The following is a 55,367-nucleotide window of genomic DNA, read 5'->3' as shown; positions in this document are numbered from 1 at the left end:
CTACAAGGGCGACCTGACCAACAAGGAGCTCGCTCGCGAGCAGGCCAACCAGAAGCCGGCGCGCGAGCGCGGCGACCGCCGTGGCCCCCGTGGCGACCGCGGCGACCGCGGTGACCGCGGTGAGCGCCGCAACGAGGCCCCCGTGGCAGAAGGAGCGTCGGCGTAATGCTCATCCCCCGCAAGGTCAAGTACCGCAAGCAGCACCACCCCGGCCGCTCGGGCCAGGCCACCGGCGGCACGAAGGTCTCCTTCGGCGAGTTCGGCATCCAGGCCCTCACGCCCGCGTACGTGACGAACCGTCAGATCGAGTCCGCTCGTATCGCGATGACCCGTCACATCAAGCGCGGCGGCAAGGTGTGGATCAACATCTACCCCGACCGTCCGCTCACCAAGAAGCCGGCCGAGACCCGCATGGGTTCCGGTAAGGGCTCGCCGGAGTGGTGGGTCGCGAACGTCAAGCCGGGTCGCGTCCTCTTCGAGGTCGCCGGCGTCAACGAGGAACTCGCTCGTGAGGCGCTGACCCGTGCCATCCACAAGCTGCCGCTCAAGGCACGCATCATCAAGCGCGAGGAGGGCGACGCGTAATGGCGATCGGCACCAAGACGCTCGCTCCGAGCGAGCTCGACACGTTCGAAGACCAGCGCCTCGTCGAGGAGCTGCGCAAGGCCAAGGAAGAGCTGTTCAACCTGCGCTTCCAGTCGGCCACCGGCCAGCTCGAGAGCCACGGCCGCATCCGTGCGGTCAAGCGCGACATCGCGCGGCTCTACACCGTGATCCGTGAGCGCGAGCTCGGCATCCGTGCCACGCCCGCTCCGCTGGAGACGGCGACGAAGGCGAAGAAGACGAAGGCCAAGAAGGCGGATGCCGCCGACTCGGCCGCGAAGGAAGAGGCCGAGTGATGGCTGAGAAGAAGCAGGCCGAGGTCGCCGCCAAGGGCCACGAGTCGGCCGAGCACGACGTGCGCGACGCGGACGCCCGTGGCTACCGCAAGGCCCGCCGCGGCTACGTCGTCAGCGACAAGATGGACAAGACCATCGTCGTCGAGGTCGAGGACCGCGTGAAGCACCCGCTGTACGGCAAGGTCATCCGCCGCACCTCCAAGGTGAAGGCGCACGACGAGGGCAACACGGCCGGCATCGGCGACCTCGTCCTCATCAACGAGACCCGCCCGCTGAGCGCGACCAAGCGCTGGCGTCTGGTCGAGATCCTGGAGAAGGCCAAGTGATTCAGAACGAGTCCCGCCTCAAGGTCGCCGACAACACGGGTGCCAAGGAGCTGCTCACCATCCGCGTCCTCGGTGGCTCGAACCGCCGCTACGCGGGCGTGGGTGACATCATCGTGGCCACCGTCAAGGACGCGATCCCGGGCGGCAACGTCAAGAAGGGCGACGTGGTCAAGGCCGTCGTCGTCCGCACCGTCAAGCAGACCCGTCGTCCCGACGGCTCGTACATCAAGTTCGACGAGAACGCCGCCGTCATCCTGAAGAACGACGGGGAGCCCCGCGGCACCCGCATCTTCGGACCGGTCGGCCGTGAGCTTCGCGACAAGAAGTTCATGAAGATCGTCTCGCTCGCACCGGAGGTGATCTGACCCCATGGCCAAGATCAAGAAGGGCGACCTGGTTCAGGTCATCTCGGGCGCCAAGCCCGAGCGCGGCGGCGACCGCGGCAAGCAGGGCAAGGTCCTCGAGGTCCTTGCCGAGCAGAACCGCGTGATCGTCGAGGGCGTGAACTACGTCACCAAGCACAACCGCGTCGGCCAGTCGCAGCGCGGCACCAAGACGGGCGGCATCGAGACGATGGAAGCCCCGATCCACATCTCCAACGTCCAGCTCGTGGACCCCTCGACCAAGAAGCCGACCCGTGTCGGCCACCGCGTCGAGGAGCAGACGAAGGACGGCGTGAAGCGCAACGTCCGCGTGCGCTACGCGAAGAAGTCAGGCAAGGACCTCTGAACATGAGCACCACTGCCGTGGAGGCTGGCAAGATCCAGCCCCGCCTGAAGCAGAAGTACAACACCGAGATCAAGAAGGCCCTGCAGGACGAGTTCGGCTATGCCAACGTCATGCAGACGCCCGGCCTGGTCAAGGTCGTCGTGAACACCGGTGTCGGCGAGGCAGCTCGCGACAGCAAGGTGATCGATGGCGCGGTCGACGACCTCACCAAGATCACCGGCCAGAAGCCGGTCGTGACCAAGGCCCGCAAGTCCATCGCGCAGTTCAAGCTGCGCGAGGGCCAGGCCATCGGCGCGCACGTCACCCTCCGCGGTGACCGCGCGTGGGAGTTCATCGACCGTCTGGTCAACCTGGCGCTGCCCCGCATCCGCGACTTCCGCGGCCTGTCGGGCGCCCAGTTCGACGGCAACGGCAACTACACCTTCGGTCTCCAGGAGCAGTCCGTGTTCCACGAGATCAACCAGGACAAGATCGACCGCGTCCGCGGCTTCGACATCACCATCGTGACGTCGGCGAAGACGGACGACGAGGGCCGCGCGCTCCTGCGCCACCTCGGCTTCCCGTTCAAGTCGGACGACGCCCAGGCGTGATCCCCTGACGGATGCCGCGACCGGCGCGAAGGCGGCGGTCGCGGCATCCGATCCCATAACTGAACACCGTCATCATGGAAGGTCGTCTGTCGTGTAACGGCAGCCGAAACCTCGTGAACAAAGGAATCAATTCATGACAATGACAGACCCGGTCGCAGACATGCTGACCCGTCTGCGCAACGCGAACTCGGCGCACCACGACTCCGTGTCGCTGCCGAGCTCCAAGCTCAAGACCCACATCGCCGAGATCCTCAAGCAGGAGGGCTACATCTCGTCGTGGGAGGTCAGCGACGCACGCGTCGGCCAGACCCTCACGCTGACGCTCAAGTACGGCCCGAACCGCGAGCGGTCGATCGCCGGCATCAAGCGCGTCTCCAAGCCCGGTCTGCGCGTCTACGCGAAGTCGACCGAGATCCCCCGCGTGCTCGGCGGGCTCGGCGTGGCCATCCTGTCCACCTCCTCTGGCCTCCTCACGGACCGCCAGGCCGAGCAGAAGGGCGTGGGTGGGGAAGTCCTCGCCTACGTGTGGTGATCTGACATGTCGCGTATCGGTCGTCTTCCGATCGACATCCCCGCCGGTGTGACCGTCTCGGTCGAGGGTCAGGATGTCGCCGTCAAGGGCCCCAAGGGCGAGCTGTCGCTCACCGTGGCCCGTCCCATCGAGGTCAAGGTCGAAGAGGGCCAGGTCGTCGTGACCCGCCCCGACGACGAGCGCTCGTCGCGCTCGCTGCACGGCCTGACCCGCACGCTCATCAACAACAACATCATCGGTGTCACCCAGGGCTACTCCAAGGGCCTCGAGGTGGTCGGCACGGGTTACCGCGTCGCGCAGAAGGGCACGTCGGTCGAGTTCGCTCTCGGCTTCTCGCACCCGGTGCTCGTCGAGGCGCCCGCCGGCATCACGCTGACGGTCGAGGGCAACAACAAGCTCACCGTCTCGGGCATCGACAAGCAGGCTGTCGGCGAGACCGCGGCCAACATCCGCAAGATCCGCAAGCCCGAGCCGTACAAGGGCAAGGGTGTGCGCTACGCCGGCGAGGTCGTCCGGCGCAAGGCCGGAAAGGCTGGTAAGTAACCATGGCTGTGAAGTCGAAGTCCGACGCGCGCGCGCGTCGTCACGCCCGCCTTCGCAAGAAGGTCGTCGGCACCCCCGAGCGTCCGCGCCTGGTCGTCACGCGCTCGGCGCGCCACGTCTTCGTGCAGATCGTCGACGACAGCAAGGGCCACACGCTGGCCTCGGCCTCGACCCTCGAGACCGACCTGCGCGTGTCCGACGCTGACAAGACCGCCAAGGCCCGCAAGGTCGGCGAGCTCCTCGCCGAGCGCGCGAAGGCCGCCGGCGTCTCGGACGTCGTGTTCGACCGTGGCGGCAACCGCTACGCCGGCCGTGTCGCGGCGATCGCCGACGGCGCCCGCGAGGGAGGTCTGAACCTGTGAGTGACAACAAGGAGAACATCGTGACCGACCAGGCTGCAGCCGAGGCTCAGGCCCCGGCCGCCGAGGCGCCCGCCGAGCGCGAGCGCGAGCCGCGCCGCGGTGGTCGCGAGCGCAACCCCAACCGCGACCGCGGTGGCCGCGACCGCAACGAGAGCCAGTTCCTCGAGCGCGTCGTCACCATCAACCGCGTGTCGAAGGTCGTCAAGGGTGGACGTCGCTTCAGCTTCACCGCGCTCGTCGTCGTCGGCGACGGCAACGGTGTGGTCGGCGTCGGCTACGGCAAGGCCCGTGAGGTGCCGCTGGCGATCTCGAAGGGCGTCGAGGAGGCCAAGCGCAACTTCTTCCGCGTGCCCCGCGTCGGCTCGACCATCCCGCACCCGGTGCAGGGTGAGGCCGCTGCCGGTGTGGTGCTGCTGCGCCCGGCCGCTGCCGGTACCGGTGTCATCGCCGGTGGCCCGGTGCGTGCCGTGCTCGAGTGCGCCGGCATCCACGACGTGCTGTCGAAGTCGCTCGGCTCGTCGAACACGATCAACATCGTCCACGCGACGGTGGAGGCCCTGAAGCAGCTCGAGGAGCCCCGTGCGGTCGCCGCACGCCGTGGCCTCGACTTCGACCAGGTCGCCCCCGCCCGTCTCGTCCGTGCCGAGGCTGAGGCCGCGGCCGCTGCGAAGGCAGGTGTCTGATGGCTGCGCGTCTGAAGGTCACGCAGGTCAAGTCCAAGGTGAGCGAGAAGCAGAACCAGCGCGACACGCTGCGTTCGCTCGGTCTGAAGCGGATCGGCGACTCGGTCGTCCGTCCCGACGACGCGCAGACGCGCGGCTACGTCCGGACCGTCGCCCACCTCGTCAAGGTTGAGGAGATCGACTGATGGCTGAGAAGGCCGAGAAGAACGAAGCCGTCGAGGCTGAGAAGAAGGCCCCGAAGAAGGCTGCCGCCTCCAAGGCCGCCTCCTCCAAGGCCGCCGACAAGGCCCCCGCCGCCGCCAAGGCCGACAAGGCTGAGAAGGCTGCGCCGGCCAAGAAGGCGCCGGCCAAGAAGGCTGCTGCCAAGAAGGACGTCCCGGCTGCGCGCCCGGGCGTGCTGAAGGTGCACCACCTGCGTCCGGTCCCCGGCTCGAACACCCCCAAGACCCGCGTGGGTCGCGGTGAGGGCTCGAAGGGCAAGACGGCCGGCCGCGGTACCAAGGGCACCAAGGCCCGCTACCAGGTCAAGGTCGGCTTCGAGGGCGGGCAGATGCCGCTGCACATGCGCACCCCGAAGCTCCGCGGCTTCAAGAACCCGTTCCGCGTCGAGTACCAGGTCGTGAACCTGGACAAGCTCGCGGAGCTGTACCCGGCCGGTGGCGACGTCACCGTGGGCGACCTCGTCGCCAAGGGTGCGGTGCGCAAGAACGAGAAGGTCAAGGTGCTCGGCACCGGCGACATCTCGGTGAAGCTCAACGTGGCGGTCGACAAGGTCTCGGGCTCTGCCGAGCAGAAGATCGTCGCCGCGGGCGGCACCGTCAAGTAATACGCGCGCAGTGGGGGTCGGAGCTTGCTCCGGCCCCCACTGGGTTACCCTGGACGTCGGCACGTCTGCGTGCCGATGCCCCCCACTGGAGGAATCCTCTTGCTCAGCGCCATCGCGCGGATCTTCCGCACTCCTGACCTTCGGCGGAAGATCGCATTCACCCTGGCGATCATCGCCCTGTACCGCTTCGGTGCCCACGTGCCCGCGCCGTTCGTCGACTTCCCGAACGTGCAGTCGTGTCTCCGGCAGTCCGCCGGCACCGAGGGTCTGCTGTCGCTGGTCAACCTCTTCTCGGGTGGCGCTCTGCTGCAGCTGTCGATCTTCGCGCTGGGTGTCATGCCGTACATCACCGCGACGATCATCGTGCAGCTGCTGCGCGTGGTCATCCCGCACTTCGAGACCCTCTACAAGGAGGGCCAGGCGGGCCAGGCCAAGCTCACGCAGTACACGCGGTACCTGACGATCGCGCTGGCGCTCCTCCAGTCCACCACCCTGGTCACCGTCGCCCGCAGCGGTCAGCTGTTCGGCGTCACCGGCGTGCCGGAGTGCGAGAACCTCCTCACCGAGGAGGCGTGGTGGGCGCAGCTCCTCATGATCATCACGATGACGGCCGGCACCGGCCTCATCATGTGGTTCGCCGAGCTGGTGACCGAGCGCGGCATCGGCAACGGCATGTCGCTGCTCATCTTCACCTCCATCGCCGCGGCCTTCCCCGCCTCGATGTGGGCGATCTGGCAGTCGCGCGGCTTCGAGGTCTTCCTCCTCGTGCTGGCCGTCGGCATCGTGGTCGTCGCGCTCGTCGTCTTCGTCGAGCAGTCGCAGCGCCGCATCCCCGTCCAGTACGCCAAGCGCATGGTCGGGCGCCGCACCTACGGCGGCACCAACACGTACATCCCGATCAAGGTGAACATGGCCGGCGTCGTGCCCGTCATCTTCGCCTCGTCGCTGCTGTACATCCCCGCACTCATCGCGCAGTTCAACCAGCCGCAGCCGGGCGAGGAGGTGCCGGGCTGGGTGCAGTGGATCCAGGCGTACCTCGTCACCGGCGACAACGCGCTGTACATGCTGCTGTACTTCCTGCTCATCGTCGGCTTCACGTACTTCTACGTCGCGATCACCTTCAACCCCGTCGAGGTCGCCGACAACATGAAGAAGTACGGCGGGTTCATCCCCGGCATCCGCGCCGGCCGCCCGACCGCCGAGTACCTCGACTACGTCCTCACGCGCATCACGCTCCCGGGCTCCATCTACCTGGGTCTGATCGCGCTCCTCCCGCTCGTCGCCCTCGCCACGGTCGGCGCCAACCAGAACTTCCCGTTCGGCGGAGCCTCGATCCTCATCATCGTCGGCGTCGGACTCGAGACGGTGAAGCAGATCGACGCGCAGCTTCAGCAGCGCCACTACGAAGGGCTCCTCCGATGACCCGACTTCTGATCGTCGGCCCGCAGGGTTCAGGCAAGGGCACGCAGGGCGTGCGCATCGCCGAGGCGTTCGGCATCCCCGCCATCTCGACCGGCGATGTGTTCCGCGCGGCGGTCGCAGAGGGCTCCGAGCTCGGCCTGCAGGTCAAGGCCATCATCGAGGCGGGCGACCTGGTCTCCGACGAGCTGACGAGCGCGGTCGTGCGCGACCGCCTCGCGCAGACCGACGCGGCGGAGGGCTTCCTGCTGGACGGCTATCCCCGCAACATGGCCCAGGTCATGCACCTCGACGAGTTCCTCGAGGGGCGCGACGAGTCCCTCGACGCGGTGATCGAGCTGGCCGTGCCGCGCGACGAGAGCATCGCCCGCATCGCCGGGCGCGCCGCCGAGCAGGGCCGCAGCGACGACACCGAAGAGGTCATCGCCAACCGTCTGGCGATCTACGAGCGCGAGACGGCGCCGATCCTCGAGGTGTACCGCACGCGCGGCATCGTCGACGACATCGACGGCGTGGGCTCGCTCGACGAGATCACCGACCGCATCATCGCCGCGCTCGAGGCGCGCGGCCTGGTGCGCGTCCCGGTCTCCTGAACGTGTCGCTGCGCCGCTCCATCTACAAGTCCCCCGCCCAGCTGCGGGCGATGGTGGAACCCGGTCTCATCACCGCCGCCGCCCTCGACGCGGTCCGCGGCCTGATCGCGCCCGGCGTCACCACCGCGGAACTGGATGCCGCGGCATCCGAGGTCATCACCGGCCGTGGGGCGAAGTCGAACTTCCAGATGGTCCGCGGGTACCGCCACACCATCTGCGCGTCGGTCAACGAGCAGGTCGTGCACGGCATCCCGGGCGACCGCGTGCTGGCGCCCGGTGACATCCTGTCGATCGACGCCGGAGCCGAGTACAAGGGGTGGAACGGGGACTCCGCGTTCACCGCGGTGCTGCCCGACGAGACGCGCCCCGCGGTCGTCGCGGAGCGGCAGCGCCTGTCGGACGTGACCGAGGGGTCGCTGTGGGCCGGCATCGCGTCGCTCGCGACCGCCCGCCACCTCGGCGAGGTGGGCGCCGCCATCCAGGAGTACATCGAGGCGAACTCCCCGGAGTCCGGCGCCTACGGCATCCTGCGCGAGTACGTCGGGCACGGCATCGGCCGCAAGATGCACGAGTCGCCCTCGGTGTTCAACTACCGCGTCGCCGATCCGGGGCCCGAGGTGCGACCCGGCCTCGTCCTCGCGATCGAGCCGATGGTCGTCATCGGCGACCAGGCCACCTTCATCGAAGACGACGGGTGGACCGTGTCGACGCTCGACGGCACCGCCGGCTCCCACTGGGAGCACAGCGTGGCCGTGCACGAAGACGGAATCTGGGTGCTGACCGCACCCGACGGCGGAGCCGCGGGCTTGGCGCCCTTCGGCATCACGCCGCGTCAGATCGCCTAGGGAGGCTCTCGAAATGGCACAGGCCGGCGCACGCAAGGTCAACTGGTTCGCGATCTGGGTGACCATCGCCGTGGTGGTGGCGCTCGTGCTCGTCGCGGTGCTCGTGGTGACGCTCAACAACCAGGCCGCGCCCAAGCCGCTGCCCACCGAGGTCAACCCTCCGTCGGCGTCGAACATCGACACCGAGACCGGTGCGATCCTCGTCGGCGAGGGCGAGGACCGCCTCGACACCTACGTCGACTTCATGTGCCCGGTGTGCAACCAGTTCGAGCAGGTGTACGGCGCCGAGATCGAAGGCCTGGTCGACGACGGCAGCATCACGCTCGGCATCCACCCCATCTCGATCCTCGACCGGCTGTCGAACGGCACGCAGTTCTCGACCCGCTCGGCCAACGCCGCGTACTGTGTGGCCGAGGCCGACCCGGACGCCTCGCTGCCCTTCCTGCAGGCGATGTTCGAGAACCAGCCCGCCGAGAACACCGACGGCCTGACGAACAACGAGATCCTCGAGATCGCGTCGGGCGTGGGTGTCACCGGGATCGACTCGTGCGTGAACGACGGCAGCTACGCCGGCTTCGTCACGGCGATGACGGAGCAGACGCCGGTGCAGCCCGGACAGTCCGGCATCGCCACGCCGACCGTCGCCGTGAACGGCGAGGTCATCTCCAACTCCGACCTGCCCCCCGCGGGCGCGCTCGCGACCCTCTTCGAGTGACCGGATGCCGCGCCCCGCGGCATCCGCCCCTCCTCCCACGCGCGTCGGCGCACGCGGGCGTTCGCCGCACGCGGGCGCCCGGCGTGGGCGGCCGGCCGGCGTGGGCGGGCGCCCGGCGTGGGCGGGCGCCCGGCGTGGGCGGGCGCCCGGCGGGGGCGGCATCCGTTCCCCAACATTCAGGGTAAACACCGCGTGCGCGACGAGACACCGTGCGGCACCGTGGTGTGCCGTCGCGTTTGCGGTGTATCGCCCGCTCGAGGGGCCGTGACGGACCGGCGGGCGACGGCTCAACGGGCGACGGGTCAGCGGCGGGGTGGGCCAGCGGGCGACGGGTCAGCGGGCGACGGGTCAGCGGCGCGGTGGATCAGCGGCGCGCTGCGGGCGTGCCGGCCGCGGGTGCGCTGGGGACAACGGGCGTGCGGGGAACGGCGGGCGTGCGCGGGAGAGAGCGCGGGTTGGCCCGCATGGTCGCGAGCAGCCGGCTCCGCGGTGCGGCGACCCGCGGCACGCCGAGCCGTTCCAGCTCGCCGATCACCGGCGCGACGGCCATGCACGCAGCCCAGTCCCACCGACCGAACTCCCGGCAGTGCCGTCGCAGCCGGTCCTCGCGCCGCTTCTCGGCGAGGACGCCCTCGAGGGTCTCCTCGGCGGTCGCTCGGACGTACTTGCCGTAGCCGTCGGATTCCGCGACGGCCTTCGCGCTCTCCCACCAGAAGTCGGTCCGGTCGGTGATGCCGTCGGTGACGAACACGCGCTGGAGGTCTGGCGGCTCGAAACCCGACCAGACGATCACCGCGCGGCTGACGCTCTCACCCGGCGACTCAGCACGCGCATCGACCATGGGCAGCAGAAGGTTGCGCAGCGCGCGCCCGCGCGTGTTCGGAAGCGCCGCGGCGGCCGCCTCGAGGTCGGCGAGGGCGAGCATCCCTCCCTGCACCCGCGACACCGCCGCATCTCCGACGGCAAGTCCGAACGGTGGCGGCAGCACGCGCATCAGATCCGCCGTCGTGGTGGCGGGCGTCGTCATCGTGTGGGCGCCGAGCGTCACCGTCTCGGGGACGGCGACGCAGCTGTGCACGAAGACGTCGCCGAAGCGTCGCGACCTGGTCCGGGCCAGCGCGTACACGTGGATCAGCGCAGGCTCGCCGAAGACGGGTAGCCCGAGCATCGCGGCGGCGGACTCGTATGCGAAGACCGCGTCGGAATTCACCAGCGCGTACGCGTGCACGCGCGCGAGATACCGCTCCCAGGGGCGCAGCGCGTCCCATGCCGGTCGGGCGGCATAGACGCCGGTACGCACGCGGTGGAAGTGCGCGCTGTTGCGGAGCCCACGCGTGCCGGCGAAGGCGTCACGGACGCGGACGAGTTCGATGGGCGAGGGCCGGACCACGCCGGCCGGCAGAACCTGTGCCATGCGGCAATGGTCGTGGCCGCGGCATCCGCTCGTTCCGCGACTGCGCTCAGACGTGAGGAACTCGCGCCCCGTGCCCGAGGTTGCGCCCCCGTGGAGGAAGGGCAAACACCGCATCGCTCGCGAGACACCGCGCCCGAGTGTGGCGCCTCGTCGCGAATGTGGTGTTTGCCCTGGAAAGGGGGGGTGCGCAGACGTCGGGGGAGAACGGATGCCGCGGGCCCTGGGATGCCGCGGGCATGGGGCGCCGTGATCCGGCCGAGTCGGGGTCCTGGGGATGCCACGGGCCCGGCGATGCCCGCCACCCGAGGGAATCCTGAGCGGCAGCCGTGACGGCGCGGCGGGCATTTGCCGAGGCATCCGCTATCACGTATGCTTGATCTTTGGTGCGTTGCGCCTTCATCGGCGTGTCGTCGCACCGACATCCCATCCACCCGCAGACCGACCGGTCTGCACAAGTGTTAGCGAGCGTATGGCGAAGAAAGACGGTGTCATCGAGATCGAGGGCGTCGTGTCCGAGGCGCTGCCCAACGCGATGTTCCGCGTCGAGCTCACCAACGGACACAAGGTTCTTGCCACGATCTCAGGCAAGATGCGGCAGAACTACATCCGCATCATCCCCGAGGACCGTGTGGTCGTGGAGCTCTCGCCCTACGACCTGACGCGCGGTCGCATCGTCTACCGCTACCGCTAGACCGGTCGAGAAGTAACGCCCCACGCGGCACACGCACGCGTGCCCGGCGAAGACAGCGAAGAGAAGAAATCATGAAGGTCAACCCCTCCGTCAAGCCCATCTGCGACCACTGCAAGGTCATCCGCCGCCACGGTCGCGTCATGGTCATCTGCAAGTCGAACCCGCGTCACAAGCAGCGCCAGGGCTGAACGGATGCCGCGCCCCGGCGCGGGCCCGCGACTCACAACTCAATACACACACAGGCAGCATCAGAACCCGCACCGCGGGGGACACCTCGGGCGGAGGCCCGGGCACCGATGCTGCTCCACACCTCCACTCACTCCTAGGAGAGCCGCATGGCACGTCTTGCCGGCGTCGACATCCCGCGCGACAAGCGCGTGGTGATCGCCCTTACCTACATCTACGGCGTTGGCCGTACCCGCTCGAACGAGATCCTCAAGGCGACGGAGATCGACGAGAACATCCGCGTCAAGGACCTCAGCGACGACCAGCTCATCGCACTCCGCGACTACATCGAAGGCAACTACAAGGTCGAGGGTGATCTCCGCCGCGAGGTCGCCGCCGACATCCGCCGCAAGGTCGAGATCGGCTCCTACGAGGGCCTGCGCCACCGCCGCGGCCTCCCGGTGCGCGGTCAGCGCACCAAGACGAACGCCCGCACCCGCAAGGGCCCGAAGCGCACCGTCGCCGGCAAGAAGAAGGCGCGCTAAGGCGCGGCCCCCAGGTTCAGGAGAGCAAAGCAATGGCACAGGCCAAGTCCGCCGCGCGCAAGCCGCGCCGCAAGGAGAAGAAGAACATCGCGCTGGGCCAGGCCCACATCAAGTCGACGTTCAACAACACGATCGTCTCGATCACCGACCCGTCGGGCGCCGTCATCAGCTGGGCATCGTCCGGTGGCGTGGGCTTCAAGGGCTCGCGCAAGTCGACGCCGTACGCCGCCGGCATGGCCGCGGAGTCCGCTGCCCGCCAGGCGCAGGAGCACGGTGTCAAGAAGGTCGACGTCTTCGTGAAGGGCCCGGGCTCGGGCCGCGAGACCGCGATCCGCTCGCTGACGGCTGCCGGCCTCGAGGTCGGCTCCATCCAGGACGTGACGCCGCAGGCCCACAACGGCTGCCGTCCGCCCAAGCGCCGCCGCGTCTGACTTCCCGCCCTTCGACGGGCTCAGGATCCGTATCGGTCACTGAGCCCGTCGAAGGGCTACCGCACGCTTAACGGATGCCTCGATCCGAGGCATCCCCGAGTAAAACTCAACACCTCACCCACCGCACGTGTCATATAGCGGGCACGTGATCGAAAGGAACACATAGTGCTCATCGCACAGCGTCCCACTCTGACCGAGGAGAAGGTCGGGGAGTTCCGCAGCCGTTTCGTCATCGAGCCGCTGGAGCCCGGCTTCGGCTACACGATCGGCAACGCGCTGCGTCGCAGCCTCCTGTCCTCCATCCCCGGCGCGGCCGTGACGTCGATCCGCATCGACGGCGTCCTCCACGAGTTCAGCACCATCCCGGGTGTGAAGGAGGATGTCACCGAGATCATCCTCAACATCAAGCAGCTCGTCGTCTCGAGCGAGCGCGACGAGCCCATCACCGCGTACCTGCGCAAGACCGGCGCCGGTGAGGTCACCGCCGCCGACATCTCCGCTCCCGCCGGTGTCGAGGTGCACAACCCCGAGCTGGTCATCGCGACCCTCAACGACACCGCGAAGTTCGAGCTCGAGCTCACGATCGAGCGCGGCCGCGGCTACGTCTCGGCGACGCAGAACCGCAACGAGTACGCCGAGGCCGGCCAGATCCCGGTCGACTCGATCTACTCGCCGGTGCTCAAGGTCTCGTACCGCGTGGAGGCCACGCGTGCGGGTGAGCGCACCGACTTCGACAAGCTCGTGCTGGACGTCGAGACCAAGTCCTCGATCGCCCCGCGCGACGCCGTCGCGTCCGCCGGTCGCACGCTGACCGAGCTCTTCGGCCTGGCCCGCGAGCTCAACGTCGAGGCCGAGGGCATCGAGATCGGCCCGGCGCCGGTCGAGACCGTCCTCTCGAACGAGCTGTCGATGCCGATCGAGGACCTCGACCTGTCGGTCCGCTCGTACAACTGCCTCAAGCGCGAGGGCATCAACACCGTGTCGGAGCTCGTCGCCCTTTCGGAGACGCAGCTGATGAACATCCGCAACTTCGGTCAGAAGTCGGTCGACGAGGTGCGCGACAAGCTCGTCTCGCTCGGCCTGTCACTGAAGGACTCGGTCCCCGGGTTCGACGGCGCGCACTTCTACGGCGGCTACGACGACGAGACCGTCTGAGTTTCGGCTTTCGACCTTTAAGACACTGGAGTAACTGAGAATGCCCAAGCCCACCAAGGGTCCCCGCCTCGGAGGCGGCCCCGCCCACGAGCGTCTGCTGCTTGCGAACCTGGCCGCCGCGCTGTTCACCCACAAGTCGATCAAGACGACCGAGACCAAGGCCAAGCGCCTGCGTCCGCTCGCCGAGCGCCTGATCACGTTCGCCAAGCGCGGCGACCTGCACGCGCGTCGCCGAGTGCTGTCGGTCATCGGCGACAAGTCGGTCGTGCACGAGCTCTTCACCGAGATCGCGCCGCTGGTCGCGGACCGTGAGGGCGGCTACACCCGCATCACGAAGGTCGGCAACCGCAAGGGCGACAACGCGCCCATGGCCGTGATCGAGCTCGTGCTCGAGCCCGTCAACCCGAAGCCGAAGTCGGCCAAGAAGTCGGCTTCCGCCGCCGCCCCGGCCGCGGCCGAGGAGGCCCCGGCCGACGAGACCACCGCCGAGGAGTCGAACGTGAGCGAAGAGCCCGTCGAGGACACCACTCCCGAGGAGTCGGCCACCGCGGCCGGCGCCGAGTCGCCTGAGGAGGGCGAGGCCGCCGAGGCTGCCGCCGAGGACGCCGTCGTCGAGGACGACAAGAAGTCCGAGTGATCGGACGCCGGGCGTCGCCGCCCGGCAGGTCGCGGCATCCGTGCCCGGCCACCCTTGCACCGCGAGACCCGTCACCCGTCAGGGTGGCGGGTCTCGCTGCATCTTGCCCGCGCTGCGCGACCCTCGCGCCGCCTGCTCCCATCGCTGTGACGCGGTCGCGGGGCCGCCGCTCGGCCTCCCCGCGGCTACGGCGTGAGGTCGAGCTGCAGGCCGCGGATGAGGTCGTTCGCGTAGGCGCGGCGCTCCCTCGCGAGCTCGTCGACGGCGGCGGCGACCGTGTCGGCGAAGATGCGGCCACCCGCGTCGCCGGGGTGGATGCGGTCCTGGGCGAGCAGGTTCTCGTGCGCCGCGATCGCTCCCGACCAGTCGGCGACGATGACGTTGCGGTGCGCGTCGGCGAAGGCAGCGAGCTGGGCGTTGACGCCGGGGATCCAGTCGCGCGGCGCGTGGGCGTTCACCAGCACGAGGCCGCGCTCGGGGCCGATCGTGTCGGCGAGCTTCTCCAGTGCGCCGGGGTCGACGGGGCCGTTCGTGCCGAGCGCCACCACGACGTACGGGCGCAGCCGGTCGGTCGCGGTGAGCGACCCCAGGATGCCGGGCCCGGCCCACATCGACCGCGAGACCTCTGCGTCGATCTCGATGCCGGGGAGGCGTTCGACGAGGCCGCCGGCCGACGCCAGCATGACGGAGTCGCCCACGGCGGTGATCTGGTCTCCCGCGACCTCGTCGTTGGCGGGCGCGGCGGCCGTGGCATCCGTCTGCTGTCCCGATCCGGGCGGAGGCGCCACGGGGGCGGGCGAGCGTTCACGCATCGCCTCCGCCAGTGCCTCGCGGCCCGCCTCGACCGCGGCTTCGGCGCTGGACTCCTCCGGCGCGGCGGCGAGCGCGGCGCCGGTGCCGGCCAGCACCAGCACGCCCGCCAGGGCGACGCCCAGCGCGCGCAGGCGCGCCCGAGGCCCGCCGCGGAGCCGCCGGTGCAGCATCCGAGCCGAGGCGCCGAAGCCCCATCGGCGGACGGGCGTCTCGACGAACCGGTACGAGAGAGCGGATGCCGCGCCCGTGACGCCGAGCACCCCGAGGCCCAGCCACACCGGGACGGCGGCGACGGTGGCGTCGGGCGCGAACGCGGCGACCGCGAGCACCAGCAGCGGCCAGTGCCACAGGTAGATGCCGTAGGAGCGGTCGCCGATCCAGCGCAGCGGCGCGGCGTCGATGCCGCGCCCGAGCCAGGAGCCCGGCCACACGCCCGCCACGATGACGACGGCGCTCAGCAGGCTCGCGACCAGGAGCGCGCCGGGGAAGGTGGCGGCGCCGTCCTGCGGCGGCATCGACGCCAGCACGACGACACCGCCGATCGCGAGCACGCCGGCCGCCCCGGTGAGGTGCCGCGCGACCGGCGACAGCGCGAACGGCCGCCGCAGCAGCGGCGGCAGCGCGAAGGCGAGCGCGACGCCCAGGAGCAGCCCGAAGGCGTGCGTGTCGGTGCCGAAGTAGGCGCGGGTGGGGTCGTCGGCGCCGGTGACGACCACGCCCATCCAGACCGCTGAGACGGCGGCGAGGCCCGCGGCCAGGGTCGCGCGGGAACGTGCGCCCGGCAGCAGGAGCAGCAGCGGAAGCAGCAGCGGCCACAGCAGGTAGAACTGCTCCTCGACCGCGAGCGACCAGACGTTGCGGAACAGCTCCGGCGTCGTCGCGGCGAAGTACGTCTCGCCGCCGGCGATGGAGAGCCAGTTGTAGCTGAAGGTGGCGGCGCCCACCACTTGCGCGCCCAGGCGCACCAGCACGTCTCCGCCGACGACCCAGGCGAGCGTCGAGCACACGCCGACGACGAGGGCCAGCGCCGGCAGCAGCCGCCGCGCGCGGCGCTGCCAGAACCGGCCGAGCGCGATGCGGCCCGTGGCGTGATGCTCCCGCAGGAGCAGGCTCGTGATGAGGAACCCGCTGATGACGAAGAACACGTCGACCCCGACGAAGCCGCCGGGAAGGACGGCGGGCGGGAACAGGTGGTACAGCACCACCAGGATCACGGCGATCCCGCGGAGCCCGTCCAGTCCCGCGAAGCGGGCGGCGGGGCGAACGGCGGGCGCAGTCGACGTCATGGCTGGTTGTACGAGGAGGGGAAACGGCAAGTCTACGCGGCCCCCCTCAGGACGCACGGCACCCGCCCGCGGGTCGGGGCCGCGCGAGGCGACCGCGCGGCGGGCGAATAGGGTGGAGTCCGTGCGCATCCGGCTCGACATCGCCTACGACGGCACGCACTTCCGCGGGTGGGCGCGTCAGCCCGGGCTGCGGACCGTGCAGGAGACGCTCGAGTCCGCGCTCGCCCGCGTCGTCGGCGGCGACCCCCGCCTCGTCGTCGCCGGGCGCACCGACGCGGGCGTCCACGCCACCGGGCAGGTGGCGCACGTCGACCTCGACGACACCCAGCAGAGCCGCATGCTCGCCCGGCACGCACGTCCGGGCGCGGGCGCGCAATCGCCGGACGACCGCGCCGCGGCGCTGGCCGCACGGATGAGCGGGGTCGTGGGCGCGTACGCCGACGTCGCCGTCCTCGGCTCCCGCATCGCGCCGGTCGGCTTCGACGCGCGCTTCTCGGCGGTGTGGCGTCGGTACGAATACCGCATCGGCGACACCGTGACCGGGTACGACCCGCTCGAGCGTCATCGCACCACGTCGGTGCGCGCCTCCTTGGATGCAGAGGCGATGGATGCCGCGGCCCGCGCGCTCATCGGGCTTCACGACTTCGCCGCGTACTGCAAGCCCCGCGAGGAGGCGACCACGATCCGCACGCTGCTCGAGTTCGACTGGCGACGCGACGACGCCGGCGTCCTCGTCGCGAACGTCAAGGCCGACGCGTTCTGCCACAGCATGGTGCGCGCGCTCGTCGGCGCGTGCGTCGCGGTGGGCGAGGGCAGGCTCGACATCGACGACGTGGTCGACATCCGCGACGCGCGGGAGCGGGTGCCGGAGGTCAAGGTGCTCGCCGCGCGCGGTCTCACCCTGACGGAGGTCGGCTACCCCGCCGACGACCTGCTCGGGCAGCGCGCCGAGCAGACCCGCGCGCGCCGCGACCGGGAGTAGGCCGCCTCACCGGACGGGCTGCGCGCGCTCGCTCGGCCCGCTGAGCCGAGCACGGGCGGCGACACGATCACTGTCGCTCCGACTGGCTGAGCAGCCGCTCGACGACGGTGGCGCCGACGCGCTCCCACCGGTCGCCGCCCTTCTCGCTCGCCAGCGCCGCGGCCTCCCGCGCGGTGTACACCAGCGCGTCCAGTTCGTACCCGAGCACCGAGGCGGGCGCCCAGCCGGCGCTCGCGGTCGGCCGGATGGGCATGGCGCCGTGCACGTCGAGCGACGTGACCCGCTCGAGGCTGGTGCGCAGCAGGTCGCGCACGGCGGCGTCGGGCCGGGGGACGAGGACGACCACGGCGCCGGGGGCGGGCGCACCCACGTCGGACTCCGCAGGGAAGACCCCGCGCACCTCGTCGACGAGCCGCTCCGAGAGGTTCGCGAAGGCGGGAGCCCCGGCGGTCTGGCGGATGTCGGCGGCGTCGTCGAGGCTGAGGTACACGACCGACCAGGGCTCGGAGGTGCGCGCTGCGCGCAGCAGGCGATCCTGCGCGATCCGCTCGAACTGCTGCCACGCCGTCGAGACCGTGGCGATGCGGCCGAGACCGCTGTCGCGGGCCGTCGTTCCGACCACGGCGATGAGCGCGCACGCCACGTACACCAGCATCCCCACCGATGACACCAGCCGCACGAGGGCGAAGTCGTCGCCGCCCGAGGGCGGGAAGACGAAGCCGGCGACGAGGGTCGCCGCGCCGGTGACCGAGAAGGCGATCGAGACGATGCCGAAGGGCAGGAGCAGCTTGTCGCTGCGTCGGGAGGCCGCCGACAGCCAGTCCATCACGAACAGGGCGGCGAAGACGGATGCCGCGAAGAAGACGGCGCGGTACGCCACGGTGAACCACACGATGCCGTCGACGGCGGCGAGGGTCACCGCCGAGCCGGCGGCGACCACCGCTCCGGTCCAGACGAGCGGACGGAACCGCCATGCCGCTCGGAAACCCGACCAGAGGAACGCCGGCGCGCCCATCAGCGCCCCGAGCGAGGCGCGGCGCAGCGCTTCGGAGCCGGAGACTTCCCCGGCCACGACGCCGTAGGTCGCGAGCATCGCGAGGGTGAACGCGATGCTCCAGTACAGCGTCGCCGTTCCCGGTCTCACCAGGAACGCGATCCCGATCGTGAGCATCGTGGCGAGCGTCGTGATCACCGCCTGCGCGATGAGGAGCTCCACGCCCGATCCGACGATGAGGTCGGTCATGCTCGTCCTTCCGTGCTGCGCGACGCGGCCGAGCCGGTCTCCAGCTCCGCCGCCCGCGGGAGGCGCACGGTGACCGTGGTGCCTGCGCCCGCCTCGCTCTCGATGGTCAGGGTGCCGCCGTGGGCGCGCACGATGTCGTTGCTGATGCCGAGCCCGAGGCCGGTGCCGCCCGACGTCTTCTTCGCCTCGGCGGTGCGGAAGTAGGGCGTCAGGATCAGCGGGAGGTCATCGGCGCCGATGCCGATCCCGGTGTCGGAGACGGTGAGCGCCACGGTGTCGCGCTCGGTCGCTCCCACGATCCGCACCCGCCCGTCGCGCGGCGTGTACTTGATGGCGTTGCTGACGATGTTGTCGACGACCTGACGCAACCGGAACCCGTCGGCGGTCACCCACAGCGGGTCGTCCGCCTGCAGGTCGATCGCGATGTCGCCGGCCGCGGCCGTCGGGCGGAACGACGTGACCGAGTCGAGGAGGATCTGGCGCAGGTCGAGGTCGTCGAGCGTGTCGCGCCCGGAGAACCCGCGGCGGGACGTCGAGCCGAGGCTCTCGGTCATCTTCAGCATCCGCTCGCTTGCGGCGACGATCGACTGGAACCGCTCGCGCGTGCGCGGTGTCAGGTCGTCGAGCTCGAGGGCGAGCTCGGCGTTGCCGATCAAGACGGTGAGCGGGTGCTTCAGCTCGTGCGACGCCATCGCGGTGAAGCGCTCCCGCTCGCGCTCGGCGTACGTCAGTGCGGTGACGTCGTGCACCAGCAGGAGGATCGAGGACTCCTCGTCGCCGCGCGCGGCGAGGCGCTTGGCGGTGACCGAGAGGGCGCGCCACTCGCCGCCCGCGGTGAAGAGCCACACCGACGCGTCCACGAACGTCTCGCCGCGCGCGGCGCGTGCGAACGGACGCTCCGAGAACGGCACGGGCATGCCGCGCAGGCCGGTGTACTCGACGGAGCGCGCGGGCAGGGTGAGATCCAGCGGGTCGAGCCCGTACAGGCGCGAGTAGGCGTCGTTGACGGCCAGGACGGCGCCGCCCTCGGAGATGCGCACGATGCCCGTGTCGATGCCGTTGAGGATCTCGGTCGTGCGCCGCTCCTGGTCGGAGCGGCGGTCGAGCGTCGCCGTGAGCCTGCCGGCCTGCCGGCGCAGCAGGCGGCGCAGGGCGCGGGTGCGACGCAGCGCCAGGTGCGACGTGATCCCGATGAACGTCAGTGAAAGCAGCACGACGAAGGCCCGCAGCGCCGCCATCGTGCCCGTGAGCATCGCCGAATCGATGAGGATGATGAGCCCGATGAGCGCGAGCATCGCCGCCAGCGCGGTCGCGCGGAAGTGCATGGCGACCCACATGACGGGAAAGCCCCAGAGGTAGCCGAGGCGCAGATCCAGGTCGCTGGAGAGCAGGCCGATCGCGACCGCGTCGGCGAAGGGCACCGCGAGCACGGCGGAGGCGGGGAGCTGCGACCATGGCATCGCGAGCACGGCCAGCGTGAGCAGCACCACCGCGAGCGTTCCGACGAGGAAGGTCCACCGGCCGAAGATCGCGGGCTGCAGCGCCATCGCGAGGACGGCGGTGATCAGCACGCTCGCGGCCAGGACGAGCTGCGTCAGCCAGATCGACCGGGTGCGGGCATCGGGCGTGCGCACGACGAACACTGGTCGTGCAGCCCCGGTAGCCATGACGCGATCCTATTGGCCCGGCCCGCCCCTCCCCGCCGAAGTGACAGAGAGTCGGAGAACGCCTTCTTGCGGATCTCTTGCGGAAACCTTGCGCCGGTGCTCGCGCCGCCTCGGAGGCCGCTTGCGGTAGGCGGGCGATGCTTGGTGCGTGCCGGAGAGACCGGCCGAGAAGCGAAAGCGACGAACGTGTCAGACCAGGTCCCGCTCACCCGCAGCACGCGGACGATGCGCGTCAGCGAGGGAACCCCTCTCGCCGAGCACACCGCCGCATCGCGCGGGTCCGCCGATGACCTGGGGGCGGTGCTCGATGACACCTCGGCGCATCGGTCGTCGATCGGCTGCGTGGTCCCGGCGCACAACAAGGAGGACTCGATCGCCCAGGTGCTCGAGGCGCTGCTCGGCCAGACCCGGGTGCCGGACGTCATCCACGTGGTCGTCAGCAACACGTCCGACCGCACCGTGGGCATCGCGTCCTCGTATGCGGGACCGCACGAGGTCGCGACCGAGCTCGGGGAGCAGTTCACCGAGGTGTTCGTCCACGACATCGGACGGATCCCCGGCACGCGGGCCGGCGCGCTCAACTACGGCTACACGCTCGTCGAGGGCCACGACTACCTGCTGGGTGTCGACGGCGACGTCGTCGCCGACGTCACGGCCGTCGAGCACCTCGAGGCCGAGGCGACCTCCGACAGCCGCATCGGCGGCATCTCGGCGATCTCGTCGCTCGGCGCCCTCTTCTCGATCTTCTTGACGCAGGCGCTGCGCGACGTCATGAACGACAACCACCGGTCCACGCCATGGATCGACGGTTCCGAGGACGCGGACACACTGTCGCGGCAGCTCGAGAGCGCCGGCTATCTCAGCCGGGTCGTGACGGAGCGGCAGGCGCTGTCCATGCTCTTCAGACTCATCCGTCGAAAGGGCGGGTGCAAGGTCTGATCCGGACCCGAAGCGGATCAGAACTGGGGAAGACGCCGGGGAGGGGAGCCCCGGCGAGGGGGAGGCGGAGAGGGTGCCCGTTTGGGGAAGCGGGCACTCTCCCGGAACGCAGCCGCGGAGGCATCCGCTCGTCTGGGGCGGGCGGATGCCTCCGCCGCGGCATCCGTCGATCAGACCGCTTCCGAAGTCAGCCGGTAGCCGACGCCGCGCACCGTCTCGATGTACCGCGGGTTGGCGGCGCTGTCGCCGAGCTTGCGGCGCAGGTTGGTCATGTGGGCCTCCACCGCCCGCTTGTCGGCGTCGCCGACGAAGTAGCTGGTGACGTAGGACTCTCCGCGCAGCACCAGGGTGAGATCGGCCTTGCTGCGCACGCGGCGCTGGGACTCCAGCAGCGTGGCGAGCAGGTCGAACTCGGTGCGGGTGAGGTCGAGCTCCTCGGCGCCCAGGAGCACGATGCGGTTCTCGGGGTGCAGCCGCAGATCGCGGTGCGCGAGCCATTCCGCCGAACCGTCGACGGCGGGGACGGATGCCGCGACCGCGGGCCCGGCAGACTCCGGCACCGCCGGGGTCCAGGTGGTGGTCTGCTCGACCGGCTCGGCCGGCTCGGTGCTCGTGCGGGCGCGACGCATCAGCGCCTCCACGCGGGCGCGGAGCTCCCGCGGCCGGAAGGGCTTGGGAAGGTACTCGTCGGCGCCGGCGCCGAGGCCCGCGATGACGTCCGCCTCGTCGTTGAGTCCGGTCAGCATGATGATGAGGGTGTCGGACTGGGCGCGGATGCGCTTGGCCGCCTCGATGCCGTCGATGCCCGGCATGTTCACGTCGATCGTGGTGAGGACGGGCTGGTAGGTGAGCACGGCCCGGACGCCGTCGATCCCGTTGCCCACCGAGACGGTGGAGAACCCGGACGACTCGAGCACTTCGGCCAGCACGTGACGGATGTCGGCATCGTCCTCGATGATGACGGCGGTCTTCGGCACGTCGGGTGGGGTCGACATGGGAGGTGCGTCCTCTCAGGCGGTTGGACAGCGTGCACCGATCACCGACCCCAGCAGCGGACCCCGACGCGTCGCAAGTACTCCCGATGCTACACAACCCGCGAATGCCTGGTCGGGCGTCAATCCACGACGCGTGCGCGGATCCGACCGACCGCCTCGCCTCCGAGCCGTCGCGGGGCTCAGGCCGTCCGGGGACGCGCGCCGCGCAGCCGCACCGCCGGTGCGGCGCGGCGCACCGGCGGTGCCGCGGAGCGGGCGCGCGAGGCGGCACCGGTCTTCGAGCCCACCAGCTCGAGCAGGGCGGCGGCGAGCGGGCTGGCGGAGGACGCCTCGGTCTCGAACGCGCGGGCGACGATCGTCGCGGCGCGCTCGAACTCGCTGGCCTTCTCGAGCGCGGCCCGGCGTTCGCCGACGACGCGGTCGGCGGCGGCGTACTCGGCGCGCAGCCGCGCGCGCTCGTCCTCGTCGAGCCCGCGGCGCTGGGCCGTGCGCTCGAGCGCCTCGCCCGCGCGCGTGCGGGCGGCCACGCTGCGGCGCAGCTCGCGCTCGGCGGCCTCGCGTGCGGTGCGGCTGGCGGTGAGGGCGTCGGTGAGGTCGGCCCGGACGGTGCCGGCGGAAGCGGAAGCGGACATGGGATCCTCCTGGGTCGGGTCTGTCGTGACGGTTCACGGTCGGGCGCCGTAGTGCGGCACACCACTTCAGAGGCGGGGCATCCCGTTTTCGTACATCCCGTGCGCGATGCTCGGAGCGTGGTGAGAAGTCACGACATGGTCTTGTCAAGGCCACCCGGCGCCCGGGCCTGCGGAATAGGCTGGCCCCCGACATGAAGGTCATCTCGTACAACCTGCGCAAGCACCGGGCAGCCGGTGAGCTCATGCATCTGGTCGAGCGTCACGGCGCCGACGTGCTCTGTCTGCAAGAGGCCGACACGTCCGACATCCCGGACGAGATCTCGGGCCTCCGTCTGGCGGACTCCACCCAGCGGAACCGTCTCGGCCTCGCCGTGTACTACCGCGAGAACACGTATCGCGCCGTCGAGGTGCGGGCGCTGGCGCTCAAGAAGTCGCTGCACGACCGGGTGCTCAAGCCCGCCGAGGAGAGGCTGCTGGGGGTGCGGCTGCACGACATCGACGAGAACACCGACCTCATCGTGGCCTCGTTCCACGCGGCGCCGCTGACCGCGCTCAACTCGCTGCGCCGCCACCAGATCCGCACGGCGCTGGCCGAGCTGCAGCAGCTGGGCGAGGGGCTGCCGGCGCTCATGGTCGGCGACTACAACTATCCGGTGTTCAAGGAGCACCTCAGCCAGCACGTGCGCGAGCAGGGGTACGAGCTGAACCTCAGCGACTCGCGCACGTACACGCGGTACCGCTTCTTCCGCGGCCACTACGACTTCGCCACGTCGATCGGGTTCGAGATCGACCGGGTGCGGACGCTCCCGCAGGGGCTCAGCGACCACCTGCCGATCCTCGTGACGGCGCATCCCGCCGCCGGCGTCCGCCGTGTCGTCGAGGTGGCGGAGGCAGAGTCGGGCGCCGCCTGACCCTCCCCGGCGTCGTGAACCGTCAGGTGGCGATGAGCGTCGGGTCGGGGTCGGACCACTTCTCGAGGCCCTGCACCACCCAGAACGCGAAGAACAGCGTGAGGGCGGCCGCCTCGAGGATGAGGACGATCGGGATGCCGGAGCCGTCCGCCTGGGGCAGCAGGATGACGTACGCCACGAGCACCAGCACGAGGCCGACCGCGATCGCGGTGTAGAGGACTCGGAAGACGGGCGCGGGCCGGGGTCCTCGCCGGGGGAAGGCGCTGCGCAGCGCCACCGCGGCGAACAGTGCGAAGAAGAGCGTGGTCGCGACGAAGTGGCCCTGCTGGAGGAAGAGGTCGCGCGCGAACGCCCAGGTCAGCCCGGTCGCGGCGAGGATGACCGCCGCGATGAGGAGCGACGGCCACACCGCGGGCAGCGACACCTGCCGCAGCGCCGCGAGGAGCAGTGCGACGAGCAGGACGAGCACGCCCAGCACGAGGTAGACCGCGACGCCGTTGGCGGCATCCGCTTCATATTCCGGCGGGAAGCAGCGCTCCGCGCACGAGACGGCCACCCCTGGCACGGCGTCCGGCGGGATCGTCGTCGGGACGAGCGCGATCAGCGGTGCGAACAGCGCGGCGGCGTCCAGGAGCGCCCGTTCTGCGCCGCGGCCTGACAGCGCGATGAGGGCGAGCGACACGGCGATGAGCGCACCGACGAAGACGTTGCGGGCGGGCGTGTAGAAGTAGTCGCTGACCGTCGTGAGCCAGCCATAGGTCGCGGCGGCCTGGCCGATGGCGACGAAGATCGCGACCACGGTGCCGGCGACGCCGATGCGGAGATACCGGTAGGTGCGCTCGAGCGAGGTCGAGACGACGACGTCTGGTGCGGCCACGGGCTCACGATATCCGCTCCCGCCGGTAGACTCGCCGCACACTGCGCGGCATCGTCGCGGCGCCCGACCGAGGGGAGCCGCGATGACGGATGCGCCGCTGTCGTTCGACCGGTCACCCGATCGGGGCGCGGACCGCGCGAGACGGACCGGCCTTCGCCTCCTCGTCCTCTACGGTGCCGTGCTGGCGGTGATCGCGTTCTGGCCGACGCCGGTGGATCGGGACGCGACGGGACTGCTGCGCGAGATCGCGCGCGTCGTGCCGCTGCTGTCGTACGACGTCGTCGAGTTCACCGCGAACGTCGCGCTCTTCATGCCGCTCGGCGTCCTGCTCGCGCTGGCGCTGCCGCGCCGCCGCGCACTGGTCGTGCCGGTGGCGCTCGCCGTCACGATGATCATCGAGCTCGGGCAGGCGGCGTTCCTCGCCGAGCGCACCGCGAGCCTGAGAGACGTCTTCGCCAACACGCTGGGGGCGGCGCTGGGGCTGCTGATCGTGGTGATCGCCGAGCGGGCGTCGTCAGGTGCCGTAGTAGTAGCGGACGGAATCGCGCGACCCGGCGACGGCGAGGACGTAGAACGCCAGGGGTAGGCAGACGGCCACGATCACGGTGGCGAGAAGAACAGTCATAAGGGCGCGGAGCAAGAGAGGTCACGTTCGGGGGAGACGACGCGGGGTATCTTCCAGCCTACGAGCCGTCGGCGTCGACTCTTGACGAGGCGGTGTCCCCTTTTCGGGGGACAAGCGCCGACGGCGGGGTGCGGCCCGCGCCGAGTGAAGTCGCGGTGTTCTCACAACCTCGGACGGTTAGCATGGCACCGTGCAACCCGAAGATGCGCCGATGGGCGAGGAGAACTCTCTGCGTCGTCACGCGCGTCAGGCGACCGTGCAGGCCGACACGGCCCCGGCGGCGGCATCCGACGACATGGCCGACCTCTACGAGCCCGATCCGGCGCCGGTCGGACGGCCACGCAAGCGTCGTGTCTGGCTGTGGGTGGTGCTCTCGATCATCCTCGTTCTGCTCGTCGCCGGCGTGATCGCGGGCGTGCTGGCCATGCAGTTCATCTCCGAGGCGAAGGTCGCGCGGTCCGCGCTGGAGCGGGCGAAGACCGGGATCACCGCCCTCAACTCCCAGCTGGGGTCGGAGGACCAGACGAAGTTGCAGGCGACCGCCGCCGACATCACGGCGAATGTGAAACTGGCCGCCGAGACGGTGGACGGTCCGCTGTGGGACATCGCCGCGCGTGTGCCGTTCGTGGGGCAGAACGTCGACGCGGTGCAGCGGGTGACTCGCGCGGTGGACGTGCTGGTGCTGCGGGCGCTGCCGCCGGGCATGCAGTTCATGTCGACCGCCGACCTCGACAAGCTCACCGTCGAGGGCGGCGGCATCAACCTCGAGCCGTTCCGGCAGGTGCAGGGCTCGATCCCCGAGATCGCCTCCGCCTTCGCCGACGCGCAGGCGCTCGTGGCTCCCATCGACCGGGCGTCGCTGCTGCCCGAGGTGGGCGAGCCGATCGCCGACATCCTCGACGTCATCGGCGATGCCGCCCCCGCGCTCGCGGTGGCGGAGAAGTACCTCCCGACGCTGCTGAACATCGCCGGATCGGGCGGCACGAAGACCTACCTCCTGATCTTCCAGAACAACGCCGAGATCCGCGCGACCGGCGGCAACCCGGCCTCGAGCATGATCGTCACGATGACCGACGGCAAGCTCGGCTACGCCGACCAGGCGACCTCGGCGACCTTCTACGAGGCGGGCACCCAGGGCAACGAGTACATCTCGCTTCCCGCCGAGACGACCGGCCTCTACCTGCCGACGCTCACCCGTCACAACCAGGACTACAACTTCACCCCGGACTTCCCGACCACGGCTCAGCTGTTTCAGGCGATCTTCGCCGACACCACCGGGCAGTCCTTCGACGGTGTGATCTCCATCGACCCGGTGGTGCTCTCGCACATGCTGGCCGTCGCCGGCCCCGTGACCCTGAACACGGGCGAGCAGCTCAATGCCGAGAACGCCGTCAAGGTGCTGCTGAGCGACTCGTACGAGATCTACCCCGACGGGGCGACATCCGACGCGTTCTTCACCGACACGGCCAAGCGCGTGTTCGACCACCTCACCGCGGCGTCGTGGGATCCGCTCAAGATGCTCGACGCGCTGGAACAGTCGGCCGAGGAGCAGCGGGTCTACCTCTCGTTCACGGACCCTGCCGCGCAGGCGCTGGCCGACGAGTTCGGCCTCGACGGCGCGCTGAAGCCCGACAACACGACCCAGACCCAGGTCGGCATGTACCTCAACGACTCGTCGGTCGGCAAGCTCGAATACCACCTGTCGTCGACGGTCAACGCCTCGTGCGACCCCGCCGCCCGCACCATCACCACCACGATGACGCTGCACAACGGCATCACCGACGACATCAAGAGCGAGTACACGCTCGGGTGGCGCAACGACAACTACGGGCTGCCGCGGACGACCATGATGCTCGACGTGCTGTTCTTCGCGCCGCCCGGCGCGCAGATCACCTCCACCGACCCCGCGGTCGGTCAGGTGGCGCGGTGGGAGCGCAGCGGTGTGGAGAAGGGCAACACGGCGCTCAGCAAGACCGTGTTCGTGCCGAAGAACGAGACGGTGACCGTGTCGTACACGGTCGCGCTGCCGCAGGGCGAGCTCGGTCCGCTGAACCTGCGTTACACGCCGACCGCCAACGCCACCCCGGTGACCATCGACTCGAGCTGCGACGCGCTGTTCCCGCTGGCCGCCGGCTGAGAAGGCATCCGGCGCGAAACGGTGCGTCGGTGGCGCATTCCGGGACTTCCGCTCGATTTCACAGATCCGTCCACGTCGGGCGGACTCGCCGGGGCTAGGATCGCATCGATCGATGGCCACACCCGACGGTCGCGGCATGTGGGATGCCGTGGGCCTGAGGCCGAGAAGATGCTTGGGGCATCGCTGGGAAGAACGTGTCGGAACGACGCCTGCGTCTGTGGGAGACGCCAAGTGACAACGCCGGATCAGACCGCGCGCAGCGGCTCGGCGTGCCTGCGCTCGAACCTGTCGCCGCTGTCGGCATCGAGTTGGGGTCGGATGCCGGCGGGTTCACCGTGCGCAACGTCTCGGGCTCGGACCACTCGGTCCTCATAACCCTGATGGCGCGCGCACGCGGAGCGGATGAAGCCTCGGCCCGTGCGCGACTGCTCGTGCTGACGTCGTCCCGATCTGCGGCGGCGGTGCTGCGTGTCGAGGCGGGCGCGGACGACGCCGCGTACGCGTGTCTCTGGCTCGGCGACATCGAGGCCCATGAGCGCGCCGCCGGCGACGTCTCGGCCACCCGTTCCGGGGCTGTCGTATTGCCGCTGCGTGCGGGTGCCTCATACCGGCTGGCGCACGAGCCCGCCGCCCTGCAGCAGGGTGTCGTCGTCGCCGCGATCGCCGCGCTGGGGGTGGGCATCGACGGGGCTCTCATCCCCGTCGAGCGCGGGCCCTCGGCATCGATCGGCGAGCGGCCGGTCCTGCCTCTCTGAGCGGGCCGGGGCGCCTCAGGTGTTCGCCGCGTCGGGGGAGGCGCCACGGCGGGTTGACCCGGGGTTGGGAGCGTCCGCCCCGGAAACGCTGAAGGTCGCCATGGCGATCACCGGCAGCGACCACGCGGCGGTCTTCATGACGCTCCGCCGGCCTGCGACGAGTGGTCCGGTGGTCGACGACGCCTCACTGTCGACCATCTCTGCTCCTCTGGGGGTCCGTCGGATTCGGGACCTCGTCACGACTCTGCCGATCGGCAGTGAGGGAGATGGACGCGCTGGCGCGCGACAGCGGGGACGTGTCGCGGATTGACGCCTCGGTGACCGGCGGTCGCGTCTCAGCGCGCGCGGGCGGCCTGCGGAGTCGGGGCGCCGATGGCGTGCAGGCCCCGTCGCATCGCCGCTGCGTTGGTGAAGCCGGCGTGCGTGGCGATCTGCGACGTGGTCAGGGCGTCGTACTGCGGGTCGCGCAGCAGGGAGAGGGCCAGTTCGGCGCGGACATTGCGCAGCTCGGCGGCAGGAGACGTCCCCTCCTTGGCGAACAGCCGCTGCAGATGGCGCGTGGACAGGTGCAGGTCTCGTGAGAGTTCCTGCAGTCCGTACTCGGGGTCGGCCCGGTTCAGCAGCATGAGCATGCGTGCGCGGTGTATCGGGCGGACGGCGTGGAAGCCCGCGGCATCCGTCTCCCGATGTTCGAGCAGGACGCCGTAGGCCATCTCGACGAGCAGCCGCTCGACGACGTAGTCCGAGACGCGGGTCTGGACTTCGGGCCGCTGCGCGATGGACTCGGCGAACCCGTGCAGTCCCGTTGCAAGGGCGGTGCGCGAGAGTTCCACGGGCTGAGGCGCCGGCGGCACACTCGTGTCGATGACGGAGTCGGTGTCGAGCCAGACGACGGTCGCGAGGGCGTCGGCCGTCCAGCGCAGCAGCGCTGTGTGGGTGTTGTGCAGCAGCACGCCCGCGCGGCGCGTCGGAGACGTTTCGCCGAGCGCGAGGCCGCCTTCCGACGCGAAGACGACGGCGGTCAGCGGACGGTCGGCAGGCTGCGCGCTCCAGCGCCACGTGGGGGTGCGCACGCGGTGAGCGCTGACGACGGCTGTGCGGTATTCCTGCACACCGATGAGGCCGTGGCCTGTGGCCTCCGGGCCGAGATGCGCGGTGAGTGCGCGTCGAAGTGCTCCGTTTGGCATCGTGTCCGATCACGTCAAATTGATGTGGTCGACCGCAGCTTCGTCGCGAGCAGCCTCAGGGGAGTCTAATGGACGACTTCCGGGGGCTCCATTACGCGACCCACCAGGGTGTCGAAGAGCGTTATGCGCCCACCTGCAGCGACAGGACGACCGGATGCCTGCGGGCGAGGTGTGGACGCCTCCTGGAAACATCCCCTGCCTACTGTGGCGGCGGGGGAGCTTCGTCCGAGAGGAGGAGTCTGCGATGGGTCGACGAACACGTGCGCGCCAGCGTCGCTACGAGGACGCGCGGGAGCCGTTCCTGCTGCGGGAGTTCGGGGGCGCTCCGGGGTGGATGCTGATCATCGCCCTGCTGATCGTGGCGGGGATCGTCGTCGCCGCGGTCCTCAACCTGGCGTGAGCAGCAGGGCGCGCGCGACGTGAGAGCTCATGCTCGCCGGCGCGCGCCCTGCGCAGGCTTCAGCCGTCAGGGGCGCCCCATGCCGCGGTAGTCCCACCCCGCGTCGCGCCACGCTGCGGCATCGAGACAGTTCCGGCCGTCGACGATGATGCGCCCGGTTGCGAGGGTGCTCGCGTGCTCGGGCGAGAGCTGCCGCCGGTATTCGTCCCATTCCGTCACCACGATCACCGCGTCGGCGCCTCGCAGCGCCTCGTCGCGGTCCTCCACGTAGTTGAGCTGCGGGTGGATGCGACGCGCGTTCTCGATCGCCGCCGGATCGGTGATCGTGACCCAGGCGCCGAGGCCGTGCAGCCGCACGGCGACGTCGAGTGCCGGCGAGTCGCGGATGTCATCGCTGTGCGGCTTGAACGCCGCACCCAGCACAGTGACGTTCTTCTTGAAGACCGAGCCGCCGAAGGCTTCCACTACGAGCTCCACCGCGCGATCGCGGCGCCGGAGGTTGATGGCGTCGACCTCGCGCAGGAAGGCGATCGACTCGCCCTTTCCGAGCTCTTCGGCGCGGGCCGAGAACGCACGGATGTCCTTCGGCAGGCATCCGCCGCCGAAGCCGATGCCGGCTCCGAGGAAGCGACGGCCGATGCGCGCGTCGTGTCCGATCGCGTCGGCGAGTTGGGTGACATCGGCTCCCGTGACCTCGGCGATCTCGGCCATGGCGTTGATGAACGAGATCTTGGTGGCGAGGAAGGCGTTCGCGGCGACCTTGACCAATTCGGCGGTGGCTCGATCGGTGACGATGAACGGTGTGTTCTTCGCGACGGACGGGTGGTAGACCTCGCGCAGGATGTCGGCCGCCCGCTGACCGAGTTGTCCCTCGGGGACACCCGCCACGAGGCGGTCGGGGTCGATGGTGTCCTGAACGGCCCACCCCTCGCGCAGGAACTCGGGGTTCCAGACCAGCGTCGCGCCGGTCTCCTCGATCCGCGGGGCCAGCCCCGCCGCGGTCCCGACGGGAACCGTCGACTTTCCGGCGACGACATCACCCTCGGTCAGGTAGGGGAGCAGCCCATCGACGGCGGCGTTGACGTACGTCAGGTCGGCCGCGTAGCCGCCGGCCTGCTGCGGCGTTCCCACGCCGATGAAGTGGACCTTGGCCCCCTCGGCCGCGGACATGTCGGTGGTGAACGTGAGCTTGCCCGACTCGACGCCCGCAGTGAGGATCTCCTGCAGTCCGGGCTCGAAGAAGGGCGCCTCACCGCGTGAGAGCGAGTCGATCTTGCGCGCGTCGACGTCGATGCCGACCACCTCGTGGCCGATCGACGCCATCGCCGCGGCGTGCACGGCACCCAGGTAGCCGCAGCCGATCACAGACAGACGCATGGAAGCTCCTTGAGAGTTAGGACAGTTCCACGCCGACTGATCGTTGGCGGCGAAGATCGTAGACCCTTTCTAGCAGACGCAGAGTGCGACACATCGCGACAATCGGGACACAAAATGCGACAATAAATACCTGATCAGCTCAGAAACTGCAACGGCATATGGCGTGTGCTGGCGTGGCGGGGAGGATATTAACACCGACACCCAAATCGCGTGCAAGCCGATCAACACGCAGACTCTCAAGGGCGGAAATGAGCAGACACGGAAGTCGATATCTCGCCGGGCTCGTCGCCATCGTGCTTGGGGTGGGCACCGCAACTGGAGCGATTCATGCGAAACCCGCGGCAGCGGAGGTGACGGGAGTCGGTAGCGGAACCTACGAAGAGGGCAGTGAGGCTGTCGGTCTCGATGAGGGAACCTGGAATCCGGTACGCAACTCCCGAGACTCGGGAGGAGGCGCCGTGTATGCCACCGGTTCGGCCGCCGCCAGCATTACGTTCAATGGCAGTGCGATCGCGATCGTCTCCCGGAAGACGCCAAGCGCTGGAATCGCGCAAGTTGAGCTCGATGGCCAGACGGTCGGCGAGTTTGACATGTACTCGCCGTCGAACGTGTACCAGCACGTCATGTGGCGGGCTGACGGACTTTCGTCGGGGCCGCACGTGGTGCGCCTGGCTTGGACCGCGGGCCGAAACCCTGCAGTGACGACGACCGCCACGTCGATCGTCCTCGATGCGTTTGTCGTTTTCGACCGTGATGCGGTGGTTCCTCAGAATTTGGTAGGGGTGGCCGCCGCGGACCATGCGAGGATCTCCTGGACTCCTGCTGCAGGATTTGCCGCACAGGCTTTCAACATCTTCCGCAGATCCGAAGGTCAAGATTGGGGCTCGATCGGTAGCGTTGGCGGCAACGAGACTGGGTTCGTGGACACCTCCCCGCAGATCGGGCTGTCCTACGAGTACGCGGTCACAGCACGCGACGGCTGGGGCCACGAGTCTCAGCTGTCTAGCAGCATCCCTCTTGCAGTGGGCTCGGCGGCCGGCGTCGGGACGTACGAGGAAGACGATCCACAGCTCGCGTTCTCCGGGCACTGGACCCGAACATCCCACACAAGGGATTCGGCGGGTGCATCGAGCTACGCGACGACTACAGGTTCGAGCGTCTCGCTGACCTTCCAAGGGCCCGCTGTGTCTTTCGTGGGCCGCCGAACGCCGAGCTCGGGCTTCGCCGACATCACGATCGACGGGGTGCGCGTGGCGAGCGTCGACAGATACTCGCCGACGACCGAGCACCAGCAGGTCATATGGTCGACCTCGAGTCTCAGTGCCGGGCAGCACACGATCCGAGTGGACTGGTCTCCACAGCGGAACCCAGCGGTGAGCGTCAACCCTTCGCTTTCATTCGATTCGTTCGTGGTTCCATCCACGCAGAAGCCGCCTGCGCCGCAGGAACTCGAGGTGAATCCCGTGGAGGGGCGCGCGAAGTTGACCTGGACCAAGTCGTCCAGTCCGAACATCGGCGCGTACCGCGTATACAAGACCGATACCGTCAACTCGCAACTGATCGCCGAGCTTCCCGCTGATGCCACGGTTTACACAGACGGACCGCCTTTGGTTGGCGAAACCGTTCACTACGCTGTCGCAGCAGTCGACGTGTTCGGGAACGAATCGGCGCGCACGTCTGATGTCGCGTTCGTGCTGGGCCTACCCGCAAAGGTCGGAACATACCAGGAAGACGCCGCACAGGTTCGGCTCACTGGCGGGTGGGTGCGTACAGCCCACAGTGCTGATTCGGGCGGTGCTTCCGTTTACGCCCTTGCAGACGCGGTCGCGTCCTTCATGTTTGACGGAAGCTCCGTGAGGTGGGTATCGCGGACAGGACCGAAGTCGGGGAAAGCCGAGATATATATCGATGGCACGCTGCAAGCCGTTGTAGACCGCTACTCACCGGCCAACACCTACCAGCAAGTCGTATGGGAGACCACCAGCCTGCCCGCTGGACTCCATCGAATGGACGTCGTTTGGACGAGTAGTAGGAACCCTCTCAGCTCGGGCTCGTCGGTCGTGATCGACGCGATCGTGGTCCCGCCTTCAACCGTCCCCCCAACTCCCACGGGGTTGGCGGCGCAGCCGTACCAGAGCGGAGTGCGCGTGTCCTGGGACAAGCCCGCCAGTACTCGCACGACTCATTTCCTGGTCTACCGCGATGCTGTTCTGATCGCCGAGCTCGACGCGGCGCAGACTTCCTACGACGACCTCGGGCTGCCCATCGGGTCAGCGCATCGATATCGAGTCGTTGGTCTCGACAGATACCGCTTGGAATCCAATGCGGCAGTCTCCTCGCCCGTCCAGGTCGAGGGAAATCTTCCACCGATCATCAGGCGGATCGAGGATTGCCCCGCGAGCACCACGCGAGTCGCGAGCGCCGATCAGCTCAAAGTTGCGCTTGCGGCGGCCCGGCCTGGGAGTGTGATCGCACTCGCACCAGGTTCGTACGAAGGCAGCTTCTCGATCAGCGCGAGCGGCGACCCGTCCGACCCCATCTGGATCTGCGGTTCGACGGAGAGTGTTATCCGGCCAGGAACATTGACGCGCGGTACCGGCCTCTACATCAGTGGATCCCACATCGTCATCGCCGGACTCGCTGTTCAACAGTCCCTCAAAGGCATCATGGTCGTGGGCGCGGATGACGTCACGCTCGCCGATCTGACCATCACAGACATCGGAGATGAGGCAGTCCACTTCCGGAACTCGACCACAGACAGCATCCTGGTTGGTTCGACGATCTCCCGAACCGGGCTGACGAACGCCGGCTATGGAGAGGGCGTCTATGTCGGCACATCCTCGGGCAACTGGTGTCTTTACAACGCCTGCGCCGTCGACCGAAGCGATCGAGTGAGCATTCTGTGGAATGAGATCAGCGAGACGTCGGCGGAAGCTATCGAGGTGAAGGAGGGTGTACGCGCCTCGGTCGTTGTCGGCAACACCGTGCACGCGTCTGGTGCGACGCCGAGCGGAGTCTCATCCGCCATCCAGTTCAAGGGCAACACAGCCACTGCGATGTCTAATGTGGTCGTGACGGATCGTGCCTATGCGTTCCGAGTGCTCTATACCTCTGGAGGCTGGGGTGCCTGGAACGTTCTCGCCGGCAACCGGGCCGAGATGGGCACCGGCGGGCTGATGTTCTATCTGGCTACCCGCGACAACGTCATAAAGTGCGACAACGTCTCTGTCCCATCAGGTTCATTTGGCGCCACATGCATCCAATGAGCGACGGGCGGGTTGGTGGGCTCTCCTCGGGAGCGTCCACCCATCTAGAGTAGGCTCCGTTACGGCCAATTCGACGAGTGATCGCCGGCTAGGCCGGTCCGCTGTTGTCGTCGGCCATGGTCGCAAGGACGGAGCGGAAGCTGTGACTGATCAACCCGACTCAGCCCAGCTCCGGGTGATGATGCTTCCGAATGACTCACGGCCCGGCGGCAACCCCTTCGTCGGTCTCCTCGTGGGGTCGCTGGATGCGGGGATCACGACGGTTCCATTCACATGGAAGTATGCGCTGACCGGTGCGTATGACGTGTTTCATGCTCACTGGCCCGAGTACCTCCTTGCCGGGAGGAACTCTGCCGACAGGGCGTTGCGTGTTGCGCTCCTTCAGCTGCTCACGATCCGTCTGCGTCTGCGACGCAAGCCGTGGTTGGTGACCTTTCACAATCAAGCGCCTCACGATGGTCTTGGCCGTCTTGGAATGAGGGCCTACCGAAGGTTCGTTTCGCGGGCCGCTGCGCGCGTCTTCATGAACCGGGTCGACAGCTGCCGAACAGATTTCCGCGACGGTGACGCCATCATCCCTCATGGTGACTACCGCTCCACCGCCGGTGGCGTGAGCGACATCGCCCAGGTGACCTCCGAAGAGGGGCGCGTGATCCTCTTCGGAAGCTTGCGCCCGTACAAGGGCGTCGAGGGGCTGATCGACTTATTCCGAGTGGCAAAGGACTTGCGGCTCGAGGTGGTCGGCCGGGCCGACGACCCGTCCTACGCGCGAACTCTGGAGACACGAGCAGCTGAGGTGGCCAACGTGAATCTTCACGTCGGCGAACTGACTGACTCCGATCTTGCACATCACGTGCGGCGCGCACAGTTCGTCGTGTTACCGTACAAAGATCTTTACAACTCGGGTGCGGCCTTTCTCGCGTTGACGCTGGGTCGGCCGCTACTGCTGCCCGAGTCGCCGACCTCGGTGGAGCTCGCCCAGGAGTTCGGCGCCGATCGAGTCATGACCTACCAAGCCCCGCTTACGCCGGACGTACTGGTCGAGGCCGCTTCGCGCCTCGGCGCCGACGAAGCACCCGTCGGCGGACTCGGTGACGAACGCGCATGGCCCCGGATCGGGCACCGCTACTCAGAGCTCTACCGGAGCATCGTCAACCGAGACGGGATGAACGTCCATGGTTGAGCTCTACCACTGGAATCCCCGGCGATCGCTGCTGCCCGGTCGGTTCGGCGACTACGTCAAGTTCGGGCCCCGACTCTCCAACTTCGGCGACATGCTCGGCCCGATGGTCGTGAACGGGATGAAGCGCGGGGTGCCTTCTTCGAAGAACGCGCCGGAACGCGACGACGTGACGCTGTTCTCCGTCGGCTCGGTGCTTCACGAAGCGCGTGACGGCGATGTCGTCTGGGGATCCGGGGTGAACGGAAAGAAGCGCCAGGAGCAGCACCGCTTCGCCCAGATCGATGTGCGTGCAGTTCGAGGGCTCCGGACTGCGGAGTACTTGACGCGGATGGGTATCGACGTTCCGGAGGTCTACGGCGACCCGGCCCTGCTCATTCCCCATCTGTTCCCTGAAGTGCGCGATTGGGCGAATACCAAGACGCGCAAGGTCGCCGTGGTGCCGAACTTCAACGAACATAAGCAGTACCGATCGATTCCGGGCTTTGTGAGTCCGCTCGGTGATCCGATGAAAGTGATTCGCGCGATCGCGCAGAGCGAGGCAGTGGTGGGAACGTCGTTGCACGCGATCGTGATCGCCGAGGCGCTCGGCATTCCCGCCCTCGCATTCGAGTCGGGTGTCGAGCCGACCTTCAAGTACGACGACTACTTCACAGGTACCGGGCGCGGGCCCGGCGACTACCGGATCGCCTCGGATGTGCAGTCGGCTATCGACGGAGTAGCCCGCGGGAGCACCCCGATCGCGTGGGACCCAGAGCCCCTCACCAGCGCATTCCCCGGCGACCTCTGGGCGACTGTGCCCATCGAACGATAGGGACAATGATGACGACGCTGCTTTTCACAGTCGGTCAGAACGGTTACGACGTCGCCTATGAGCGGTGTATCGAATCTCACCGAGCCTATGCGCGACGACTCGGCGCCGAGTACGAGGCCATCATCGAGCCGAAGCGGATGCCCGATACAGCGATCAGCGCCTGGCTCAAGATCCCGGTGTTGCTGGGCGCGCTCCAGTCCGGCTACGAGTGGGTCGGCTTCATCGACGCTGACGCCGAGGTGCGCTCCACCGCTCCTGACTTCCGCGACGCGCTCAAGACGGAGTCGATCGGCATGGTGAACGGCCGTTCCGGCCGCGTTAATTCGGGCGTGATCCTCGTACGCAACTCCGAGGTGTCGCGACAGTTCTTCCGGCGCGTCATGGGCAGCATCGTTGAGGAGATCCCGGATGAAGCACGTGCCAACCTCAAGTACGAGAACGGAAACGTGATCTTCGTCACGTCCGAGCTCGGCGGCGTCGAAGAACTGGACCGTCGCTGGAACAACACCGCGGACCGCGAGCTGGACGACTTTATCCGCCACTACACCGGCCCGCTGCGAGAGACCTACAAGCGACCGCTCCTCGCTGAACTTCGCTACCGCCGTGCCCGCCTCCGCGTCGCGAAGCCGACGCCGCAGCCGGCGACACGATCGACGGCCTTCGTCCAGCAGTTGACGGAGGCCACGGCGGACGCCCAGGCGCGGTACTCCGCGTTGCGCCTCGTTCGGGACGGGTCGCTCTCCGCGTGAAGGCTCGCGTCCTCGTGCCGATCGGGGCGGCGGTTGCGGTGATCGTCACCGTCTGGCTCTCGCTCGGCGCCGGCCGGACCGGGGTCGTCGTTGTGACGGCCCTCTTTGCAGTGCTCGTTCTTTCTCTGATTCCGGAACGATCACTTCCGGCGATCGCGCTCGTCGTCTGGGTACTGGTACCTCGACGATTTACAGCTGCACTGCTGAACGTCGATATCGTGTATCCGCTCATGCTCATCCTGGTGGTCTGGGCGATCCGCGCAATGATGCGCCGTCGCGGCGAGCTACGCGCGCGTGATGAAGCGCGGACCTGGCTCACCGTCCTGTTCCTCGCGCTGACCGTTTGGCTGCTGTTCGTGACCGTGATCGGCCGGGCGTGGGGAGAGAGCCTCACCTGGGTGGGCGCAGTGGTGATCCTCTTCATGGCACCGACTCTGCTGGCCGACCGTGCCACGTCGCGAGTCCTCGTCAACACGTGGCTGGTGATGGCGGGACTGGTCGGTGCCTACGCGATCATCGAGTTCGCTCTTAGCGCCAACATCATCTATACGCCCCTCTATGAGGCGCTCGGAGAGAGCGACATCCAGCGGTGGTCCGTGTACAGGTCGCATGCGACACTCGGTCACCCGCTCTACGCGAGTCTGTTCCTGTCCGCTGGTCTCGCTCTCGCGCTCGGACGGTTCCTGGAGGGCCCGCGGAAGATCCATCTGGTCGTCGCAGCCCTCGCGCTCGGCGGCGTCATCACCACGGTCTCCCGGTCGGGACTCGCAGCTGCCGCCGTCGCGTCTGCGGCCGTCCTCTTGATCGGAGTGGTGAGATCGCGGCGGGTGTCGAGCATCCTGCGGTTCGGGATGGTGCTCGCGGTCGCGGCAGCACTCGGATGGGCATTCCAGTCCGGGGCATTTGCCGAGCGGACGCTGTCGTCTGAGGCGTCCTCTTCTTCCGAGGCCCGCGAGTGGGCGATCATGCTCTCTTTCGAGGCCGCACGCCAATCCGGATGGGTGGGTGCGGGCCCGGGAACCTCGGCCGACACCGTCAGAGCGCTCGACAGCTACCAGATTCTTGTAGAGAGCGGATACCTGCAGCTTCTCGTGAGCATCGGTGTTGCCGGTGCGCTGCTCTTCATCGTCATCCTTCTTCTGAGCGGCGTCGCCGGGCTCGTGCGTCAGAGGTACGCAGGACTCGGAGCGCTCGTTGCTGTCGCCGTGAGTATCGCCGGATTCAATGGGCTCGAGTCCAACCCATCGATGATCATTCTTCTCGGCGTTGCGGGCGCGATGATCTGGAGCACGGACCCGCTTGCCAGGGAACTTCCTAACTCCGTCCGGAAATCTGAAGAAGCACGCGGTCACGCGGGATGAACGTCGGCAAGCACGCGGCCAGCAGTATGGGCTGGGCCATCGTGGAGAAGTGGTCGACGCGGCTCGTGTCTCTCGCTGTCCTTCTTATCCTGGGCCGGCTCCTCACTCCGGAGCAGTTCGGTCTCGTCGCACTAGCCACCGTGTTCATGACGTTCCTGAACGTCTTCGTCGACCAGGGGTTCGGACGGGCGCTGGTGCAGCGCGCCGAGATCGACGATATCCATTCGAACACCGCTTTCTGGATCTCAGTCGCCGGCTCCGTCGCGTTTGGCGGGCTCCTGGTCGGCACCGCACCGTTCATTGCCGCCATCGTCAACGAGCCGGAGCTGGCGGTCGTCATCCAGGTGATGAGCATCGGCCTTATTCTCTACGCGTTCTCGTCGGTGCCGCAGGCTCTGCTGGAGCGGGAGTTTGGGTTCCGGGCACTCGCCCGGCGGCGTGTCGTGGCTACCACGATCGGAGGCATCCTGGCGGTCGTCGCGGCTGCCGTCGGACTAGGCGTATGGAGCTTGGTGATCCAGGTGCTCGTGACGGCCTTCGTGGGCGTGCTCATGCTGTGGATGGCGACAACGTGGCGACCGCGGTTCCAGGTCTCCCTCGCGGCTGCCCGCGACTTGTGGCCGACTGGATTCAGCATGGTCGGAATCGAGTTGGTCGGATTTCTCAACTCGCAGTCGGACAAGCTCATCGTCGGTGCAGCACTCGACGCCACGGCGCTGGGCTACTACGCGTTCGCGATGCGGATCATCTCGATCATGATCGAGCTCTTCTCCTCGGTGCTCTCGTCGATTTCTCTCACGACCTTCTCTCGTCTGCAGCATGACAATGACGCGTTGCGACGCTGGCTGTACAGACTCACCTCCATCAGCTGTGTGATCGCGATCCCGGCTTTCGCCGTTCTCGCTGCAGTCGCCCAAGAGGCAGTACCCCTCATCTTCGGGTCGCAGTGGGGTGAGGCGGGACTGCTCGTTCAGATGCTCTGCGTCTTGGGGGCGGTTAACGCCATCGCGGTGTTCGACCGGAGCGCTCTCGTCGCCGTCGGCCGCAATCGTCTGGCGCTCGGCCTCACGTTCGGTCAGGCGATCGTCGGCATCCTCTTCGTGGTGGCGGCGCTTCCGTTCGGCGTGGTCGGCGTCGCGATCGCCGTCTCAGTGCGGCAGCTGGTGTGGTGGCCTGTCCGGCTCTGGGCTCTTCGCCGGGCTTTGCAGATCGATGTGTGGAAGTACAGCGTCATCTTCCTCAAGCCGTTCGCCATCGGCATCGTCAGCGCGATCGCCGGATACGGCGCGATCACATGGATCTGGCCGCTGGAGAACCTGCCCTGGATCTACGTTCTGGTAGGCATCGCGGTGACGGGTCTCTTCCTGGGCGGGCTCGGAGCCCTGTTCCTCAGGGGCTCGGTCAGACAGGTCATGGACACGTACCGCTCACGACGGAAGGGCAAGCAATGACGGCGGACCAGCGATCGCCACTGGGCCTGTTGAATCCGCTGCCCAACGCTTTGCTCCACTACTCGGGCGAGGTCGAAGATGTGCTCACTGCGGAGGGGTATCGGACCCAGACACTGCCGGTGCAGTCCGCGGAGATCGGCAAGAGCAGCTTTGTGGCGAAGGGGATCGCGGCGCAGCGCCACCTGCGCGCGCTTCGCGGGCTGAAGGCGCCGTTCATCGAGTTCTGGCCGGTAGTCGGGCACCTCGAGTTGCTGGGTTCGCGCCGCGTCCCCAGAAGCGCCGTAGTCTTTCACGACCCGATCCCGATCCGGCGTCAGATCGGGTACGACCGTCGCTCCATCGCGCTGGGCGTCCGGGCATCCCGGCGCTCCGCGATGCTTCCCGTGGCGCACTCTCATGCCGCCGAAGAAACACTCCGCGAGCTGGGCTACGCGAATGTCACGCTCGTCCCGCACCCCATGGTCTCGCCTCGGTTCGGGGGGCGAGCCGAAACTGCAACAGTCCGCGTGCTCGGTCAGTACAAGCCGGCCCGAGACCTCGACTTGCTGGCGCGGTTGGGCGGGTTGTTGCGACGTGGCGGTTACTCCGCCGAAATCGTCGGACGAGGGTGGCCGGCCGTGGACGGCTGGAACGTGCGGGATGAGTTCGTGTCGGAATCCGAACTCGACACTCTGCTTGCGACCTCTGCCGTTGTGCTGATCCCCTATCAGCGTTACTGGCAGTCGGGGGTGGCGATTCGTGCTTTGGAAGTGGGAACCCCCGTGGTCGGCGCCGCAAACGGGTTCCTGTCCGAGATCTATGGCTCGGAGTCGCCGGCGCTCGTGCGTCCGCACGCGTCGGCGGAGGAATGGCTGGAGGCCGTCTCGACGACATCGACGCTGTCCGGCGACGATATGTCGCGGATTGCCGAAGAGAACTATCGATCGGCTCGCCGCGGATGGGCGGATCTGGCCGCTCAGCTGGTCGGCTGAACCGGGACGAGAGGAAGGACGACGAATGAAGAAATCGATCACGTACCTCGGGTTCGCCGGTCACGGCAACCTCGGGGACGACGCCATCCTCGAGGTCTACCGCCGCTTCCTCCCTGAGTATGATCTGTGGCGGATGCCGGTGAAGAAGACCGAAGTGATCAGGGTGGCGGCTTCCGGTCGGCTGATCGCGCACCGGCGCGCGCCGATGCTTCTCGGCGGCGGCACTGTGTTGGGACGCACCATCTGGCGCCACCACATCCGTCGAACGCGGCTGTTGCTGAACCCGAATACCTCGGTCATGCTCGGCGCCGGAGTCGAAGACCCCGACTTTCGTGGCGACGGTCAGTACACCTCGCGAGATGAACTCACGCAGTGGCATTCGATCCTTGAGCGGTTCGGTTCGGTCACAGTGCGAGGACCACGCTCGCGCGAGATCCTCGCCTCGGTCGGAATCGATGCTCCGATCGTCGGCGACCCCGCGCTCCTCCTCGGCGAAGCCGATCTCACGCCGCGAGTCAACGACGATGGCCCGATCCTCGTGAACCTCACGCACGGCGAAGACCAGTGGGGCGGTAAGGGGCTCGACTGGTCGGCGCATGTGATCCCAGTGGTCGCCGACCTGATCCGTGCGGGACACACGATCGAGTTCGTCTCGATGGAGCCAGAGGATACGCCGAAGAACAACGTGGCCATCGCACAGCTCGGCGGATCGCTGCGGCATCATTCCCCGGCGACGACCGACGAGCTGATGGATCTTCTGCGTGGGGCGCGGCTGGTCGTCGGAACCCGCCTCCACGCCTGCGTGCTCGCAGTCGCCGTCGGAGTGCCGACCGTATCGCTGGAGTATCGGCCGAAGTGCCGTGACTTCATGGCCTCGGTCGAGGCGGACCAGTACTGTCATCGGGTGGACCGCCTCGAAGGCGACGGCCTGCGTGATTCTGTGGACGATCTACTGCAGAACGGTCTCGACCAGCTCGCCCTTCAGAATCGGCGGGTCGCAGAGCTGCGTGTGCTGCTGCGGGATGAGCTAGATCGTCTCGCAGTGAGCCTGGGGGGCCCGCCCGCCGAGCAGCTTCTCACCGGCACCGCGTAGGAGCTGGGAGCGCTGCTCCGGCCGCGGTGCCGTGGACCACGGCTTCGGGTCACGGCAAGGTCGCGTGGGAATAAGTCGAGGGCCGAGGCGGACGTGTTGTCCGTCATCGACGCTGAGTTCTGGCACTAACAGGCCGGATCGAGCAGCGCCTTGGCGAAGGCCCCCGTTTGATATAGGTACTGTCCGACCCACTGAGATGTAGTGCGCGGTCCAGCGGCGTCGACCATATACAGATCGCCTCGGAAGCACCGCTCGAAGAGCATGCGCGCACGGCTGATGTGAGGGGTCGCCGCGATGATAACGGCCGAGTCGAACCTCCAGCCCTGAGAGAGCTTCAGCAACATCCGGGCCTCACCTTGTGTGGTGTGAGGCACCGGTGTGTAGCAATCGACGTTGTATCTCAGTTCTGCCGTGCACACGGTGAGGTTGTGCCCGGCCCACGTGCCGTAGCGGGCGACGGAGATGACTACCCTGTCTACCACTCCCGACTCGGCGAGCTCTTGCGCTAGTTGCACCTTAGCGCGCGTCGGAGTTCCGAGTACGAGGGCGACCTCGGCATGCTGCGGATCGTCGGTGTGGGGAAAGACGTAGAGCGGCAGGCCGCCGATCGACGCAGCGAGAACAACCGACACGACGATCGCGAGCGCACCGACCGTCTGCCGGTATCGGCTTGCACGACGCGCGGGAGCCGCATGTGTCATTGAATTCGCTGTTCGCCGGTGACGCACCAGCGACCAGCTCTCGTCGTCAGCGCGTTGGGGCGGGCTGACGCGCGTCGTTGGGGAGTGCGTTGGTAGAAGTGCCTTCGTGGAGCGCGCGGAGCGCGGACTCATAGCGGGCACAGACGGCGGTCCATGTGTACTCTGCCTCCGCGCGCACGCGCGAGATCTCGCGTGCCTGATCCTGTTGCTCGCGCGAGTTCAGCATCTCGAGCACCGCGCGTGCAATCGACTTGGCGGAGTGCTGCGTGAATGTGCCCTCGTCGCCGAGCACCTCGCGGTTGTACACGGTGTCCCGCGCGACCACCGGCGCACCGGCGGCCATCGCCTGCACGAGAGCGGGGTTTGTTCCGCCCACGCTATGCCCGTGGAAATACGCGCCGGCGTGCTGCCAGAGAGCGAAGAGCCGCCGATCGTCGGCGACATGACCGAACCACGCCACGTTCGGGTTGGACTCGGCCAGCTCGCGGACCTGCTCATCGAGCTCTCCGCCGTAGCCGGTCGAGCCGACGAAGACGACCTTATGCGTGCGTGAGATCCGCCGCGCCGCCTCGACGAACTCCGGCACCGTGTTCTCGGGCACGAATCGGGCGACGATCAGTGCATACTCGCCCGAGGTGTACCCAGGCTCGACAGGCAGGCTCTCGACAGGGTCTCCGCCGTAGGGGATGAAGGCGCCGTCGCGCCCGAACTCGGTCTTCCAGAACTGGGCGATGGCCTTCGCGTCGAACACCAGCTCGTCACCGTAGCGGGCGGTGAGCGCTGCACCGCGCTTGAACACCGTGCGCGCAAGAAGGCCCCACTTGGCCCGCACCCACTCGATGCCGTCGACGTTCACCAGGGTGGGGATGCCGGAGCGCTTCAGCATCGGCAGGAAGAATCCGTTGGCCACGTTCATCACCAGTGCCACGTCGGCACCCCGCTTGATGGCGTCGCGGGAAGCGGTGAAACCGTAGCTGAGGGTGCTCATGGACTTCTTCTCAAGGCCGCGCGTGTACACGACATTGACTCGTGGGTCGAGATCGGGGTCATTCGTGCGAACCGCGCCTTCTCGCGAGTAGACCGTCACCTTCCAGCCGTGCTCCACGAGGTAGGGAGCGAGTTTGCGCACCGCGGTCTCGAACCCTCCGTAGTAGCTGGGGTATCCGCGGGTGCCGATGATTGCGACGTGAGGCATCCGTTTCTCCAATTCTCGTGGGGGCGTCGTAGTCAGGCGGCCGTCGAACCGGGGGCCAGGACGGCCTTGCCGGTCTTCAGGATGATCAGGAGGTCGCCCAGGAGCGTCCAGTTCTCCACGTACGAGAGGTCGAGGCGCACCGAGTCCTCCCACGAGAGGGTGGATCGGCCGCTCACCTGCCACGCGCCGGTGATGCCGGGCTTGGCGAGGAACCGGCGATGCACGTGGTCGGCGTACTGCTCCACCTCGCTCGCGAGCGGCGGCCGCGGACCGACCAGGGACATCGAGCCGCCGATCACGTTGAAGAGCTGTGGCAGCTCGTCGAGGCTGTACTTGCGCATGAGGCGACCGACGGGGGTCACCCGCGGGTCGTTCGACATCTTGAACAGCACCTCGTTGCCGACGTCGCGCTGCTGCTCCTGCAACTGGGGCAGGAGCTCCTCCGCGTTCTGCACCATGGAGCGGAACTTGAGCATCGTGAACTCGCGCCCGCCGAGCCCGATCCGGGTCTGACGGAAGAACACCGGGCCATCGCTGGACAGCCGCACCGAGACGGCGAGGAACGCCAGCAGCGGGCTCAGGAGGATGACTCCGGCAAGGCTCGCCGTCAGGTCGGTCGCGCGCTTGAGGAACAGCTGGCCCTTGCTGAACCGGGGCGTCTCGACGTGGATCAGCGGAAGACCGGAGACGGGACGCGTGTGGATGCGGGGGCCCGCGATGTCGACGATGCTCGGCGCCAGGACGAGGTGCTGCCGACCGGATTCCAGTCCCCACGAGATCTGCTTCACCTTGAACGGCGGCAGCTCGTCGGTGCTCGTCACGACGACGGTGTCGGCGCCGACGGCCGCCATGGCGCCGGCGACGTCGTTCACATTGCCCATGACGGGCACGTCCGAGCCCTCGATGGTGGCGGCCACGCGCCCGGTCGGCACGCAGGCGCCGACGACGTGGTAGCCGGCTCGGGGAGAGCGCTGGAGCTCATGGGCGATCTGCGCCACCGAGGCGTCGGAGCCCACCAGGAGCACCCGGGCGGAGTACTCGCCTCTCGCGCGCCGGGCGAGGAGCCAGCGACGCCAGACATACCGTTCGGCGAGCAGCAGCAGCGCGCCCGCCGGCAGTGCGATCAGAAGGTAGCCGCGCGCGACGTCCAGTCGCAGCAGGAACGAGGCGATGATCACGACGCTGAACACCACGAAGCTCGCGTTCGCGACCCGCACGTACTCGGTCGAGCCCGTGCCGACCACTCGCGAGCTGCGAGAGTCGGCCATGGTGAGGCCGATCATCCACAGGGTCATGAGCACGGCCGAGAAGACCCAGTACGACACGTCCGTCAGGCGACTGTCGGCGCGGATCGCGACCTCGGCGCTTCCCGTGCCGAACCAGACGAGCTGCGTCCCATAGACGACCGTGATGAGGACGAGGAGGTCGCTGGCCCAGAGCCGACGCGCGTAGCGTGTCGCCCAGCTCCTTGGCGCCGCCGCGGGACGCTCGTGGTGGGCCGTCTCTCGGGAAGTGTCGACGAGCGGGTCGGAGTCACGGGGATGGCGTGCCGGTAACGCCGAGGACGCGGGAGACGGCGCGACCGGGAGGGATGATTCGACGTTCACATCAACTGTCACGGAGCCCCCTTATGCGATCCGGCGCCAGGAGACTCACTCGGGCGCGGTGTAACAGGGCGCCTGTTGAGGTCGCCTGCGAACCCTCCCTTGTCTTCAGGAGGCTACTTGGGGGGCGCCGCGGCGCTGAGCCGCCCGCGCGTGCTTGGCGCGATCCGGAACCTCCGGTGTCGCGAATTGACGCTGGTGTCCGCCGAACGGATGACACCACTCGAAGTCGGTTCGCGAGGCTCGGCCGCTCAGCGAGGAGTGACGGCGCGGGCGAGGAACAGTGCCACGGCGTCGGCCGCGGGGGCGAGCTGCGTCGCCGACTGCTCGTACACCGCGGCGGATTGCCGGTAGGGGTCGATCACATCGAGGTCGTCGGGGGAGGCGACCGGCTCGACCACGCCACGAAGCGCCGAAGCCAGGTCCACCGCTGCGCGAAGCGCCTCCACCGCGTCCGTCGATCCGGCGACCTCGGCGCGAAGCTCGTCGTCGCCGATCCCCGCCGCGATGTGGGCGAGTTCGCGGATGGTGAAGGTCTTCCGGGTCGCCGCCGGAGTCAGCTCCACGAGGGCGCGCCGATGCTCGCGCGACATCGCCAGTACGAGATCCGCACCGCGGATCAGCTCGACGGTCACCTGCTGCGCGACGTGGGACGCGGCATCCGTCACTCCCAGGCGATTCGCCCACTCGAGCGCCGGCTCGGGCATGCCGACCCCCACCAGCGCGCTCACTCCGGCGCTCTTGACGGTGACGATCGACGGGTTGAGCCGCGCGCGCAGCAGCTGCTCGGCGAGCGGGCTGCGGCAGACGTTGCCGGTGCAGACCGTGAGGATGCGGAACGTCATCACGCCTCCGCGGCGCGGGCCTTGCGCAGCTCGGCGCGCGTCTGACCCTTCTCGCGGATGTCGTGCGTCGCGCTGTAGGTGTAGCTGCCGTAGCCGTAGCTGTCGGGGCCCTTCGTCGGCAGCATCGTGACGATGATGCCGAGCAGGCGGCTGCCGATGCCGTCCAGTGCCTTCACGGCGCCCTCCAGCTGCGGCTTGCGCGTCGAACCGGACGCGGCCACGAGGATGGCGCCGCTCGTGAACTTGGAGACGACGGCCGCGTCGGTCACGAGGAGCAGCGGCGGGGCGTCGACGAGGACGTAGTCGAACGCCTCGGTCAGCGCGTGCAGGGTCTTCTGCATCGCCTGGCTGCCGAGAAGCTCCGACGGGTTCGGGGGGATGCGGCCGGCCGGCAGCACGAAGAGCTTGCCGCGCCCCCAGCGCTGGAGGACGTCCCTCAGCTCTGCGTGTCCGATGAGGACGTCGGTGAGACCGACGCCGCCCTCGATGCCCATGTACTCGGCGACCTTCGGCAGGCGCAGGTCGCCGTCCACCAGCGCCACGCGGGCTCCGGTCTCGGCGAGCGCGATCGCGAGGTTCGCGGTGGTGGTCGACTTGCCCTCGCCGGGGCCCGCGCTCGTGATCACGAACGACCGCGATCCGCCGTCGTGATCGACGTCGACGAACTGCAGATTGGTGCGCAGCGTCCGGAACGACTCGGCCCGAGGGTTCATCGGGTCGGCGTGCACGATGAGCGGGCGCTTCTTCGTGTCGGGGTCGAACGCGATGCCGCCCAGCACCGACTTGTCGGTGACCTGCTCGATGTCGTGGGTCGAGTGGATGCGCGTGTCGAGCACGGTGCGCAGCACCGCGAAGCCGATGCCGGCGGCGAGGCCGACCAGCAGGCCGAGGGCGATGTTGAGGGGAGCGTTGGGGCTGGACGCGGAGGTCGGCACCAGCGCGGGCTGGATCGTCTCGATGCGGACGAGGCTCGGCGCTTCTCCGTCGGGCTTCTCGAGCTCATTCACGACGACGTCGGCGAAATTCGCGCCAACCGAGTTCGCGATCGCCGCGGCCTTACCCGGGTCCTCATCGGTGACGGTGGCGGAGATGATGACGGTGTTCGGCGGGACGGATGCCGACACATTGCGCGAGAGCTCGGACGAGGTCACATCCAAGTCGAGGTCGTCGATGACGCGATCCAGCACGACGGCGCTGTTCACCACGTCGACGAAGCTCGTCACCGCCTGCCGTGCGTAGTTCGTGCCCTGCGCCAGCTCGCCCACGAGGGCGCTGTCGGTCGATCGCACCGACACGTAGAGCTCGGTCGTGGCCTCGTACTCGGGCGTCTTCAGCAGCGACCAGCCGAAGCCCACAGCGGCACCGAGAACGGTGAGAGAGAGGATGAGCACCCAGTTGCGGTGCAGGATTCGTACGTAGTCGCGCAGTTCCAAAATCTCGTCCCTTTCAGCGCGTTCACAGAGCCGCGACCACCAGGACCGCGCGCGGGGTGAGCGCGCGCGGCTCGCTGCGGCGATTGTATCCTTGCCGTGCACGTCGGCCGACACGCGCAGCACACCTTCTCCGGCCGGTCCATTCGAACCAGGGAGGCTTGGTGAGCACGCTCGACGATCTCTTCGGTGAGGCGGGTCGCACCGCGTCGCCGGGGCCGGGGATCGACCCCCGGGAACGCGAGCGACTGCGGCGCCTGGTCGGCGCAGGAGCCGCGGGCGCCGCGAGGCCTGCGGCGTCACCGCAGGGGCGAGCGAGCCTCGCCGACATCGTCGGGGAGGCAGGAGCCGCCGCTCCCGGCCCAGGGCCTCAGGCGTCGGCCGCATCTGTTGCGGACACGTCCGCGGCGCGGCCTCGGCGGCAGCGCTCGCGCCGCCGGACGCCCGTTGACTGGCTGAACGCTCTCGTCGCGACCGTGGCCGTCGCGGCGGTGGTCGGCGTCGGCGCGCTCGTGCTCGTCGAGCGCACCACCCAGGACGACGTCGCCCAGGCTGCGCAGAGTCTTCGCCAGCAGGAGGCCGAGGTGCGCAATCGTGCGGTGACGCTGCAGACGTCGCAGGGGCTCTACAGCACCGCCATCACGGATGCCGCAGCCCTGGCGGCGGAGGCGGACGCCGCCCTTGCGGGTCTGGAGGGCAAGAGCGATGAGGCAGCGCGGGCGACGGCGGTGCAGGCGCTCGACGCGTTCCGCAGCGCGCTCGCCGGACACCAGGCCGCGGACGATGCCGTGGAAATCGGTCGCGCGACCCCGGAACCGACGGACCTGGCCTCCGTCGCCGCCGCGCTCGACGACGTGCGCGAGGCATCGGAGGCGATCGACGAGGCGATCGATCGCACCCGTGAGGCGAGGTCGGCACTGACTGCCGCCCAGGATGCCTTCAGAGCGGCGCTCGCTACGTTCGGGGCCACCCTGCCGGCGTCCGCCGCCGAGGTCGTCGACGAGAACCTCGCCGCGGTCGAGTCGTACCGGGAGGCAGTCCGCGTCACTGCGGATGACGTGGGGGTCGCGCAGGGTCGAGGAGAGAGCGGCCTGGCCCAGCTGGTCTTGTACGGCCAGGCGGTGGATGCGCTGCGCGCGGAGAACCAGCGCGTTCTCGACCTGAGGTCGCAGATCCGTCGCGACAGTTGGACGCCTCCCCAGGTGGTCGAGCCGCCGCCTCCGGTCGAGGAGGAGTCCGTGCCGCCGCCACCCGAAGGCGAGGTCACGGATCCGGGCACCGACCCGGGGACGATCCCCGGGCCGCCGATCGAGCCGGTCCCGACGGACCCTCCGGGCTGAGCGTCGCCCCGCGATTCCGCCTGACGCCCGCGACGCCTGTCGCGCAATGGACGGAGGGTGGCGCGAAACGGTGTACCCTGGGTCGATTCGGCCGTGACTCAGGGAGGGCGCGCGCCGTTGACTCCGATGCCCCCGAGCAACGACCCCAGCGACGACGGCTCGTCACCCCAGGCTTCCCCAGCCGACGGTGGCGAGGTCCGAGCGCGCGCTCTGGCGGACTTCTTCGGGACGGATTCACGTGGTCCGGTGGCGGAGGGGCAGGTTCACGACCCGACCAGCACCGACCGGCTCGCCGAGTTCTTCGCACGACCGCCGCGCCGGGATCCGGTCGACACGCCTGGCCCCGCGCAGGCGACACCGACGCCCACGCCCGATCACGCGCCCACGGTCGATCCCGCGCCCGATCCTGCGGGCGCGGAGTTCGATGGCGTGCCCTCTGAGGCCGATCGGATCCCGGCCGGCGACGCCGAGCCCGCCGTCGCCGACGCCATCCCGCCCACAGCCCCATCCGACGACGACCTCTTCGCGCTCGATGACGACGACCTGCTCTCGTATGACGCCGACGACCTCTTCATGTTCGACGCCGATGGTGAGCTGATCCCGCTGGACGATGCGCCCGGCGTGCCGATCGAGGCATCCGCTCCGTCCTCAGGGTTCGCACCGGACGCCGCCGCGACAGCGGCGGTCGTGGCCGGAGACGCCGAGGCTGTCACGGTTCCGGGTCGTGCCGCTGCGGGCGTCGCGCCGCCGGGACGATCCACCGAGCGACGCCCGCCGTCTCAACGCGCCACGAAGCGCGAGGCGCGGCGCGCGGCGAAGGCGGCGGCGGCCGCGCAGGCGGCCCAGGGCGAGTTCGCCTCGACGCCGCGTGGAATGCGAGCCTGGAGCAAGGGCACGTGGTGGTCCGTGGGGATCGCGGTCGCGCTCATCCTGATGCTCGTGGCCGCGAGCATCACCGTGTCGCAGCTGCTCCAGGCGCAGGCCGAGGAGCTCGCCGCAGCGACCGCCGAGTTCGAGGCCGCCGCCGACGCCGCCGACGAGCCGGTGCCGGCGATGGAGGCGGCGTACGCGGAGTACGACACCACCGCGGCAGCCGCCCGTGCCGCGGCCGACAGTGCCACGCCGGCACTCGCAGCGGTCGCGGGGATGAGCGACCAGCCGGCCCTCGACGCGGCGAACGCGGCTGCGGGTGCCGTCATCGCTCTTCTGGACAGCACGACGCTGCCCGAGCGGCCGGCCGCCTATGACGCCCCCGACATGACGACGATCGACGACGTGCAGTCCGCGGAGGATGCGGCGGCGGACGCCCGCGCCTACTCCGCCGCCGTGGCGGCGACGACCGAAGAGGTGAAGACGGCGACCGCCGCGGTGACACAGCAGGTCACCGCGCTGACCGAAGCGCAGCGTGCGCTCGGAGCGACCCTCCCCGCCACCGCCGAGGCGATCGCCGCCGAGAACGACATCGCGTTCCAGAACTTCCGCGACGACGTCATCGCCACGGCGGCCGCGGTCGGCGCCGCGCAGAGCGCGGGAGCGAGCGGCGACGCCGAGCTGCTCGCCTATGCCGCCGCGGTGACCGCGCTGCGCGAGGATCAGCTGCGGGCGGAGGAGGAGGCATCCCGCCGCTTCTTCTCGGCACCCGTGACGCCTGAACCCGAGCCGGCGCCTGAGACGCAGGAGCAGCCGCCCGCCGAGGAGCAGCCACCGCCGGAGGAGCAGCCACCCGCGGATCCGGTGGAGCCGATCGTGCCCTGAGCCCCTGCCGCGCCCGGGCGCGTGCTGACGGTTTGGACGAGGCATCCGGATGCCGTAGACTCGATCTTTGGTGTTCGGCTCAGCTGACCCGGCACCGCGAACGTGAGCCCTCCACTGGCGCCCTTCGACAGGCTCAGGAACCGGAAACCGGATCTCCGACTGCCGAAGCGCCCCGGAGTGGGATTCACGAACCTCTCCGTTCGATCAAGAAAGCAGCACTACTGTGACGCGCACTTACACCCCCAAGGCTGGCGAAGCCCAGCGCGAGTGGCTGGTCATCGACGCGACTGACGTCGTCCTCGGCCGCCTCGCCTCGCACGCCGCCGCGCTCCTGCGTGGCAAGCACAAGGCCACCTTCGCCCCCCACGTCGACATGGGCGACTTCGTCATCATCGTCAACGCCGAGAAGGTCGCGCTGACGGGCCAGAAGCTCGAGCAGAAGAAGGCCTACCGTCACTCGGGCTACCCGGGCGGCCTCAAGTCCGTCACGTACTCGGAGCTCCTCGAGAAGAACCCGGTCCGCGCCGTCGAGAAGGCCGTCCGCGGCATGCTCCCCAAGAACACCCTCGGCCGCGACCAGCTGTCGAAGCTCAAGGTCTACCGCGGTGCCGAGCACCCGCACGCGGCGCAGAAGCCCACCGCGTACGTTTTCGACCAGGTCGCCCAGTAAGCGCCGCACAGAACAGGACACACTGATGGCGAACATCGAAGAAACCCCCAGCAGCTACTCCACCGAGTCCCAGGTCGACGAGACCGCCGTCGCCGCCGAGCGCCCCGTGCTCTCGGTGTCGGGCGCAGCCGTCGGTCGCCGCAAGCAGGCCATCGCCCGCGTGCGCGTCATCCCGGGCTCCGGCACCATCACCGTCAACGGCCGTGCGTTCGAGGACTACTTCCCGAACAAGCTGCACCAGCAGCTCATCACCGACCCGTTCACGGTGCTCAACCTCACCGACGCGTACGACGTCATCGTCCGCATCTCGGGTGGCGGCCCCTCGGGCCAGGCCGGCGCGCTGCGCCTCGGCATCGCCCGTGCGCTGAACGAGATCGACGTCGAGAACAACCGCCCGACCCTCAAGAAGGCCGGCTTCCTCTCGCGCGACGCCCGCGTCATCGAGCGCAAGAAGGCCGGTCTCAAGAAGGCCCGCAAGGCGCCGCAGTACTCGAAGCGCTGATCGGCTTCCTCTCCGCATGCCGATCTTTGGCACGGATGGGGTGAGGGGGCTGGCCAACGGCCCCCTCACCGCCGATCTCGCACTGACCCTGGCCCAGGCGACCGCTGTCGTCCTGGGCCAGGGTCGTACGGCCGAGGCGCGTCGCGCCGCCGGCAAGCGCCTCACGGCCGTCGTCGCGCGCGACCCGCGCGTGTCGGGTGAGTTCCTCTCGGCTGCGGTCGAGGCAGGGCTCGCGTCCTCGGGCGTCGACGTGTACGACGCCGGTGTGCTCCCCACGCCCGCGACCGCATTCCTCATCGCCGACATCGATGCCGACTTCGGCGTCATGGTGTCGGCATCCCACAATCCCGCTCCCGACAACGGCATCAAGATCTTCGCCACCGGCGGCGTGAAGCTGCCCGACGTCGTCGAGGAGCGCATCGAGCAGGCGATGCAGGGGCCGAAGCTGCAGCCCACCGGGGCCGGCGTCGGTCGCATCCGCCGCTTCGCCGACGCCGAGGACCGCTACGTCGTGCACCTGCTCGGCTCGCTGCCGAACCGCCTCGAGGGGCTGCACGTCGTGCTCGACTGCGCGCACGGCGCGGCATCCGGCGTCTCTCCCGAGACGTTCCGCGACGCCGGCGCGAAGGTCACCGTCATCGGCGCCGACCCCGACGGCCTCAACATCAACGACGGCGTCGGATCCACCCACCTCGATCTGCTCGCCGAGCACGTCGTCCGCGTCGGAGCCGACGTCGGCATCGCCCACGACGGCGACGCGGACCGCTGTCTCGCCGTGGACGCGGAGGGCCGCATCGTGGACGGCGACCAGATCATGGCGATCCTGGCCGTGGCGATGAAGGAGCGCGGCGCCCTCAAGGACGACACGCTCGTCGCGACCGTCATGAGCAACCTCGGCCTGCACCGCGCCATGGACGCCCACGGCATCCGCCTCGAGACGACCGCCGTCGGCGACCGGTACGTGCTCGAGACGATGAACAAGCACGGCTACTCCCTCGGCGGCGAGCAGTCCGGGCACGTCATCATGAGCGAGTTCGCGACGACCGGTGACGGCCTGCTCACGGGCCTGCACCTCGTGGCCGAGATGGCACGCACGGGCAAGACGCTCGCCGAGCTGGCGTCGGTCATGACGGTGTACCCGCAGGTGCTCGTCAACGTGAAGGGCGTCGACCGGACGCGCGTGGGCGATGAGATCGTGCAGGATGCCGTCGCCCGCGCCACGGCAGAGCTCGGGCTGTCCGGGCGCGTGCTGCTGCGCCCCTCGGGCACGGAGCCGCTCGTGCGCGTCATGGTCGAGGCCGGTTCCGAGGACGACGCACGTCGTCACGCGGACGCCCTGGCCGACGTCGTGCGCGAGCGCCTCGCGCTGTAGCCGCCTCTTCACGGGAAGCCCGGCCGTCCTCGGACGCCCGGGCTTCCCGCATTCGCGGCCGAGGTGTTTGTCACGGCGCATCCGCCTGCATCGGGGCGATCGCCGGCGCTAGCCTGGGGGCATCCGAGGGGAGCCATCGTGGGTGAAGCCATCGTCGTCGGAATCACGGATGCCGCCGTCGCGCGTCGCGCGGTCGATTGGGCCGCGCAGCGCGCGAGGGAGCGCCGGCAGCCGCTCGAGCTCGTCACCGTCGTGGGAGGCGCCGTCGGCGCCGTGGGGGAGGACTCGGTCCTCGCCGCCGCGCTCGAGGAGGCGCGCGAGCGCGTGGAGCACGAGGCGTCGCGCATCGCCGCGGACGGGCTGGTCGTGCGGACGCGCGTCGAGCGCGGCAACCCGGTGGCGAAGCTCGTGGACGCCTCGGCCGAGGCCGCGCTGCTCGTGATCGGCAGCGACTACCCGGGCCAGGGATCGCGGGCGGCCCGGGGCGCGCACGGCCTGCGCATCGCGGCGGGAGCCCACTGCCCGGTCGTCGTGGTTCCCGACGCGGACGCCGCCGGGCGGTCGGGCGTGGTCGTCGGGGTCGACGGCTCGCCGGTGTCGGAGAAGGCGGTGGCCTTCGCCGCGGACGAGGCCGACCGCCTCGGCGAGCCGCTCATCGCCGTGGCGGTGTGGACGCCCCTCGAGGCGCCGCGCAACATGGGGTCGTATCCGGCGGAGTACCTCGAGAACATGGAGAAGCTCACCGCCGAGGCCCTCGCCCTTTCGCTGGCCGGACTCGGCTCGCGCTACCCCGACCTCCAGATCGTGCGGAAGGTGGAGCGCGGCTACCCGTCGCAGATCATCAACGGGCTGGCGGGCTCCGCGCGGCTGACGGTGGTCGGCTCGCACGGCCGCGGCGCGCTCGCGCGATTCCTGCTGGGCTCCATCAGCCAGGAGGTGCTCGGCCGCCTGGCGACCGTGACCGCGGTCGTGCGCTGAGTCGCGGGGAGCGGGGCTGCGGCGCGGGTGGCCGTTGCACGCGCCCGGCATCGCATCGGCAATACTGGATAGCGTTATCAGCCGCGAGAGGACGACGATGACGCCAGGAGCCAAGCCGCCCACCCTCGCCGATGTGGCGCGCCTGGCGGGTGTATCGGTGCCCGCCGCCTCCCGCGCCCTCAACGGCGGGGTCCGCGGCAAGCAGAGCGGGTCGCCCGAGCTGCGCAGCCGCGTCGAGGAGGCCGCCCGCACGCTGGGCTACTCCGTCAGCCCCGCCGCGCAGACGATCAAGGGCGGACGCGCCCGCACCGTCGCGTTCATCGTCGGCGACATCGACGACTTCGGCTCGGCGACGATGATCTCGGGCATGATGCACGCGGCCGAGGAGCGCGGCATCTCGGTCGCGGTCCGCACGACGCGCGACGACTCCGCCCGCGAGCTCGACATCCTCACGCAGCTGCGCGGCGAACGCCATCTCGCCGTGGTGATGGCGACGAGCCGGACGACCGACCCCGCGCGCGAGGCATCCGTCAAGGAGCAGCTCAGGGTGCTGCGCGACCACGGCGCGAAGATCGTGGTGATCGGCGACAACGAGCTCGGGTTCCCGACCGTCACGGTCGACAACCGGCACGCCGCGCGCCTGCTCGCCGGGGGACTCGCGGATGCCGGCAAGCGGCGCTTCGCGATTGTCTCGGGCCCGTCGGCGGAGGTGACGGCGCTGGAGCGCGTGGGCGGGTTCGTCGAGGGCCTCGTCGACCGCGGGATCGAGATCCCGGACGACGACATCGTGCACACGGAGTTCTCGCGCGACGGGGGCTACCGCGCGGTCGACCTGCTGGGCGATCGGCTCGACGACGTCGAGGTCATCGCCGCGATGAGCGACGCGATGGCCGTCGGCGTCATCGCCCGCCTGCGCGAACTCGGCGAGTCCCGGGCAGCGGGGATCGAGGTGACCGGGTTCGACCACGTCCCGATGCTCGGAGACGTGCTGCCCGGGTTCAGCACCGTCGAGGTGCCGCTCGAGGAGTTCGGCGGCGCCGCGCTCGCCCTCGTGCTGGACGAGCCCGGCGCGCGCGATTCCGTGGCCCTCACGGCGACGCCGATCCTGCACGGCGAGCCCCTCGTGCGTGCGTAGCGACGGCCGGATCGCGGGGCGGCGAAGCG

At 69.0% G+C, this 55,367-nt stretch carries 60 protein-coding genes (1 of these 60 running past the window's edge); 45 read left to right on the top strand and 15 right to left on the bottom strand.

The annotated features are described in order from the left end of the window. The 17 genes from rpsC to ACZBH1_RS03680 all read left to right on the top strand — a co-directional run. Positions 1-166: the 3' portion of a 30S ribosomal protein S3 gene (rpsC, locus tag ACZBH1_RS03760; RefSeq protein ID WP_194397477.1), read on the top strand. It extends 617 nt beyond the left edge of the window; 166 of the gene's 783 nt are visible here — the last part of the coding sequence; its start codon lies off the left edge, out of view; the stop codon is at positions 164-166. Further along, the gene (gene rplP, locus ACZBH1_RS03755) at positions 166-585 is read left to right on the top strand and encodes a 50S ribosomal protein L16 (RefSeq protein ID WP_018171451.1); all 420 of its coding nucleotides are present in this window, start codon (positions 166-168) and stop codon (positions 583-585) included. Before rpsC ends, rplP begins: the two co-directional genes overlap by 1 nt. After that, on the top strand, positions 585-899 hold the full coding sequence (gene rpmC, locus ACZBH1_RS03750; protein ID WP_318354390.1) for a 50S ribosomal protein L29: 315 nt from the start codon (positions 585-587) through the stop codon (positions 897-899). Before rplP ends, rpmC begins: the two co-directional genes overlap by 1 nt. Next, the gene (gene rpsQ, locus ACZBH1_RS03745) at positions 899-1,225 is read left to right on the top strand and encodes a 30S ribosomal protein S17 (RefSeq protein ID WP_336398079.1); all 327 of its coding nucleotides are present in this window, start codon (positions 899-901) and stop codon (positions 1,223-1,225) included. The genes rpmC and rpsQ overlap by 1 nt, the downstream gene beginning before the upstream one ends. Further along, positions 1,222-1,590, top strand: coding sequence for a 50S ribosomal protein L14 (rplN, locus tag ACZBH1_RS03740; RefSeq protein ID WP_336398080.1), 369 nt, complete (start codon positions 1,222-1,224; stop codon positions 1,588-1,590). The genes rpsQ and rplN overlap by 4 nt, the downstream gene beginning before the upstream one ends. Before the next feature lie 4 nt (positions 1,591-1,594). Further along, positions 1,595-1,954 carry a 50S ribosomal protein L24 gene (gene rplX, locus ACZBH1_RS03735; RefSeq protein ID WP_172990762.1) on the top strand — a complete coding sequence of 120 codons (360 nt, stop codon included), beginning with the start codon at positions 1,595-1,597 and terminating at the stop codon, positions 1,952-1,954. 2 nt (positions 1,955-1,956) lie between these two features. Further along, positions 1,957-2,544, top strand: a complete 588-nt coding sequence (gene rplE / locus ACZBH1_RS03730) for a 50S ribosomal protein L5 (RefSeq protein WP_336398081.1) — start codon at positions 1,957-1,959, stop codon at positions 2,542-2,544. Positions 2,545-2,677: 133 nt separating this feature from the next. Further along, the gene (rpsH, locus tag ACZBH1_RS03725; protein ID WP_318354393.1) at positions 2,678-3,076 is read left to right on the top strand and encodes a 30S ribosomal protein S8; all 399 of its coding nucleotides are present in this window, start codon (positions 2,678-2,680) and stop codon (positions 3,074-3,076) included. A gap of 6 nt (positions 3,077-3,082) precedes the next feature. Continuing rightward, positions 3,083-3,619 (top strand): 50S ribosomal protein L6, encoded by a 537-nt coding sequence (gene rplF, locus ACZBH1_RS03720; protein WP_336398082.1) that lies wholly within the window; start codon positions 3,083-3,085, stop codon positions 3,617-3,619. A gap of 2 nt (positions 3,620-3,621) precedes the next feature. After that, a complete protein-coding gene (rplR, locus tag ACZBH1_RS03715; protein WP_336398083.1) occupies positions 3,622-3,981 on the top strand; it encodes a 50S ribosomal protein L18 in 360 nt (119 codons plus the stop codon). After that, positions 3,978-4,664: a 30S ribosomal protein S5 gene (gene rpsE / locus ACZBH1_RS03710; protein ID WP_336398084.1), complete on the top strand. Its 687-nt coding sequence runs from the start codon at positions 3,978-3,980 to the stop codon at positions 4,662-4,664. The genes rplR and rpsE overlap by 4 nt, the downstream gene beginning before the upstream one ends. Continuing rightward, the gene (gene rpmD / locus ACZBH1_RS03705; protein WP_018171461.1) at positions 4,664-4,849 is read left to right on the top strand and encodes a 50S ribosomal protein L30; all 186 of its coding nucleotides are present in this window, start codon (positions 4,664-4,666) and stop codon (positions 4,847-4,849) included. Before rpsE ends, rpmD begins: the two co-directional genes overlap by 1 nt. After that, positions 4,849-5,490, top strand: a complete 642-nt coding sequence (gene rplO / locus ACZBH1_RS03700) for a 50S ribosomal protein L15 (protein ID WP_336398085.1) — start codon at positions 4,849-4,851, stop codon at positions 5,488-5,490. The genes rpmD and rplO overlap by 1 nt, the downstream gene beginning before the upstream one ends. Positions 5,491-5,589: 99 nt before the next feature. Further along, the gene (gene secY, locus ACZBH1_RS03695) at positions 5,590-6,912 is read left to right on the top strand and encodes a preprotein translocase subunit SecY (RefSeq protein WP_463645554.1); all 1,323 of its coding nucleotides are present in this window, start codon (positions 5,590-5,592) and stop codon (positions 6,910-6,912) included. Further along, positions 6,909-7,502: an adenylate kinase gene (locus ACZBH1_RS03690; RefSeq protein WP_463645553.1), complete on the top strand. Its 594-nt coding sequence runs from the start codon at positions 6,909-6,911 to the stop codon at positions 7,500-7,502. The genes secY and ACZBH1_RS03690 overlap by 4 nt, the downstream gene beginning before the upstream one ends. Positions 7,503-7,504: 2 nt before the next feature. Next, a complete protein-coding gene (gene map / locus ACZBH1_RS03685; RefSeq protein WP_463645551.1) occupies positions 7,505-8,347 on the top strand; it encodes a type I methionyl aminopeptidase in 843 nt (280 codons plus the stop codon). A 13-nt stretch (positions 8,348-8,360) separates the two neighbouring features. Further along, complete coding sequence (locus tag ACZBH1_RS03680) at positions 8,361-9,062, top strand: DsbA family protein (protein ID WP_463645550.1); 702 nt, start codon at positions 8,361-8,363, stop codon at positions 9,060-9,062. Between the two features lie 364 nt (positions 9,063-9,426). Here the strand turns inward: ACZBH1_RS03680 and ACZBH1_RS03675 are convergent, their stop codons facing one another. Further along, complete coding sequence (locus ACZBH1_RS03675; RefSeq protein WP_463645549.1) at positions 9,427-10,476, bottom strand: hypothetical protein; 1,050 nt, start codon at positions 10,474-10,476, stop codon at positions 9,427-9,429. Positions 10,477-10,945: 469 nt separating this feature from the next. Between ACZBH1_RS03675 and infA the strand changes: the two genes are divergently transcribed. The 6 genes from infA (at position 10,946) to rplQ (ending at position 14,100) form a co-directional block, all read left to right on the top strand. After that, on the top strand, positions 10,946-11,167 hold the full coding sequence (gene infA / locus ACZBH1_RS03670; protein ID WP_005050493.1) for a translation initiation factor IF-1: 222 nt from the start codon (positions 10,946-10,948) through the stop codon (positions 11,165-11,167). A gap of 71 nt (positions 11,168-11,238) precedes the next feature. Then, positions 11,239-11,355, top strand: coding sequence for a 50S ribosomal protein L36 (gene rpmJ, locus ACZBH1_RS03665; RefSeq protein ID WP_005050492.1), 117 nt, complete (start codon positions 11,239-11,241; stop codon positions 11,353-11,355). 147 nt (positions 11,356-11,502) lie between these two features. After that, the gene (gene rpsM, locus ACZBH1_RS03660) at positions 11,503-11,877 is read left to right on the top strand and encodes a 30S ribosomal protein S13 (protein ID WP_336398091.1); all 375 of its coding nucleotides are present in this window, start codon (positions 11,503-11,505) and stop codon (positions 11,875-11,877) included. A gap of 32 nt (positions 11,878-11,909) precedes the next feature. Then, positions 11,910-12,308: a 30S ribosomal protein S11 gene (gene rpsK / locus ACZBH1_RS03655; RefSeq protein WP_018171470.1), complete on the top strand. Its 399-nt coding sequence runs from the start codon at positions 11,910-11,912 to the stop codon at positions 12,306-12,308. A 165-nt stretch (positions 12,309-12,473) separates the two neighbouring features. After that, on the top strand, positions 12,474-13,463 hold the full coding sequence (locus ACZBH1_RS03650) for a DNA-directed RNA polymerase subunit alpha (RefSeq protein ID WP_336398092.1): 990 nt from the start codon (positions 12,474-12,476) through the stop codon (positions 13,461-13,463). Positions 13,464-13,503: 40 nt separating this feature from the next. Then, on the top strand, positions 13,504-14,100 hold the full coding sequence (rplQ, locus tag ACZBH1_RS03645; protein WP_378883959.1) for a 50S ribosomal protein L17: 597 nt from the start codon (positions 13,504-13,506) through the stop codon (positions 14,098-14,100). 185 nt (positions 14,101-14,285) lie between these two features. On the opposite strand, the gene ACZBH1_RS03640 is transcribed toward rplQ, so the two are convergent. After that, positions 14,286-16,199 carry an acyltransferase family protein gene (locus tag ACZBH1_RS03640; RefSeq protein ID WP_463645548.1) on the bottom strand — a complete coding sequence of 638 codons (1,914 nt, stop codon included), beginning with the start codon at positions 16,197-16,199 and terminating at the stop codon, positions 14,286-14,288. Positions 16,200-16,320: 121 nt separating this feature from the next. On the opposite strand from ACZBH1_RS03640, the gene truA reads away from it, so the two are divergent. Next, complete coding sequence (gene truA, locus ACZBH1_RS03635) at positions 16,321-17,181, top strand: tRNA pseudouridine(38-40) synthase TruA (protein WP_463645547.1); 861 nt, start codon at positions 16,321-16,323, stop codon at positions 17,179-17,181. 67 nt (positions 17,182-17,248) lie between these two features. Here truA and ACZBH1_RS03630 read toward each other — a convergent pair whose 3' ends face one another. Next, positions 17,249-18,424 (bottom strand): hypothetical protein, encoded by a 1,176-nt coding sequence (locus ACZBH1_RS03630; protein WP_336398099.1) that lies wholly within the window; start codon positions 18,422-18,424, stop codon positions 17,249-17,251. Then, positions 18,421-20,091 (bottom strand): sensor histidine kinase, encoded by a 1,671-nt coding sequence (locus tag ACZBH1_RS03625; RefSeq protein WP_463645546.1) that lies wholly within the window; start codon positions 20,089-20,091, stop codon positions 18,421-18,423. Before ACZBH1_RS03625 ends, ACZBH1_RS03630 begins: the two co-directional genes overlap by 4 nt. Positions 20,092-20,277: 186 nt before the next feature. On the opposite strand from ACZBH1_RS03625, the gene ACZBH1_RS03620 reads away from it, so the two are divergent. Continuing rightward, positions 20,278-21,030, top strand: coding sequence for a glycosyltransferase (locus ACZBH1_RS03620; protein ID WP_336398101.1), 753 nt, complete (start codon positions 20,278-20,280; stop codon positions 21,028-21,030). Positions 21,031-21,200: 170 nt separating this feature from the next. Here ACZBH1_RS03620 and ACZBH1_RS03615 read toward each other — a convergent pair whose 3' ends face one another. Both ACZBH1_RS03615 and ACZBH1_RS03610 read right to left on the bottom strand, forming a co-directional pair. Further along, positions 21,201-22,025, bottom strand: coding sequence for a response regulator transcription factor (locus ACZBH1_RS03615; RefSeq protein ID WP_336398102.1), 825 nt, complete (start codon positions 22,023-22,025; stop codon positions 21,201-21,203). 179 nt (positions 22,026-22,204) lie between these two features. Next, positions 22,205-22,657 (bottom strand): hypothetical protein, encoded by a 453-nt coding sequence (locus ACZBH1_RS03610; RefSeq protein ID WP_378883980.1) that lies wholly within the window; start codon positions 22,655-22,657, stop codon positions 22,205-22,207. Between the two features lie 191 nt (positions 22,658-22,848). Here ACZBH1_RS03610 and ACZBH1_RS03605 point away from each other — a divergent pair, with 191 nt between their 5' ends. Beyond that, entirely contained in the window at positions 22,849-23,568 is a 720-nt protein-coding gene (locus tag ACZBH1_RS03605) for an endonuclease/exonuclease/phosphatase family protein (RefSeq protein ID WP_463645545.1), read from the top strand. A 22-nt stretch (positions 23,569-23,590) separates the two neighbouring features. On the opposite strand, the gene ACZBH1_RS03600 is transcribed toward ACZBH1_RS03605, so the two are convergent. Beyond that, positions 23,591-24,445, bottom strand: a complete 855-nt coding sequence (locus ACZBH1_RS03600; protein ID WP_336398105.1) for a hypothetical protein — start codon at positions 24,443-24,445, stop codon at positions 23,591-23,593. Positions 24,446-24,527: 82 nt separating this feature from the next. On the opposite strand from ACZBH1_RS03600, the gene ACZBH1_RS03595 reads away from it, so the two are divergent. From ACZBH1_RS03595 to ACZBH1_RS03585, 3 genes are all read left to right on the top strand, one after another. After that, a complete protein-coding gene (locus ACZBH1_RS03595; protein ID WP_463645544.1) occupies positions 24,528-25,031 on the top strand; it encodes a VanZ family protein in 504 nt (167 codons plus the stop codon). 229 nt (positions 25,032-25,260) lie between these two features. Beyond that, the gene (locus ACZBH1_RS03590; protein ID WP_463645543.1) at positions 25,261-27,207 is read left to right on the top strand and encodes a DUF4012 domain-containing protein; all 1,947 of its coding nucleotides are present in this window, start codon (positions 25,261-25,263) and stop codon (positions 27,205-27,207) included. A 269-nt stretch (positions 27,208-27,476) separates the two neighbouring features. Then, entirely contained in the window at positions 27,477-27,962 is a 486-nt protein-coding gene (locus ACZBH1_RS03585; RefSeq protein ID WP_463645542.1) for a hypothetical protein, read from the top strand. Positions 27,963-27,977: 15 nt separating this feature from the next. Here ACZBH1_RS03585 and ACZBH1_RS03580 read toward each other — a convergent pair whose 3' ends face one another. After that, positions 27,978-28,160: a hypothetical protein gene (locus tag ACZBH1_RS03580; protein WP_463645541.1), complete on the bottom strand. Its 183-nt coding sequence runs from the start codon at positions 28,158-28,160 to the stop codon at positions 27,978-27,980. 137 nt (positions 28,161-28,297) lie between these two features. Next, positions 28,298-29,035, bottom strand: a complete 738-nt coding sequence (locus tag ACZBH1_RS03575) for a helix-turn-helix domain-containing protein (protein WP_463645540.1) — start codon at positions 29,033-29,035, stop codon at positions 28,298-28,300. Positions 29,036-29,393: 358 nt separating this feature from the next. On the opposite strand from ACZBH1_RS03575, the gene ACZBH1_RS03570 reads away from it, so the two are divergent. Continuing rightward, complete coding sequence (locus tag ACZBH1_RS03570; protein WP_336398111.1) at positions 29,394-29,549, top strand: hypothetical protein; 156 nt, start codon at positions 29,394-29,396, stop codon at positions 29,547-29,549. A 66-nt stretch (positions 29,550-29,615) separates the two neighbouring features. On the opposite strand, the gene ACZBH1_RS03565 is transcribed toward ACZBH1_RS03570, so the two are convergent. After that, positions 29,616-30,926 (bottom strand): UDP-glucose dehydrogenase family protein, encoded by a 1,311-nt coding sequence (locus tag ACZBH1_RS03565; protein ID WP_463645539.1) that lies wholly within the window; start codon positions 30,924-30,926, stop codon positions 29,616-29,618. 458 nt (positions 30,927-31,384) lie between these two features. Here ACZBH1_RS03565 and ACZBH1_RS03560 point away from each other — a divergent pair, with 458 nt between their 5' ends. From ACZBH1_RS03560 to ACZBH1_RS03525, 8 genes are all read left to right on the top strand, one after another. Then, on the top strand, positions 31,385-34,192 hold the full coding sequence (locus tag ACZBH1_RS03560) for a hypothetical protein (RefSeq protein WP_463645538.1): 2,808 nt from the start codon (positions 31,385-31,387) through the stop codon (positions 34,190-34,192). A 142-nt stretch (positions 34,193-34,334) separates the two neighbouring features. Further along, positions 34,335-35,375 carry a glycosyltransferase family protein gene (locus ACZBH1_RS03555; protein WP_463645537.1) on the top strand — a complete coding sequence of 347 codons (1,041 nt, stop codon included), beginning with the start codon at positions 34,335-34,337 and terminating at the stop codon, positions 35,373-35,375. Then, positions 35,368-36,186 (top strand): polysaccharide pyruvyl transferase family protein, encoded by an 819-nt coding sequence (locus ACZBH1_RS03550; RefSeq protein ID WP_463645536.1) that lies wholly within the window; start codon positions 35,368-35,370, stop codon positions 36,184-36,186. Before ACZBH1_RS03555 ends, ACZBH1_RS03550 begins: the two co-directional genes overlap by 8 nt. A 5-nt stretch (positions 36,187-36,191) precedes the next feature. Next, positions 36,192-36,935, top strand: a complete 744-nt coding sequence (locus ACZBH1_RS03545; RefSeq protein WP_463645535.1) for a hypothetical protein — start codon at positions 36,192-36,194, stop codon at positions 36,933-36,935. After that, the gene (locus ACZBH1_RS03540) at positions 36,932-38,296 is read left to right on the top strand and encodes an O-antigen ligase family protein (RefSeq protein WP_463645534.1); all 1,365 of its coding nucleotides are present in this window, start codon (positions 36,932-36,934) and stop codon (positions 38,294-38,296) included. Before ACZBH1_RS03545 ends, ACZBH1_RS03540 begins: the two co-directional genes overlap by 4 nt. Beyond that, positions 38,293-39,747 carry a lipopolysaccharide biosynthesis protein gene (locus ACZBH1_RS03535; RefSeq protein WP_463645533.1) on the top strand — a complete coding sequence of 485 codons (1,455 nt, stop codon included), beginning with the start codon at positions 38,293-38,295 and terminating at the stop codon, positions 39,745-39,747. The genes ACZBH1_RS03540 and ACZBH1_RS03535 overlap by 4 nt, the downstream gene beginning before the upstream one ends. After that, positions 39,744-40,718 (top strand): glycosyltransferase family protein, encoded by a 975-nt coding sequence (locus ACZBH1_RS03530; RefSeq protein WP_463645532.1) that lies wholly within the window; start codon positions 39,744-39,746, stop codon positions 40,716-40,718. Before ACZBH1_RS03535 ends, ACZBH1_RS03530 begins: the two co-directional genes overlap by 4 nt. A gap of 25 nt (positions 40,719-40,743) precedes the next feature. Further along, a complete protein-coding gene (locus tag ACZBH1_RS03525; protein WP_463645531.1) occupies positions 40,744-41,811 on the top strand; it encodes a polysaccharide pyruvyl transferase family protein in 1,068 nt (355 codons plus the stop codon). Positions 41,812-41,936: 125 nt separating this feature from the next. On the opposite strand, the gene ACZBH1_RS03520 is transcribed toward ACZBH1_RS03525, so the two are convergent. The 5 genes from ACZBH1_RS03520 to ACZBH1_RS03500 all read right to left on the bottom strand — a co-directional run bounded on the left by ACZBH1_RS03520 (position 41,937) and on the right by ACZBH1_RS03500 (position 47,589). Further along, a complete protein-coding gene (locus ACZBH1_RS03520) occupies positions 41,937-42,512 on the bottom strand; it encodes a YdcF family protein (protein ID WP_463645530.1) in 576 nt (191 codons plus the stop codon). A gap of 46 nt (positions 42,513-42,558) precedes the next feature. Next, on the bottom strand, positions 42,559-43,707 hold the full coding sequence (locus ACZBH1_RS03515) for a glycosyltransferase (RefSeq protein ID WP_463645529.1): 1,149 nt from the start codon (positions 43,705-43,707) through the stop codon (positions 42,559-42,561). A 32-nt stretch (positions 43,708-43,739) separates the two neighbouring features. Further along, on the bottom strand, positions 43,740-45,326 hold the full coding sequence (locus ACZBH1_RS03510; protein WP_463645528.1) for a sugar transferase: 1,587 nt from the start codon (positions 45,324-45,326) through the stop codon (positions 43,740-43,742). A gap of 236 nt (positions 45,327-45,562) precedes the next feature. Next, entirely contained in the window at positions 45,563-46,156 is a 594-nt protein-coding gene (locus ACZBH1_RS03505; protein WP_463645527.1) for an arsenate reductase/protein-tyrosine-phosphatase family protein, read from the bottom strand. Continuing rightward, complete coding sequence (locus tag ACZBH1_RS03500) at positions 46,156-47,589, bottom strand: tyrosine-protein kinase domain-containing protein (protein WP_463645526.1); 1,434 nt, start codon at positions 47,587-47,589, stop codon at positions 46,156-46,158. The genes ACZBH1_RS03505 and ACZBH1_RS03500 overlap by 1 nt, the downstream gene beginning before the upstream one ends. A gap of 473 nt (positions 47,590-48,062) precedes the next feature. Between ACZBH1_RS03500 and ACZBH1_RS03495 the strand changes: the two genes are divergently transcribed. The 7 genes from ACZBH1_RS03495 (at position 48,063) to ACZBH1_RS03465 (ending at position 55,338) form a co-directional block, all read left to right on the top strand. After that, complete coding sequence (locus ACZBH1_RS03495; RefSeq protein WP_463645525.1) at positions 48,063-48,926, top strand: hypothetical protein; 864 nt, start codon at positions 48,063-48,065, stop codon at positions 48,924-48,926. Positions 48,927-49,172: 246 nt separating this feature from the next. Beyond that, on the top strand, positions 49,173-50,681 hold the full coding sequence (locus tag ACZBH1_RS03490) for a hypothetical protein (protein WP_463645524.1): 1,509 nt from the start codon (positions 49,173-49,175) through the stop codon (positions 50,679-50,681). Between the two features lie 223 nt (positions 50,682-50,904). After that, entirely contained in the window at positions 50,905-51,351 is a 447-nt protein-coding gene (gene rplM / locus ACZBH1_RS03485) for a 50S ribosomal protein L13 (protein WP_336398128.1), read from the top strand. A gap of 25 nt (positions 51,352-51,376) precedes the next feature. Then, positions 51,377-51,853: a 30S ribosomal protein S9 gene (gene rpsI / locus ACZBH1_RS03480; RefSeq protein ID WP_336398129.1), complete on the top strand. Its 477-nt coding sequence runs from the start codon at positions 51,377-51,379 to the stop codon at positions 51,851-51,853. Between the two features lie 16 nt (positions 51,854-51,869). Beyond that, positions 51,870-53,225, top strand: a complete 1,356-nt coding sequence (gene glmM, locus ACZBH1_RS03475; RefSeq protein WP_336398130.1) for a phosphoglucosamine mutase — start codon at positions 51,870-51,872, stop codon at positions 53,223-53,225. Between the two features lie 138 nt (positions 53,226-53,363). Further along, positions 53,364-54,203 carry a universal stress protein gene (locus ACZBH1_RS03470; RefSeq protein ID WP_463645523.1) on the top strand — a complete coding sequence of 280 codons (840 nt, stop codon included), beginning with the start codon at positions 53,364-53,366 and terminating at the stop codon, positions 54,201-54,203. A 97-nt stretch (positions 54,204-54,300) separates the two neighbouring features. Further along, positions 54,301-55,338 (top strand): LacI family DNA-binding transcriptional regulator, encoded by a 1,038-nt coding sequence (locus tag ACZBH1_RS03465; RefSeq protein WP_463645522.1) that lies wholly within the window; start codon positions 54,301-54,303, stop codon positions 55,336-55,338. The last annotated feature ends 29 nt before the right edge of the window (positions 55,339-55,367 follow it).

Source organism: Microbacterium sp. ZXT2-5, from assembly GCF_055329545.1.
This window is presented reverse-complemented; position numbering and strand designations above follow the sequence as displayed.

What these genes read in the sequence shown, in the direction of transcription:
- rplP (WP_018171451.1), top strand. Translation starts at nt 166, where the DNA reads ATGCTCATCCCCCGCAAGGTCAAGTACCGCAAGCAGCACCACCCCGGC.
- rpmC (WP_318354390.1), top strand. Translation starts at nt 585, where the DNA reads ATGGCGATCGGCACCAAGACGCTCGCTCCGAGCGAGCTCGACACGTTC.
- rpsQ (WP_336398079.1), top strand. Translation starts at nt 899, where the DNA reads ATGGCTGAGAAGAAGCAGGCCGAGGTCGCCGCCAAGGGCCACGAGTCG.
- rplX (WP_172990762.1), top strand. Translation starts at nt 1,595, where the DNA reads ATGGCCAAGATCAAGAAGGGCGACCTGGTTCAGGTCATCTCGGGCGCC.
- rplE (WP_336398081.1), top strand. Translation starts at nt 1,957, where the DNA reads ATGAGCACCACTGCCGTGGAGGCTGGCAAGATCCAGCCCCGCCTGAAG.
- rpsH (WP_318354393.1), top strand. Translation starts at nt 2,678, where the DNA reads ATGACAATGACAGACCCGGTCGCAGACATGCTGACCCGTCTGCGCAAC.
- rplF (WP_336398082.1), top strand. Translation starts at nt 3,083, where the DNA reads ATGTCGCGTATCGGTCGTCTTCCGATCGACATCCCCGCCGGTGTGACC.
- rplR (WP_336398083.1), top strand. Translation starts at nt 3,622, where the DNA reads ATGGCTGTGAAGTCGAAGTCCGACGCGCGCGCGCGTCGTCACGCCCGC.
- rpmD (WP_018171461.1), top strand. Translation starts at nt 4,664, where the DNA reads ATGGCTGCGCGTCTGAAGGTCACGCAGGTCAAGTCCAAGGTGAGCGAG.
- rplO (WP_336398085.1), top strand. Translation starts at nt 4,849, where the DNA reads ATGGCTGAGAAGGCCGAGAAGAACGAAGCCGTCGAGGCTGAGAAGAAG.
- ACZBH1_RS03690 (WP_463645553.1), top strand. Translation starts at nt 6,909, where the DNA reads ATGACCCGACTTCTGATCGTCGGCCCGCAGGGTTCAGGCAAGGGCACG.
- ACZBH1_RS03680 (WP_463645550.1), top strand. Translation starts at nt 8,361, where the DNA reads ATGGCACAGGCCGGCGCACGCAAGGTCAACTGGTTCGCGATCTGGGTG.
- ACZBH1_RS03675 (WP_463645549.1), bottom strand. Translation starts at nt 10,476, where the DNA reads ATGGCACAGGTTCTGCCGGCCGGCGTGGTCCGGCCCTCGCCCATCGAA.
- infA (WP_005050493.1), top strand. Translation starts at nt 10,946, where the DNA reads ATGGCGAAGAAAGACGGTGTCATCGAGATCGAGGGCGTCGTGTCCGAG.
- rpmJ (WP_005050492.1), top strand. Translation starts at nt 11,239, where the DNA reads ATGAAGGTCAACCCCTCCGTCAAGCCCATCTGCGACCACTGCAAGGTC.
- rpsM (WP_336398091.1), top strand. Translation starts at nt 11,503, where the DNA reads ATGGCACGTCTTGCCGGCGTCGACATCCCGCGCGACAAGCGCGTGGTG.
- rpsK (WP_018171470.1), top strand. Translation starts at nt 11,910, where the DNA reads ATGGCACAGGCCAAGTCCGCCGCGCGCAAGCCGCGCCGCAAGGAGAAG.
- rplQ (WP_378883959.1), top strand. Translation starts at nt 13,504, where the DNA reads ATGCCCAAGCCCACCAAGGGTCCCCGCCTCGGAGGCGGCCCCGCCCAC.
- ACZBH1_RS03640 (WP_463645548.1), bottom strand. Translation starts at nt 16,199, where the DNA reads ATGACGTCGACTGCGCCCGCCGTTCGCCCCGCCGCCCGCTTCGCGGGA.
- ACZBH1_RS03630 (WP_336398099.1), bottom strand. Translation starts at nt 18,424, where the DNA reads ATGACCGACCTCATCGTCGGATCGGGCGTGGAGCTCCTCATCGCGCAG.
- ACZBH1_RS03625 (WP_463645546.1), bottom strand. Translation starts at nt 20,091, where the DNA reads ATGGCTACCGGGGCTGCACGACCAGTGTTCGTCGTGCGCACGCCCGAT.
- ACZBH1_RS03615 (WP_336398102.1), bottom strand. Translation starts at nt 22,025, where the DNA reads ATGTCGACCCCACCCGACGTGCCGAAGACCGCCGTCATCATCGAGGAC.
- ACZBH1_RS03610 (WP_378883980.1), bottom strand. Translation starts at nt 22,657, where the DNA reads ATGTCCGCTTCCGCTTCCGCCGGCACCGTCCGGGCCGACCTCACCGAC.
- ACZBH1_RS03605 (WP_463645545.1), top strand. Translation starts at nt 22,849, where the DNA reads ATGAAGGTCATCTCGTACAACCTGCGCAAGCACCGGGCAGCCGGTGAG.
- ACZBH1_RS03595 (WP_463645544.1), top strand. Translation starts at nt 24,528, where the DNA reads ATGACGGATGCGCCGCTGTCGTTCGACCGGTCACCCGATCGGGGCGCG.
- ACZBH1_RS03580 (WP_463645541.1), bottom strand. Translation starts at nt 28,160, where the DNA reads ATGGTCGACAGTGAGGCGTCGTCGACCACCGGACCACTCGTCGCAGGC.
- ACZBH1_RS03570 (WP_336398111.1), top strand. Translation starts at nt 29,394, where the DNA reads ATGGGTCGACGAACACGTGCGCGCCAGCGTCGCTACGAGGACGCGCGG.
- ACZBH1_RS03565 (WP_463645539.1), bottom strand. Translation starts at nt 30,926, where the DNA reads ATGCGTCTGTCTGTGATCGGCTGCGGCTACCTGGGTGCCGTGCACGCC.
- ACZBH1_RS03550 (WP_463645536.1), top strand. Translation starts at nt 35,368, where the DNA reads ATGGTTGAGCTCTACCACTGGAATCCCCGGCGATCGCTGCTGCCCGGT.
- ACZBH1_RS03545 (WP_463645535.1), top strand. Translation starts at nt 36,192, where the DNA reads ATGATGACGACGCTGCTTTTCACAGTCGGTCAGAACGGTTACGACGTC.
- ACZBH1_RS03535 (WP_463645533.1), top strand. Translation starts at nt 38,293, where the DNA reads ATGAACGTCGGCAAGCACGCGGCCAGCAGTATGGGCTGGGCCATCGTG.
- ACZBH1_RS03530 (WP_463645532.1), top strand. Translation starts at nt 39,744, where the DNA reads ATGACGGCGGACCAGCGATCGCCACTGGGCCTGTTGAATCCGCTGCCC.
- ACZBH1_RS03525 (WP_463645531.1), top strand. Translation starts at nt 40,744, where the DNA reads ATGAAGAAATCGATCACGTACCTCGGGTTCGCCGGTCACGGCAACCTC.
- ACZBH1_RS03520 (WP_463645530.1), bottom strand. Translation starts at nt 42,512, where the DNA reads ATGACACATGCGGCTCCCGCGCGTCGTGCAAGCCGATACCGGCAGACG.
- ACZBH1_RS03515 (WP_463645529.1), bottom strand. Translation starts at nt 43,707, where the DNA reads ATGCCTCACGTCGCAATCATCGGCACCCGCGGATACCCCAGCTACTAC.
- ACZBH1_RS03505 (WP_463645527.1), bottom strand. Translation starts at nt 46,156, where the DNA reads ATGACGTTCCGCATCCTCACGGTCTGCACCGGCAACGTCTGCCGCAGC.
- rpsI (WP_336398129.1), top strand. Translation starts at nt 51,377, where the DNA reads ATGGCGAACATCGAAGAAACCCCCAGCAGCTACTCCACCGAGTCCCAG.
- glmM (WP_336398130.1), top strand. Translation starts at nt 51,870, where the DNA reads ATGCCGATCTTTGGCACGGATGGGGTGAGGGGGCTGGCCAACGGCCCC.
- ACZBH1_RS03465 (WP_463645522.1), top strand. Translation starts at nt 54,301, where the DNA reads ATGACGCCAGGAGCCAAGCCGCCCACCCTCGCCGATGTGGCGCGCCTG.